Annotated in this window: 52 protein-coding genes and 1 pseudogene (1 of these 53 cut by a window edge); 38 read left to right on the top strand and 15 right to left on the bottom strand. The window is 63.9% G+C overall.

What is annotated here, in order from left to right:
* Positions 1–186 carry the 5' portion of an MFS transporter gene (locus tag AC3WJM_RS06175; RefSeq protein WP_059389415.1) on the bottom strand. Its footprint begins 1,152 nt before the window's first position, so 186 of the gene's 1,338 nt are visible here — the first part of the coding sequence; its start codon is at positions 184–186; the stop codon falls past the left edge of the window.
* Between the two features lie 193 nt (positions 187–379).
* Here AC3WJM_RS06175 and AC3WJM_RS06180 point away from each other — a divergent pair, with 193 nt between their 5' ends.
* The 14 genes from AC3WJM_RS06180 to AC3WJM_RS06245 all read left to right on the top strand — a co-directional run bounded on the left by AC3WJM_RS06180 (position 380) and on the right by AC3WJM_RS06245 (position 15,382).
* Positions 380–1,204, top strand: coding sequence for a sugar phosphate isomerase/epimerase family protein (locus AC3WJM_RS06180; RefSeq protein ID WP_492259587.1), 825 nt, complete (start codon positions 380–382; stop codon positions 1,202–1,204).
* Positions 1,205–1,233: 29 nt separating this feature from the next.
* On the top strand, positions 1,234–2,010 hold the full coding sequence (locus tag AC3WJM_RS06185; protein WP_284989908.1) for an SDR family NAD(P)-dependent oxidoreductase: 777 nt from the start codon (positions 1,234–1,236) through the stop codon (positions 2,008–2,010).
* Between the two features lie 33 nt (positions 2,011–2,043).
* Entirely contained in the window at positions 2,044–3,774 is a 1,731-nt protein-coding gene (locus AC3WJM_RS06190; protein ID WP_492271402.1) for a dihydroxyacetone kinase family protein, read from the top strand.
* Entirely contained in the window at positions 3,771–4,250 is a 480-nt protein-coding gene (locus AC3WJM_RS06195; protein WP_492271403.1) for an RpiB/LacA/LacB family sugar-phosphate isomerase, read from the top strand. The genes AC3WJM_RS06190 and AC3WJM_RS06195 overlap by 4 nt, the downstream gene beginning before the upstream one ends.
* Positions 4,251–4,401: 151 nt before the next feature.
* Entirely contained in the window at positions 4,402–5,181 is a 780-nt protein-coding gene (locus AC3WJM_RS06200) for a type 1 glutamine amidotransferase domain-containing protein (RefSeq protein WP_284989902.1), read from the top strand.
* Positions 5,182–5,393: 212 nt separating this feature from the next.
* The gene (locus AC3WJM_RS06205; RefSeq protein WP_307053915.1) at positions 5,394–6,419 is read left to right on the top strand and encodes a LacI family DNA-binding transcriptional regulator; all 1,026 of its coding nucleotides are present in this window, start codon (positions 5,394–5,396) and stop codon (positions 6,417–6,419) included.
* 108 nt (positions 6,420–6,527) lie between these two features.
* A complete protein-coding gene (locus AC3WJM_RS06210; protein ID WP_059389409.1) occupies positions 6,528–7,838 on the top strand; it encodes an extracellular solute-binding protein in 1,311 nt (436 codons plus the stop codon).
* Positions 7,839–7,851: 13 nt separating this feature from the next.
* Positions 7,852–8,814 (top strand): carbohydrate ABC transporter permease, encoded by a 963-nt coding sequence (locus AC3WJM_RS06215; protein ID WP_059389408.1) that lies wholly within the window; start codon positions 7,852–7,854, stop codon positions 8,812–8,814.
* Positions 8,815–9,043: 229 nt separating this feature from the next.
* Entirely contained in the window at positions 9,044–9,799 is a 756-nt protein-coding gene (locus AC3WJM_RS06220) for a carbohydrate ABC transporter permease (protein WP_253257461.1), read from the top strand.
* Between the two features lie 5 nt (positions 9,800–9,804).
* Positions 9,805–10,887: a glycoside hydrolase family 130 protein gene (locus AC3WJM_RS06225; protein WP_059389407.1), complete on the top strand. Its 1,083-nt coding sequence runs from the start codon at positions 9,805–9,807 to the stop codon at positions 10,885–10,887.
* Positions 10,888–10,942: 55 nt separating this feature from the next.
* Positions 10,943–13,027 (top strand): hypothetical protein, encoded by a 2,085-nt coding sequence (locus AC3WJM_RS06230; RefSeq protein WP_492271404.1) that lies wholly within the window; start codon positions 10,943–10,945, stop codon positions 13,025–13,027.
* A 24-nt stretch (positions 13,028–13,051) separates the two neighbouring features.
* Positions 13,052–14,131 (top strand): glycoside hydrolase family 130 protein, encoded by a 1,080-nt coding sequence (locus tag AC3WJM_RS06235; protein WP_492271405.1) that lies wholly within the window; start codon positions 13,052–13,054, stop codon positions 14,129–14,131.
* Between the two features lie 2 nt (positions 14,132–14,133).
* The gene (locus tag AC3WJM_RS06240; RefSeq protein WP_492271406.1) at positions 14,134–15,021 is read left to right on the top strand and encodes an N-acetylglucosamine kinase; all 888 of its coding nucleotides are present in this window, start codon (positions 14,134–14,136) and stop codon (positions 15,019–15,021) included.
* A gap of 148 nt (positions 15,022–15,169) precedes the next feature.
* Entirely contained in the window at positions 15,170–15,382 is a 213-nt protein-coding gene (locus AC3WJM_RS06245) for a hypothetical protein (RefSeq protein ID WP_059389402.1), read from the top strand.
* An 87-nt stretch (positions 15,383–15,469) separates the two neighbouring features.
* Here the strand turns inward: AC3WJM_RS06245 and AC3WJM_RS06250 are convergent, their stop codons facing one another.
* From AC3WJM_RS06250 to AC3WJM_RS06275, 6 genes are all read right to left on the bottom strand, one after another.
* Complete coding sequence (locus AC3WJM_RS06250) at positions 15,470–15,967, bottom strand: SRPBCC family protein (protein ID WP_284989888.1); 498 nt, start codon at positions 15,965–15,967, stop codon at positions 15,470–15,472.
* A gap of 13 nt (positions 15,968–15,980) precedes the next feature.
* A complete protein-coding gene (locus tag AC3WJM_RS06255) occupies positions 15,981–16,313 on the bottom strand; it encodes an ArsR/SmtB family transcription factor (protein WP_441433267.1) in 333 nt (110 codons plus the stop codon).
* A gap of 56 nt (positions 16,314–16,369) precedes the next feature.
* A complete protein-coding gene (locus AC3WJM_RS06260; protein ID WP_307053947.1) occupies positions 16,370–17,131 on the bottom strand; it encodes a formylglycine-generating enzyme family protein in 762 nt (253 codons plus the stop codon).
* A gap of 5 nt (positions 17,132–17,136) precedes the next feature.
* Positions 17,137–19,107 carry an ABC transporter ATP-binding protein gene (locus AC3WJM_RS06265; protein ID WP_492271407.1) on the bottom strand — a complete coding sequence of 657 codons (1,971 nt, stop codon included), beginning with the start codon at positions 19,105–19,107 and terminating at the stop codon, positions 17,137–17,139.
* On the bottom strand, positions 19,104–20,837 hold the full coding sequence (locus AC3WJM_RS06270; RefSeq protein WP_332602975.1) for an ABC transporter ATP-binding protein: 1,734 nt from the start codon (positions 20,835–20,837) through the stop codon (positions 19,104–19,106). The genes AC3WJM_RS06265 and AC3WJM_RS06270 overlap by 4 nt, the downstream gene beginning before the upstream one ends.
* 189 nt (positions 20,838–21,026) lie before the next feature.
* Positions 21,027–22,067: an LLM class flavin-dependent oxidoreductase gene (locus AC3WJM_RS06275; RefSeq protein WP_332602974.1), complete on the bottom strand. Its 1,041-nt coding sequence runs from the start codon at positions 22,065–22,067 to the stop codon at positions 21,027–21,029.
* Between the two features lie 302 nt (positions 22,068–22,369).
* On the opposite strand from AC3WJM_RS06275, the gene AC3WJM_RS06280 reads away from it, so the two are divergent.
* From AC3WJM_RS06280 to AC3WJM_RS06320, 9 genes are all read left to right on the top strand, one after another.
* A complete protein-coding gene (locus AC3WJM_RS06280) occupies positions 22,370–23,206 on the top strand; it encodes an alpha/beta fold hydrolase (protein WP_492271428.1) in 837 nt (278 codons plus the stop codon).
* 140 nt (positions 23,207–23,346) lie between these two features.
* A complete protein-coding gene (locus tag AC3WJM_RS06285) occupies positions 23,347–23,820 on the top strand; it encodes a sensor histidine kinase (protein ID WP_492271408.1) in 474 nt (157 codons plus the stop codon).
* Positions 23,821–23,912: 92 nt separating this feature from the next.
* Positions 23,913–24,803 carry a MurR/RpiR family transcriptional regulator gene (locus AC3WJM_RS06290; RefSeq protein WP_492271409.1) on the top strand — a complete coding sequence of 297 codons (891 nt, stop codon included), beginning with the start codon at positions 23,913–23,915 and terminating at the stop codon, positions 24,801–24,803.
* Between the two features lie 159 nt (positions 24,804–24,962).
* Positions 24,963–26,114, top strand: a complete 1,152-nt coding sequence (locus tag AC3WJM_RS06295; RefSeq protein ID WP_492271410.1) for an ABC transporter ATP-binding protein — start codon at positions 24,963–24,965, stop codon at positions 26,112–26,114.
* 67 nt (positions 26,115–26,181) lie between these two features.
* Positions 26,182–27,537, top strand: a complete 1,356-nt coding sequence (locus tag AC3WJM_RS06300) for an ABC transporter substrate-binding protein (RefSeq protein WP_492271411.1) — start codon at positions 26,182–26,184, stop codon at positions 27,535–27,537.
* Positions 27,538–27,567: 30 nt separating this feature from the next.
* Positions 27,568–28,377 carry a tyrosine-protein phosphatase gene (locus tag AC3WJM_RS06305; RefSeq protein ID WP_492271412.1) on the top strand — a complete coding sequence of 270 codons (810 nt, stop codon included), beginning with the start codon at positions 27,568–27,570 and terminating at the stop codon, positions 28,375–28,377.
* A gap of 29 nt (positions 28,378–28,406) precedes the next feature.
* Positions 28,407–29,369 carry a phosphodiesterase gene (locus AC3WJM_RS06310; RefSeq protein ID WP_306961946.1) on the top strand — a complete coding sequence of 321 codons (963 nt, stop codon included), beginning with the start codon at positions 28,407–28,409 and terminating at the stop codon, positions 29,367–29,369.
* 22 nt (positions 29,370–29,391) lie between these two features.
* Positions 29,392–30,348 carry a carbohydrate ABC transporter permease gene (locus AC3WJM_RS06315; protein ID WP_307053926.1) on the top strand — a complete coding sequence of 319 codons (957 nt, stop codon included), beginning with the start codon at positions 29,392–29,394 and terminating at the stop codon, positions 30,346–30,348.
* Positions 30,349–30,359: 11 nt separating this feature from the next.
* Complete coding sequence (locus AC3WJM_RS06320) at positions 30,360–31,301, top strand: carbohydrate ABC transporter permease (RefSeq protein ID WP_441433259.1); 942 nt, start codon at positions 30,360–30,362, stop codon at positions 31,299–31,301.
* A 219-nt stretch (positions 31,302–31,520) separates the two neighbouring features.
* Here the strand turns inward: AC3WJM_RS06320 and AC3WJM_RS06325 are convergent, their stop codons facing one another.
* Together AC3WJM_RS06325 and AC3WJM_RS06330 are read right to left on the bottom strand one after the other, a co-directional pair.
* Positions 31,521–32,879, bottom strand: a complete 1,359-nt coding sequence (locus AC3WJM_RS06325) for a formimidoylglutamate deiminase (protein ID WP_492271413.1) — start codon at positions 32,877–32,879, stop codon at positions 31,521–31,523.
* Positions 32,876–34,075, bottom strand: a complete 1,200-nt coding sequence (locus tag AC3WJM_RS06330) for an allantoate amidohydrolase (protein ID WP_441437800.1) — start codon at positions 34,073–34,075, stop codon at positions 32,876–32,878. Before AC3WJM_RS06330 ends, AC3WJM_RS06325 begins: the two co-directional genes overlap by 4 nt.
* A 202-nt stretch (positions 34,076–34,277) precedes the next feature.
* Between AC3WJM_RS06330 and AC3WJM_RS06335 the strand changes: the two genes are divergently transcribed.
* From AC3WJM_RS06335 to AC3WJM_RS06370, 8 genes are all read left to right on the top strand, one after another.
* Positions 34,278–35,009 (top strand): IclR family transcriptional regulator, encoded by a 732-nt coding sequence (locus AC3WJM_RS06335; RefSeq protein ID WP_284989880.1) that lies wholly within the window; start codon positions 34,278–34,280, stop codon positions 35,007–35,009.
* Entirely contained in the window at positions 35,006–36,112 is a 1,107-nt protein-coding gene (locus AC3WJM_RS06340) for an ABC transporter ATP-binding protein (protein ID WP_284989879.1), read from the top strand. The genes AC3WJM_RS06335 and AC3WJM_RS06340 overlap by 4 nt, the downstream gene beginning before the upstream one ends.
* Positions 36,109–36,759, top strand: coding sequence for an ABC transporter permease (locus tag AC3WJM_RS06345; RefSeq protein WP_059389395.1), 651 nt, complete (start codon positions 36,109–36,111; stop codon positions 36,757–36,759). Before AC3WJM_RS06340 ends, AC3WJM_RS06345 begins: the two co-directional genes overlap by 4 nt.
* Complete coding sequence (locus AC3WJM_RS06350; RefSeq protein ID WP_284989877.1) at positions 36,756–37,484, top strand: ABC transporter permease; 729 nt, start codon at positions 36,756–36,758, stop codon at positions 37,482–37,484. Before AC3WJM_RS06345 ends, AC3WJM_RS06350 begins: the two co-directional genes overlap by 4 nt.
* Before the next feature lie 114 nt (positions 37,485–37,598).
* Positions 37,599–38,513 carry an ABC transporter substrate-binding protein gene (locus tag AC3WJM_RS06355; protein WP_059389394.1) on the top strand — a complete coding sequence of 305 codons (915 nt, stop codon included), beginning with the start codon at positions 37,599–37,601 and terminating at the stop codon, positions 38,511–38,513.
* A 45-nt stretch (positions 38,514–38,558) separates the two neighbouring features.
* Entirely contained in the window at positions 38,559–40,301 is a 1,743-nt protein-coding gene (hutU, locus tag AC3WJM_RS06360) for a urocanate hydratase (RefSeq protein ID WP_492271414.1), read from the top strand.
* A 127-nt stretch (positions 40,302–40,428) separates the two neighbouring features.
* On the top strand, positions 40,429–41,892 hold the full coding sequence (locus AC3WJM_RS06365; RefSeq protein WP_492271415.1) for an aromatic amino acid ammonia-lyase: 1,464 nt from the start codon (positions 40,429–40,431) through the stop codon (positions 41,890–41,892).
* A 334-nt stretch (positions 41,893–42,226) separates the two neighbouring features.
* Positions 42,227–42,859 (top strand): hypothetical protein, encoded by a 633-nt coding sequence (locus AC3WJM_RS06370; protein ID WP_492271416.1) that lies wholly within the window; start codon positions 42,227–42,229, stop codon positions 42,857–42,859.
* Between the two features lie 296 nt (positions 42,860–43,155).
* Here the strand turns inward: AC3WJM_RS06370 and AC3WJM_RS06375 are convergent, their stop codons facing one another.
* From AC3WJM_RS06375 to AC3WJM_RS06385, 3 genes are all read right to left on the bottom strand, one after another.
* A complete protein-coding gene (locus AC3WJM_RS06375; RefSeq protein ID WP_492271417.1) occupies positions 43,156–44,106 on the bottom strand; it encodes a serine hydrolase in 951 nt (316 codons plus the stop codon).
* Positions 44,107–44,279: 173 nt separating this feature from the next.
* Entirely contained in the window at positions 44,280–44,585 is a 306-nt protein-coding gene (locus AC3WJM_RS06380) for a putative quinol monooxygenase (protein ID WP_059389390.1), read from the bottom strand.
* Between the two features lie 28 nt (positions 44,586–44,613).
* Positions 44,614–45,351, bottom strand: coding sequence for a glutamine amidotransferase (locus AC3WJM_RS06385; protein ID WP_284992071.1), 738 nt, complete (start codon positions 45,349–45,351; stop codon positions 44,614–44,616).
* Positions 45,352–45,734: 383 nt separating this feature from the next.
* Here AC3WJM_RS06385 and AC3WJM_RS06390 point away from each other — a divergent pair, with 383 nt between their 5' ends.
* The 4 genes from AC3WJM_RS06390 to AC3WJM_RS06405 all read left to right on the top strand — a co-directional run bounded on the left by AC3WJM_RS06390 (position 45,735) and on the right by AC3WJM_RS06405 (position 49,082).
* Positions 45,735–47,135 carry an ammonium transporter gene (locus AC3WJM_RS06390; protein ID WP_492271418.1) on the top strand — a complete coding sequence of 467 codons (1,401 nt, stop codon included), beginning with the start codon at positions 45,735–45,737 and terminating at the stop codon, positions 47,133–47,135.
* Between the two features lie 47 nt (positions 47,136–47,182).
* Positions 47,183–47,506, top strand: coding sequence for a DUF6221 family protein (locus tag AC3WJM_RS06395; protein WP_492260584.1), 324 nt, complete (start codon positions 47,183–47,185; stop codon positions 47,504–47,506).
* A gap of 182 nt (positions 47,507–47,688) precedes the next feature.
* Positions 47,689–47,886 carry a helix-turn-helix transcriptional regulator gene (locus tag AC3WJM_RS06400; RefSeq protein WP_284992068.1) on the top strand — a complete coding sequence of 66 codons (198 nt, stop codon included), beginning with the start codon at positions 47,689–47,691 and terminating at the stop codon, positions 47,884–47,886.
* Positions 47,886–49,082, top strand: coding sequence for a type II toxin-antitoxin system HipA family toxin (locus tag AC3WJM_RS06405; RefSeq protein WP_284992067.1), 1,197 nt, complete (start codon positions 47,886–47,888; stop codon positions 49,080–49,082). The genes AC3WJM_RS06400 and AC3WJM_RS06405 overlap by 1 nt, the downstream gene beginning before the upstream one ends.
* A gap of 26 nt (positions 49,083–49,108) precedes the next feature.
* On the opposite strand, the gene AC3WJM_RS06410 is transcribed toward AC3WJM_RS06405, so the two are convergent.
* The gene (locus AC3WJM_RS06410; protein WP_332602961.1) at positions 49,109–50,914 is read right to left on the bottom strand and encodes a molybdopterin-dependent oxidoreductase; all 1,806 of its coding nucleotides are present in this window, start codon (positions 50,912–50,914) and stop codon (positions 49,109–49,111) included.
* 161 nt (positions 50,915–51,075) lie between these two features.
* Between AC3WJM_RS06410 and AC3WJM_RS06415 the strand changes: the two genes are divergently transcribed.
* From AC3WJM_RS06415 to mctP, 3 genes are all read left to right on the top strand, one after another.
* Positions 51,076–53,565, top strand: coding sequence for an alkaline phosphatase family protein (locus AC3WJM_RS06415; RefSeq protein ID WP_492271419.1), 2,490 nt, complete (start codon positions 51,076–51,078; stop codon positions 53,563–53,565).
* A 217-nt stretch (positions 53,566–53,782) separates the two neighbouring features.
* Positions 53,783–54,064 (top strand): DUF3311 domain-containing protein, encoded by a 282-nt coding sequence (locus tag AC3WJM_RS06420; protein WP_306961971.1) that lies wholly within the window; start codon positions 53,783–53,785, stop codon positions 54,062–54,064.
* Positions 54,061–55,758: a monocarboxylate uptake permease MctP gene (mctP, locus tag AC3WJM_RS06425; RefSeq protein ID WP_059389391.1), complete on the top strand. Its 1,698-nt coding sequence runs from the start codon at positions 54,061–54,063 to the stop codon at positions 55,756–55,758. The genes AC3WJM_RS06420 and mctP overlap by 4 nt, the downstream gene beginning before the upstream one ends.
* 59 nt (positions 55,759–55,817) lie before the next feature.
* Here mctP and AC3WJM_RS06430 read toward each other — a convergent pair.
* Positions 55,818–55,973, bottom strand: a pseudogene (locus tag AC3WJM_RS06430) (homocysteine S-methyltransferase family protein); the annotation flags it as partial.
* A gap of 125 nt (positions 55,974–56,098) precedes the next feature.
* Positions 56,099–57,622, bottom strand: coding sequence for an HNH endonuclease (locus AC3WJM_RS06435; RefSeq protein WP_492271420.1), 1,524 nt, complete (start codon positions 57,620–57,622; stop codon positions 56,099–56,101).
* Between the last annotated feature and the right edge of the window lie 49 nt (positions 57,623–57,671).

The following is a 57,671-nucleotide window of genomic DNA, read 5'->3' on the forward strand; positions in this document are numbered from 1 at the left end:
GAGGGTGCCGGTCACGGGATCGCCCGTGGGGAAGAACGCCGTTCCGAAGTACAGGGCAGCCGCGGTGCCGAATCCGATGAAGTCATAGGTTTCGATAACCGCGCCCACTCCGGAGCCGATGGCGACGCGCCTGGCGTCCTTGGTGCCGTGGACCGGACCGCGCATGGTCAGAGCTTCTTTGCTCATTGGTGAATCCCTTTCGAAGAGCGACTGAGGCTAGGCGCTTCAGCACTGTCGACTGTTAACACATGATACGCCAGTGTGACCTGCATCATCCATTTCTGTCAACAGTCAACTTCAAGGGTTGACTGTTAACAGTTAACTTAGCTACTGTGGTTCCCATCACTACTGCCTTCGGGCACGACTGGAGGAAACGAAGATGTTCAACTCCCGACTCGGTTGCTCGTCCATCAGCTTCCGGCACCAGGATCTGCCCGCCGCCCTGCGCACCATCGGCGGTTTGGGCTTTGAGGAAATCGACCTCGGCGCGCTGCCGGGCGTCTGCGATCACGTTCCCTATGAGCTTGATTCCGACGCCGTCTCGGCCGTGACCGCGGAGGTCGTCGCCTCAGGGTTGCGGGTCCGTTCGGTCAACGGCGATATAGGAGACCTCAACGCAGTACTCGACGCCGGCCAGCGCGCCGCCCGCGAAAGTCACCTCGACGCACTCCTCACCCTTACGGCCAACACCGGGGCGAAGGCCTTGGTCCTCCCGTGCGGAGCGTTGTCCCACGATCCCGTCCGCGGCCTCGACGAGGACCTGGACACCATCGCAGCCCAACTCGTCGGTGCCGGACAGCGCGCGGCGGAGTTCGGCGTCGAACTCTGGACAGAATCGCTGCACTTCCTCCGGTTCTGCTGGAACCTGGACCGCGCAGAACAGCTCGCCACGCGGCTGGCGGGCTCCGGCGTCGGGATTGTCATGGACTTCAGCCACATTGTCGCCGCGGGCGAAGATCCGCTGGAGTACATCGAACGCCATCGGGGCCGGATAGCCCATGTCCACTTGCGGGACGCCGTTCCGGGCAACATCAACCTGAGCATCGGAAACGGCCAGGCGGACTTCGCCGCCGGACTCAGCTCGCTCGCAGCCACCGGTTACAGCGGCCATTTCTCGCTCGAGCTCGAAACCCGCGACGTCACCCACGACGAGCGTCCGGCAGCGGCCGCCAAAGCCGCCAGCTTCATCACAGACCTCATCTGACTTTCACACCAACAAATTCAAGGAGCATCATGACCACCACCATCCAGCGCACCGCAGTCCTCACCGGGGCAACCTCGGACCGGGGAATCGGCATCACCACCGCACGCCGCTACGCCAATGACGGCTGGGCCGTCGTGATCCTGGACCTCGACGGCGAGAAGTCCGCCAAGGTCGCGGCGGAAATCGGCAACCAGTTCAACGTCCCCGCGTTCGGCTACGAGATCGACGTCGCCAACGAGGCTTCCGTCACCGCGGCGTATAACGCAGTCGCCGCCGAGATCAGCGCAGGCAACCTCCCCGCCGTCGGCGCCCTCGCCAACATCGCGGGCATCACCTCGCCTGTACCGTTCCTCGAAACCACGCTGGAACTGTGGCACAAGATCATGGACGTCAACGCCACCGGCACCTATTTGGTGACCAAGGCCTTCCTGCCGGACATGATCGCCAACGGCTGGGGCCGCATCGTGAACATGTCCTCCGTCTCCGCCCAGCGCGGGGGCGGCGTCTTCGGCAAGGTCCCGTACTCCGCCGCAAAGGCCGCCATCCTCGGCTTCACCAAGGCCTTGGCACGCGAAATCGGGGCCACCGGCGTCACCGTGAACGCCATTACTCCGGGCGCCGTGGACACGAACATCCGCGTCGGCAGCACCGACGAGCAGGAAGCCGCCATCAACGCCGGGATTCCCCTGGGCCGCAACGCCACCACCGAGGAAATCGCGGCCGTCATCACATTCCTCTCTTCCGAGGAATCCGCCTACCTCACAGGCACCACCATCGACATCAACGGTGGAAGCCACATCCACTAGCAGCCCCCGCATCCGTAGCCGAAAGAGCCCACGATGACCAAAATCTTCAATGATCCCGCCGATTTCGCAGACGAAGCCCTCGCCGGCTTCTGCGACCTCCACTCCGGCCTGGTGCGCCAGGTTCCCGGCGGCGCAGTACGCCGCCGTCGTCCCGAGCAGCCCAAGGTGGCCGTCCTGGCCGGCGGCGGGTCCGGGCACTACCCGGCATTCGCCGGACTCATCGGCGCGGGACTGGCCGACGGCGCCGTCGTGGGCAACATCTTCACCTCGCCTTCCGCCCAGCAGGCCTACTCCGTGGCCAAGGCTGCGGATTCCGGGGCCGGCGTGGTGTTCACGTACGGCAACTATGCCGGGGACGTCCTGAACTTCGGCATGGCCAGCGAGCGCTTGGCTGCAGAAGGCATTGCCGTGGAAAACGTGCTGGTGACGGACGACATCGCGAGCGCACCGCCGTCGGAATCCGCGAAACGCCGCGGCATCGCGGGCGACTTCATGGTCTTCAAGATCATGGGCGCCGCCGCCGAAGCGGGAGCCGGACTGGCCGACGTCGTGCGCTTGGGCCGCAAAGCCAATGACCTGACCCGCACCATCGGCAGCGCCTTCCATGGCTGCACCTTCCCCGGCGCCGAAGCGCCCCTGTTCACGCTGAACGACAAGCAGATGGGACTTGGCCTGGGCATCCACGGCGAGCCCGGATTGTTCGACACCGAGCTCCCGCCGGCCAAGGAACTCGGCCAGGAACTCGTCGCTCGGCTGCTGGCGGAAACCCCGCACGGAGCGGGCAACCGCCTCGCCGTCATCCTCAACGGACTTGGCTCCACCAAGCACGAAGAACTCTTCGTCCTGTGGCTGACCGTGGCCCCGTTGCTGCGCTCAGCCGGCTACACCTTGGTCATGCCGGAGGTCGGCGAACTGGTCACGAGCCTGGACATGTCCGGCGTCTCCCTCACCATCACGTGGCTCGACGAAGAACTCGAACCGCTGTGGACAGCACCCGCTGAAACACCGGCTTACCGGCGCGGCAACGCCACCCTTGCTGGCGGTTTGCTTTCGGAGGAGGCGTACGACGGCGGCGCTGAGGCTATCGCTTTCGCGGCCACCCTGGACTCGCGCAACTACGCCGCGAGCTGCGCGGACGCGCTCGAGGCGGCGCGGAAAGCACTGCACGACGCCGAATCGCGCCTCGGCGACATGGACGCGGTAGCGGGCGACGGCGACCACGGCCGCGGAATGGTACGCGGAATTGACGCCGCAACCGCGGCAGCGGTTGCTGCATTGGCCGGTGGCGCGGGAGCCGGCGATATGTTGGGTGCCGCGGGCGATGCCTGGGCGGACAAAGCGGGGGGAACCTCGGGCGTTCTGTGGGGCGCAGGCCTCCGCGCCTTCGGCGAATCCCTTGGCAACGACGAGGCGCCGGAACCGGCTGGACTCGCCGCAGCCGTGACAGCGTTCGCCGCGCGGATCACCGAACTGGGCAAGGCCGAGATAGGCGACAAGACCATGGTGGATGCCCTGCTCCCCTTCGCCGAAACCTTCAGCGAGCGCGTCTCCGAGGGTGTCCTTCCGGAGCGTGCCTGGGCTGAAGCTGCCTCGGCGGCCACCTCGGCTGCGCAAGCTACGGCCGCGCTCCGTCCCCTCAAAGGACGGGCCCGGCCGCTCGCCGAGAAAAGCCTGGGCACAGCAGACCCCGGAGCCACGTCACTGGCGATGATCTTCACCGTCATGGGCCCGCATGTTGTGAGTGCCGGGAAGGTCACGGCATGACCACGAAACGTTTCCGACTCATCCTGGGCGCCGACGAAGCAGGCGTGGACTACAAAGACCGGATTATGGCGGACTTGCGGGACGATCCGCGGGTCAGCGAAATCATCGACATCGGCGTCAACCGCAGCGACTCCACCGAAGAATTCACCACGCCCTACCCCTACGTAGGGATCAAGGCCGGCGAACTCATCCGGGACGGCCAAGCAGACCGTGCCATCCTGTTCTGTGGTACCGGAATCGGCGTGGCCATCGCCGCGAACAAAGTGGACGGCATTCGCGCCACCACGGCCCACGATTCCTTCTCCGTGGAGCGGTCCATCCTGTCCAACGATTGCCAGGTGCTCACCATGGGCCAGCGCGTCGTCGGGGTGGAACTGGCCAGCAGGCTGGCACGGGAATGGCTCGGCTACGCCTTCGACCCAACGTCGGCGTCGGCGGACAAGGTCAAGGTGCTCACCGATTTCGAAGGCTGCTGAGTCGTCCTGCCCCCTCCCAACTGACTGACAGTTGTTGTCGTTTTGAGCCCTCATAACGACAACAACTGCGAGCTAGTTGGGTCCTGCAGCGCCGGGGTGGGCCTGAATTTGGGCTAGGCGTAGGGTGGAATGTGGACGATAGGAGCATTTCATGAAGAAAATCCTCATGGTACTAACCAGCGTTTCCGAGCTTGGCGATACGGGAAAGAAGACCGGCTACAACGTGGCCGAGGCTGCACATCCTTGGAAGGTCTTCAAGGATTCCGGACACTTCGTCGACTTCGCATCCATCCAGGGCGGTCAGCCCCCGCGCGACGAGGTGGACTCGAAAGATCCCATCCAGGTTGCCTTCACGGAAGACGAGGCCACACGGGCCGGCCTCTACAACACTGCCCGCGTGGACGTTGTTGATCCGGGCCAGTACGACGCAGTCTTCCTCGTGGGAGGCCACGGCACCATGTGGGACTTCCCGGACAGCGAAGGACTCCAGAAACTTGTGGCGAGCGTCTACGACGCCGGCGGTGTGGTGGGCGCGGTCTGCCACGGACCCGCGGGCCTGGTGAACGTGGACCTGGCCGACGGCTTCAGGCTCGTCGGGGGCCGGGAGGTGGCCGCCTTCACCAACGACGAAGAAGTTGCCGCAGGAATGGACAAGGTCATCCCGTTCTTCTTGGCCGATCGGCTTAAGGAACAGGGTGCGATCCACGTCTTCGCCGACGTCTTCGCAGAGAAGGTTGTCGTCTCCGACCGCTTGGTGACCGGGCAGAACCCTGCCTCCGCCGCGGGCGTAGCGAAAGAGATGGAGAAACTCCTCGCGGAGGTCATCCATCAGGAAAAGGCGGAGGAACAGCAGGAATCCGAAGCCTTGCGCGCAGAAAAGGACGCCAAGAAAGAAGCCAAGAAAGCTGCCGCAGCAGGCACAGAGCACTAACACCCGCAGCGTTTTGACACTGGCGGCCGCTCCGACGAGGGGGCGGCCGCCAGTGTCGTCGGAGCGATCCCCAGTGTCGTCGACAGCCTGGAAACGACCCGCACATACCGATCAATTTCCGTTTGCCCTTGACAAGAGTTCCCTGAACCGGTTCAGTAGAGATAACAAAACCGGTTCAGTGACCCCAATCACCAAGTGGCAATGAGGCAAACATGACAGTGACCATCAACGACGTTGCGCAGGCAGCCGGCGTGAGCAAGGGTGCCGTCTCGTACGCGTTGAATGGGCAGCCCGGCGTCAGTGATGACACCCGGGAGCGCATTCTCAGGGTAGCCCGGGAACTAGGGTGGAAGCCGAATCTTCGAGCCAAGAGCCTGTCTTCTGCCAAAGCCTTCGCCGTCGGACTCGTGGTGGCAAGGGACCCCCGGCTTCTGGGAACTGACCCCTTCTTCCCCGCATTCATCGCCGGGATCGAGACCACCTTGGTCGAGCACGAATACGTCCTGGTCCTGACGGTGGCCGCAAGCGCCGACGCCGAGGAACTGGGCTATCGGAAGCTGGCTGCCGACAGCCGCGTGGACGGCGTCATCCTCACGGACATGAGGGTTGACGACTCCCGGATCGCTTTGTTGACGAGCCTCAAGATTCCGGCCGTCACCCTTAACCGGCCCGAAACCACCTCACCGTTCCCTGCTGTCTGCATGGACGATACCGAAGGCATTGCGGCCGCCGTCGAGCACCTCGTTTCCCTGGGACACACCAGAATCGGCCACGTGGGCGGACCACAGAGTTACATCCACGGCCGAAGCCGGCGCTTGGCGTGGCAAAACGCCATGGCGAAAGCCGGGCTCGGGGCCGGTTCCTTCATCGAGGCGGACTTCACCGCAGCGGGCGGATTGGCGGCTACCGCGGAATTGCTTCGCTCGGCCCAACGGCCAACTGCGATCATCTACGCCAACGACCTGATGGCCACTGCCGGACAGTCCTACGCCCAGTCCCTCGGACTGGCGGTTCCCGATGATCTATCCATCACCGGCTACGACGACACCGAGCTCGCCAGGTACCTCAATCCTCCGTTGACGACTGTCCCCGCCGATCCGCTGCTCTGGGGGCGGGTTGCCGCCCAGCAGCTGCTTAGCCTCCTCGGCGGAGCCCCTGCGGAAGACGTCTATCTGCCATCTCCAAAACTGGTAGTCCGCGCATCCACTGGGCCGGTCCCCAGCATGCCGAATAAATAATCCTTACTAATACCGATCTACCCGCAATTGGGTGGGGCTATTTGCCATTCCCGTTTGACGGCAATGTCGCCACCGCATTTTCAGTTTTTACCCGCAAAAGGAGTTGCAATGAAGCACGGAAAAATTAGTTCGAGAGTCCTCTCCCTTACCGCTATTGCCGTTATCGGAGCCGGCCTGGCCGCATGCGGTGGAGGCGCCTCCAGCAGCACGGCTTCTGGAGCGAACTCCGCCACCACGGCCAAGGGTCCCATCAAGATCTGGTACTCCAACAACGAGTTCGAGGTGAAGTGGGGCAAGGACATGGTGGCTTCATGGAACGCCGCCCACCCCGACCAGCAAGTCGATGCCCAGGAAATCCCGGCAGGCAAGAGCTCCGAAGAAGTCATCGGGGCGGCAATCACCGCCGGCAACGCTCCCTGCCTGGTCTTCAACACGGCCCCGGTAGCTGTTCCGCAGTTCCAGAAGCAGGGTGGCTTGGTCCCGCTGGATTCCTTCCCGGACGGTGCACAGTACATCAAGGACCGCACCGGCGATCTCGCCAACCAGTACAAGTCCTCCGACGGCAAGACGTATCAGCTTCCGTGGAAGTCCAACCCGGTGGTCCTCTTCTACAACAAGGACGTCTTCGCGAAGGCCGGCCTGGACCCGGAAAAGCCCAAGCTTGCCACGCAGTCCGAGTTCCTGGACACCGCCCGCACCCTCGTGAAGTCCGGCGCGGTCGCCAATGCCGTGTGGCCTTCGCCCACGAGCGACTTCTACCAGCCCTGGTTCGATTTCTACCCGTTCTATGCAGCCAATTCGGGTGGGACGACCCTGCTCAAGGATGGCAAGTCCACCTTCAACAGCGATCAAGGCAAGCAGGTCGCCACCATGTTCCAGACCCTCTACAAGGAGAACCTGGCATCCAAGGAAGCGTACAAGGGTGACTCCTTCGCCGACGGCAAGGCCGGCATGTCCCTCGCAGGCCCCTGGGCCGTCGCCGCTTACAAGGGCAAGGTGAATTGGGGCACGGTCCCGGTCCCGGGTGCGCAAGCCCAGACCGACGGCTCCACCTTCTCCGACGCCAAGAACATCGCCATGTACTCCTCGTGCAAAAACCAAGGAACCGCCTGGGAGGTCATGAAGTTCGCCACCAGCAAGGAACAGGACGGCAAGCTCCTCTCCGGAACGGGCCAGATGCCGATGCGCAAGGACTTGGCCACCACGTACGCGGACTACTTCAGCCAGAACCCGGCCTACAAGACCTTCGCCGACGAAGCCGCACGCACGGTGGAAGTTCCCAACGTGACCAACTCGGTGCAGATCTGGCAGACCTTCCGGGATGCCTGGAGCAAGTCCGTGATCTTCGGCAACCAGAGCATCGATGACGCCTTCAAGGGTGCATCCGACAAGATCAACCAACTGGCAGCCCAGAAGTAGCAGGCGAATCCCCATGTCACTTCGCTCAGCTGGGGTTCCCGCTACGGGAGACTCTGCGGGGCGGGCTGTGGACCAGCGGCCGGCGCCCAGGAAACGCAAGAACTTCCTGGGCCGCCAGCCACTGGGACTGCTGTTCAGCGCCCCCTACGTCATCTTCGTCCTTGCGGTGCTGGCCTACCCGCTCGGGTATGCCGTCTACATCTCCTTCCACCAGTTCTTCTTCACCGCTCCGGGCGTCCAGGTTGACCGTCCATTCGTGGGGTTGGACAACTACATCACTGTCCTGTCCGACCCCGAAGTGCAACGTTCCTTCGCCAACATCGGCATCTTCCTGATCATCAACGTGCCGCTGACCGTGGGGCTATCCTTGGTCCTGGCCAACGCCTTGAACCGCGTGACGCGGCTCAAGACCTTCTTCCGCGTCAGCTACTACGTCCCGTACGTCACGGCGAGCGTCGCCGTCGTCGGAGTCTGGCTGTTCCTGTTCCAGCAGGACGGGCTGGTCAACGCCATTCTGGGCCCGCTGGCCCCGAACCCCTCGTGGTTGACGAACTCCTGGCTGGCAATGCCAACAGTGGCCCTGTACGTGACGTGGAAGCAATTGGGATTCTTCATCCTGCTTTACCTGGCGGCCCTACAGAACATCCCGGACGAGCTCTACGAATCCGCCTCGGTGGACGGCGGGAACAAATGGGTCCAGTTCTGGAACATCACCGTTCCGGGAGTGCGCTCGGCCAGCGTGCTGGTGACCCTGCTCGCCACCATTACCGGAGCCAACCTGTTCACCGAGCCCTATCTGCTCACCGGCGGAGGCGGACCGGACGGAGCCTCGACCTCGCCCGTATTCCTGATGTACCAGAAGGGAATCCTGCAGGGGAATCCCGATGTGGCCGCAGCCCTCGGTGTGGTGCTCGTGATCGGCGTGCTGCTGATCGCCTTGATCCAGAAACGCCTCGTTGGCGGGAAGGAGGACTGACGTGTCGATTTTCAATAAAGCGCCTCTCAGGAACGACGACGACGACGCCCGCAGGCCACGTGCCGGCGCCTCCGAAGGAGCGACGCCCGAAGCCGATTCCAGTGCTGAGGCACCTGTATCCACGGCCTCCCGCAAAGGCAGTTCCGTGGCGAAGCGCAAGAACCTCGGCGTGGGCAGCTTCTTGCTGCTGGCCCTGGGAGCCTTCGTCTTCCTGTTCCCGTTCTACTACATGTTCATCGGCTCGCTGCAGACTTCCCCGGACACTTCGGTGGGCGGAGCTTTCCCTAGCCCGGCGAACATCACCGGCGAGAACTACAGCAACATCAACAACTCGATCGACCTGCTGAAAGGCCTGGTCAACTCGGGTATCTTCACCGGTGGCGTCATCTTCTTCACGGTGGTCTTCGGGCTCCTTGTGGGCTACGCGCTCGCCCAGATGCAATTCCGCGGCAAGGGGGTTGTCTTCGGAATGATGCTGCTGGTGCAGATGATCCCGTTCCAGCTCCTGCTCATTCCGCTGTACGTCATGATCGTGCGGGACTACGGACTCGCCGACACGTACCTGGGCATGATCCTGCCGTTCGCGATCAATTCCACCGCAGTGTTCGTGTTCCGTCAGTACTTCATGCAACTCCCCTCCACCTTGTTCGAGGCCGCCCGCATCGATGGAGCCAGCGAGCTGAGGATCCTTTGGCAGATCGCGATCCCCCTGGTCCGGCCCGCCATTGTCACCGCAATCCTGCTGACCTTCATCGGTCCGTGGAATGAGTTCCTGTGGCCGTTCCTCGTCACCAAGGACCAGGCCATCCAGCCCCTCGCCGTCTCCCTGGCGAACTACATCTCGAACATCGCCGCCACGGCATCCAACCCGTTCGGCGCCATCCTTGCCGGCGCCTGCGTCCTCGCGGCGCCCGCCGTCGCGTTGTTCATCTTCTTCCAGCGCCAATTCATTTCCACCAATATCGGTTCAAGCGTAAAGGGCTAAGCTCTATGACTTCCTCAACTTCAGCACTCCCCACCGTCCCGTTCACCCTCACCCGCGCCGGCGTCATCATGACCCCGGAGGACGGGAACGAGTTCGAAGCCGAAGGCGTCCTCAACCCGGCCAGCGGCCGCGGACCCGACGGTGAGCTGTACCTCCTGCCGCGCCTCGTGGCGAAGGGCAACGTCTCCCGCGTCGGGCTCGCCAAAGTGATCATCGGCGACGACGGCGTGCCGTCCGGCGTCGAGCGCCAGGGCGTTGTCCTGGCACCGGACGAAGGGTGGGAACGGGGCCTCAACAATGCGGGAACGGAAGATCCCCGCATCACCTGGGTACCGTCCCTCGGCCGCCACCTCATGACCTATGTTGCCTACGGACCGCTTGGTCCGCGCCTGGCCTTCGCCCATTCCGAGGACCTGCGCACCTGGGACCGCCTGGGTCCCTGCCATTTCGAGTACCAGGCGGACTTGTCCATGGACTTGAACCTGTTCGCGAACAAGGACGCAGTGTTCTTCCCGGAACCGGTCAACGATCCCGACGGCGTTCCCTCCTACGCCCTGCTGCACCGCCCCATGTGGGACCTCGGCTGGATCCGCGAGGGCGAAGGCGAGCACTTGCCCGCGGGCCTCGATGACAACCGCCCGGGTATCTGGATTTCCTATGTCGCAGTTGCCGACGTCGAGAAGGACATCCGCAACCTCGTCCACATGCGCAAGCACAAGCTCGTGGCCCTGAGTGAGTTCCCTTTCGAAGAACTCAAGATCGGCGGCGGACCGGCACCTATCCGGGTCGACGAGGGCTGGCTCCTGATCTACCACGGCGTTTCCGGATCGATGGAAAAGTCCGCCTTCGACCACCAGCAGAACGTCAACTACACAGCCGCTGCGATGATCCTCGACAGTGACGATCCCTCGATCGTCATCGCCCGCAGCGACAAGCCGCTCCTGGCACCGGAAACGGAAGACGAGATCTCGGGAATCGTCCCCAACGTCGTTTTCCCCACGGCGATAGAGAAGATCGGCGAGCAACTGTTCGTCTTCTATGGCATGGCTGATTCGAAGATCGGCGTGGCACGCCTGGACCGCGCGTAAAAGCAGTACCGCTTCACTAGTCCAGCCCTTCTTCCACGCCCCCTAGGAGTTAGACATGACACCTCCCCTTGTTTATGCACGGCTGAAATCCGCCCCGGTGGCAGTTGTTGCAACGCTGTCGATGCTCCTGGCCGGGGCAGGCGTGGCCTCGGCGACGCAGCCGGTTCCGGCCGCTGCGTCGCAGGCGCCGGCCGCGGCACCGCAGGCGCCGTTGACCAACCTGTCCCACCTGAATTTCCTGCTGGACATCGTTCCCCTGCATGCCGTGGAGGGCCACACGACGTACCAGATCGGTGAACATCCCGCGGCACAAGCACCGTGGACGTACGCCAACAAGAATGCCGACGGCAGTTACACGCGGGTAGGCGGAGGTTCCAAGGACCCGGCCACGGGCAACTGGAGCCAGGGAGCCTTCAACGCGGACGACATTGCGCGCACCGCCGTGGTCTACTTGCGCCATTGGCAGCAGACCGGCGATGCCTCGAGCCGCACCCGCGCCTTCGACCTGTTGCGCGAGCTGACGTATTTGCAGACAACATCCGGCCCCAATGCCGGCAACGTGGTCTTGTGGCAGCAAGCCGATGGCACACTGACGCCGAGCGCCAAGCCTGTGGAACTTCCCGACCCCAGCGACTCGGCCGAGTCCTACTGGCTTGCCCGGACCGTGTGGGCGCTGGGCGAAGGGTATGCGGCGTTCAAGTCTGCCGATCCCCAGTTTGCCGCCTTCCTGCAGTCCAGGCTTGATCTCGCCGTCGGGTCCCTGAACAAGCAGTCGCTCGCCAAGTACGGGAAGTACGACGTTGCCGACGGTGCCAAGGTCCCTGCCTGGCTGATCACCGGAGGGGCGGACGCCTCGGCGGAAGCCGTGCTCGGACTCGCCGCCTACTCAAAGGCCGCGCCCGACGACGGAGCTGCCGCCACCGCGCTGAACCAGCTCACCGAAGGTGTCGCCGGGATGTCCTCGGGATCAGTTCAGCAGTGGCCCTTCGGCGCAATTCTTCCGTGGATCCAGTCCCGGACACTCTGGCACGCTTGGGGCGGAATGGCCGCGGCCGCCGTCGCGAACGCGTCCCCGGTACTGCATCGCCCCGATCTGTTGACGGCTGCCGTGAAGGACTCCGCCCAATTCACTCCGCAGCTCCTCGCCGCCGGTGGACCGGACAATGCCTGGAGCCCGACCCCGGGTGAGGCGCAGATAGCCTATGGCGTGGACTCGCGGGTCGAAGGACTCGTGGCGACCGCAAGAGCCGCTAATGCTCCCGGCCTGCTGGACGTCGCGGCAGTTGCTGCCGGCTGGTACTTCGGTGCCAACCGCAGTGGAAAGCCCGCCTACAACCCGGCAACAGGTACCGCGATCGACGGCATCGAAACCGACGGACGCGTCAACCCCAACTCCGGGGCGGAATCCACCATCCACACGTTGTTGTCCATGCTCGCCTTGGACGCCAATCCGGAGCTCAAGGCCAAGGCCTTGGGGATCAGCAGCACCGTGGGGACGGACGGACTCAAGGTGGCCGAGGCCGAGACCGGCACCATCAGCGGCGGCGCAGTCGTCAAACCCGCCTCCGCATGGACCGGTGAGGCGAACTGGTCCGGCGGCGCATACGTCGCCCTCAACGCGGGCGGCACCCTGAAGATCACGGTCCCGGTCTCGGACCAGGCACGGAACGCATACCCGATCGTGAACCAGCGCCCGGAAGCCGCCGGCACGACGTCGTGGACATCCGGGACCACATTCCTCGGCAGCACGCCCAACGGTGGCGCCGGGGAGCAAGGCATCACGGCAGCTCCGGGCAAGCTCTTCCCGTTCTCCCTTGACCACGCAATCCCGGCGGCCCAGGACAGCCTGACCGCCAAGGCCGGAAGCGACGTGTCGATCGACGGCGTGCTGCTGCAGCCGCAGATTTCCTCGGTTTCCGTCTCCGGTTCCGGAGGCCAATCGACCCTGTACATCAGCGCGGCGACGGGAAGCACCGATCGAAAAGTGGACATGCCCCAAGGGTTCCATTTGAGCCAGGAGGCCTTTGACGCTTCCGGCCAGCCCGTCACACCGGGCCCAGACCAGAACGGCGCCGACCACTCCGGCCGCGTCACTGTAGCCCCGGGTGGATTCACCTGGGTAACGCTGGTCCGCAACTGACAGTTATCACCACAGGAAGAACCCATGCAGAAAATCACCAAAGAAGCCTTGCTCCACAGCTACGAGGGAGCACTCACGTTCAGCAATCCGCTGACCGACACCATTTCTACCGACCAGTTTTCCGCCGCGTATCCCGAGCACCCGGAATGGGCGGTGGGCCCGTTCCGCAAGGACGATTCCCTGACGTTCCGGCAAGTCCAGGACTGGGCCGATCCGACCGGCATCGGCTGGACCGCGGATTCAATCTTCAATCCCTCCGTCATGGAGCGGGACGGCAAGCTCTACCTCTTCTACCGCGCATCCCCCCGCAAGGAATCGGTCTCGAGCCGTATCGGCGTCGCCGTCTACCATCCCGAAACCGGGTGGCAGGACAGCCCCTCCAATCCGGTCATCTACCCCACCCAGGACAATGAGATCCTTGGCTGCGAAGATCCCAAGGTGTACCACGCCAATGGCCGCTACTACATGTTCTACAACGGGATCTGGACGATCGACCGCAGCGAGGAGCAGGCCGGCCAAGACCCGGATGTCTATCCCCTGGGCAACGTCGGCTGCGACATCAATGTCGCGGTGTCCGACGACTTGATCCACTGGGAAAAGCTCGGCCTGGCTGTCCCTTACGAGGTTTCGCGGTTCTGGGCGAAGGGGGCGGTCATCCCCCGGAACGCCCAGGGCGACGCCGTCAAGATCGGTGGGCACTACCTGATGTATCTGTCCGAGGGCTGCGGGGGGACCACGCATGTGGGACGGTCCACGGACATGGTGAACTGGACGTTTGAACCGCAGGAGTACCTGGACCTTGGGCCGCTGGGCGGCTCACTGCACGAAGTGGCTTGCGCCATTGTCGACGACGGCGGCAACCCCGGGACCGACGGTGGCAAGCTGGTCCTGGACTTCTTCTATGGCGACACAGACGGCCAATTTTCCGCAGCGCAGGCGCTCTACGACGTGAACGAACCGTTCACCCAGAAGGCGATGCACAGGGGAGGCTCGCTGGCTTGGGGCGGCCTGCTCAAGTTCGGCGGAACCTGGATGTTCGCCCAAGGCTGGGATGCCCCTTCGGGATCGCGGGAGATGTATTTCTACCGGGCAGACCAGGGCTAAGAGTGACGCACCCCAGCACCCTCGGCGCGGTCGTAGGTTTGGACATCGGCGGTTCGAAGACGCGCGGCATCAAATGGCTGAATGGCACCGCCGTCGCCGATACTTCCGGCGGCAGCGCCAATGTCCAGAACGTGAGCCGTGCCGAGGCCCGCCGCAATCTGGAGGGCGTCTTCGCCACCCTCCAGGGAGGGTCCGTTGCGCGGGTGGTGGTTGGTTCCGGAGGGATCGACACCCCCGAAGATGCGAACGCGCTGACGGAACTGATCCAACCATTGGCTCCCGACGCCGTCGTCTCCGTTGTCCATGACACGCGCCTGCTGCTGGCGGCCGCAGGTTGCAGCACGGGAATCGCCGTGATCGCCGGCACCGGATCCGCGGCCTGGGGCACTAACGGCGAGGACGAGGCGCGCGCGGGCGGCTGGGGCTACTTGCTTGGCGACGAAGGCAGCGGATACTGGTTCGGTCGAGAAGCGGTGAGGTACAGCCTCGAACGCATGAACAGCGGCCTGCGCCCGGACGAACTGACGAAGGCGCTTATGAAATCTTGTGGACTCCTCGGCCCGGAAGGTTTGATCGCCCTTTTCCATGGAGACGCGGGACGCGAGTTTTGGGCGTCGAAATCACCGATTGTCTTCGAGTGCGCGGCCTCGGGGCATACCGCTTCCTTGGACATGATCCTCCAGGCAGGGGCCGATCTTGCCTCGTCGGCGGCGAAATGCGCTGGGCAATTGAACATCGAGGGGCCCATCGTCCTTGGCGGTGGCCTAGGGATGAACCAGCCCACTTTGCAGGCGGCCATGCGGATAGCCCTTGCTGCCCGGGGTCTCCACACTCTGCAGGTTCTGACCCAGGATCCGGTCTTCGGCGCTCTGCATCTTGCGTCCCACTAGGCACCGCTGTGATGAGTCTCACTAGCAACAAACGCCGTTCTGGCTTGAGCCGTCCGCGCCTCGCTGTGCACTATGGAAAAGCTGTACGGCGGCCTTCGCACTGGCGCGATGGCCGGATATCCGGATTCATGAATGGAAGCACTGAACAATGACGTTTGAAACTGCCGACTCCGTAACCCTCAAGATTTGGGACCGCTCAACCACCCACCACACGCTGGACGCACTGGTGCACGACTTCTCGGTGCGCCACAACACCTCCAAGGCCAGCATCGCGGTCACCTGCAGCGGGCCCAACACCTTCACTGTCAGCCTGACCGGCAGCGCTGCCAAGGCCACGTCCTTCGACGCGCAGTCCCTGTAACGGCACCTTCGAGGCGCGAAGCGACGACGACGGCGGGAGTCACCTCCCGCCGTCGTTCGCTTTTCCGGGCCTGTTCGAAGTGAAGGGTCAGGCGCGGGAGTGCTCCGAAAGGAGCGCGTCGATCTGGCCGGCGGCCTCCTTCATTCCCTCTTCCATACCCATGTCGATCATCTTCTTCATCTGTTCTTCTGATTCGAAGATGGACAGGATGGTCATGCGGGTGCGGTCGCCTGTCTCCTCGATGGTCACGATCGCGTGGCCGGCACCTATCTCCTCGACGGGTGCGCCATTTTCGTCGGCAAAACCGTCGTCGAACTCCAGCCTGTTCGGAGCTTGGACGGACGTGATGCGCCACCAGCCGCGGGGCTTCTCGCCGTCGGGACCCGTCATGTAATAGCTGGCCTTCCCGCCCGGCTCGAACTCGTACTGCTCGAACGTGGCCGGCCACGTGGGCGGACCCCACCAGCGCTCAAGCTGGCGCGGGTCTTCCCAGATTTGCCAGACCTGTTCGGGGCTGGCATCGAACTCAGCGACGAGGGTCAAGGTCAACGCTTCGGGATTCTGGGTGGAACTGATAACCGTCATTGCGGAACCCTTCCTATTTTTCGGCGAGGATGTCTGCGATCCGATCGACGCGCTGCCGCCAGATCGCCTCGTACTCATCGAGCAGCTGGCGGGCTTTCTGCAAGCCATCATGGTTACCCCGCACGATCTGCTCCCTTCCACGCTTCTCCTTCGTTACAAGGGAGGCGCGCTCCAAAACCGCCACGTGTTTCTGGACGGCGGCGAAGCTCATGGCGTAGAGGGCAGCCAAGCCGGACACTGAATATTCCCCGACAGTCACCCGCCGGACGATATCCCGGCGCGTGGCATCGGCAAGTGCCTGGAACAGGCGGTCAAGTTCGGTGTCGCTGAGCTGATCTACAACCATTTGGTTGTAGGATATTCCGATGGCGGAGGGGTGTCAACGGGCATGGATACTTTGCACTAGTCGAACTTCAGCGGAGTCCAGCCGAACGGAATCGGGCCGCGTACTCTTGCCCGGCTTCTATCGGCTTCGTCCGACCAACCCTGCCCGGACTTTGCCATTGGTGCACCACAGGCGCCCCGAGCCACCCGGAAGCCCACGTCTTCCAAGACGGCATCAGGAGCACTGCCGCGCCGCACCGACGCACGCACATTCCAGGCGTCGTCAGCCCAGCCACCGCCACGGAATGCCCTGTAGTCGCCGTATCTCGCGGGATCCGCATAGTCCCAGCACCATTCCCAGACATTGCCGAGCGTGTCGTAGGCGCCGAACCCGTTGGGAGCTTTAAGCGCCCCGTCACTGGGCGCGGACAGCCCATCCTTCGCGGTCCAGGCAATCTCATTGAGCGGACCATAGTGCGGGCCAACCGATCCGGCACGGCATGCGTATTCCCATTCCGCCTCTGTGGGCAGCCGGTAGCCGTTGGCCGCGACGTTCCATTCGACATTTCGTCCGGTGCGGGCATAGGCCGGGCTGATGCCTTCCGCTTCAGATGCCGCATTGCACCAGTCGATGGCCTCAAGCCAGGTGACACCGTGTGCCGGCGCGTTTGGAGAGTGACCACGGCTGGGGTCATTCTTGACCCCGGCAAACTCGGCTCGAGTGACCGCTGTCCTTCCAATCTCGAAGGCGACAAGGTCCACCGAGTCGGTGCGGCCGCTGCGCGCGTCCCGGAGTCCAATCTGCCCACCAGGCAGGCTGAGGAGGTCTGGCGGCTTGATGAGCCTCAGACCTCCGCCACCGGCGCCGCGAACTGGGCTTCGTAGAGCCGCGAGTACGCGCCACCGGAGGCCAGCAGCTCCGCATGGGTGCCCTGTTCCACAATCTGCCCGGCCTCCATCACCAGGATGAGGTTGGCGTCGCGGATCGTGGACAGGCGGTGCGCGATCACAAAGCTGGTCCGGTCAGACCGCAGGGCATTCATGGCCTTCTGGACCAGGACCTCGGTCCGGGTGTCCACGGAGCTCGTGGCCTCGTCCAGGATCAAGACCGACGGACGGGCCAGGAACGCCCGGGCGATGGTGAGCAACTGCTTCTCACCGGCGGAAACGTTGCTGCCCTCGTCGTCGAGCACTGTGTCGTAGCCCTCCGGGAGGGAGTGGACGAAGCGATCTACGTACGTTGCTTGTGCCGCCTCCAGAATCTCGGCTTCGGTGGCGTCGGGCCGTCCATAGGCGATGTTGTCCCGGATGGTCCCGCCGAACAGCCAGGTGTCCTGGAGTACCATGCCCATCCGCGAGCGCAACTCGTAGCGGGACATCGAGGCGACGTCGACGCCGTCGAGCGTTATCCGCCCGGCGTCGAGCTCGTAGAAGCGCATCATCAGGTTCACCAGGGTGGTCTTGCCCGCCCCGGTTGGCCCGACGATCGCCACAGACTGGCCGGGCTCGGCCACCAGGCTCAGATTCTGGATCAATGGCTTGTCCGGCGAGTAGGAGAAGGAAATGTTCTCGAACACCAAGCGTCCGCGCGTCACCTCGGGAACAGCGGAGGGCTCAGGATCAGCGCTTTGCTCCTCGGTGTCGAGCAGCGCGAAGACCCGCTCGGCGGACGCGACGCCGGACTGAAGCAGATTGGCCATCGACCCAAGCTGGGCCAGGGGCTGCGTGAACTGCCGTGAGTACTGGATGAACGCCTGGACATCGCCCAACTGCATGGCGCCCGAAGCTACCTGAAGGCCACCCACTACGGCGATCCCCACATAGACGAGGTTGCCGATGAATGTCAGTGCCGGCATGATCAAGCCGCTGATGAACTGGGCGCCGAAGCTGGCCGAGAACAGTTCTGCGTTCTTCTCGCGGAAGCGCTCCTCCACTTCGCGCTGGCGGCCGAACACCTTCACGAGCGCGTGGCCGGTGTAGGTTTCTTCGATCTGGCCGTTCAGCTCGCCGGTGTTCTTCCACTGGGCCACGAACAGCTTCTGCGAGCGCTTGGCAATCAGCACGGTGGTCACGAGCGTCAACGGCACTGTGACCAGGGTGATCAGCGCCAGGATCGGCGAGAGCAGGAACATCATGAAGATGACGCCGGCCACTGTCAGCAGGGACGTGACTGCCTGGCTGATGGACTGTTGGAGGCTTTGCGAAATGTTGTCGACGTCGTTGGTCACGCGGCTGAGCAGTTCACCACGCTGCACTGAATCGAAATAGCGCAGCGGGAGCCGGTTGATTTTCGCTTCGATCTGCTCGCGGAGCCGGTACACGGTTCGCTGCACGACGCCGTTGAGCACGTACGCCTGGATCCAGCCGAACGCTGAGGCCAGGACATACAGGACCAGCACCCACAGCAGGATCGAGGACAACGCCCCGAAGTCGATTCCGACGCCGGGAGTCAGGTCCATGCCCTTCAACATGTCCGCTTTGGCGCCCTGGCCGGAAGCGCGCAGCCCGTCGATGACCTGTTGCTTGCTTACTCCGGCGGGAAGCTGCGTGGAGACGACGCCGGCGAAGATCAAGTTGGTGCCCTCGCCGAGAAGCCGGGGACCGATCACGGACAGCGTCACGCTGGCCACGGCGAGGAAGAGGACCAGGGTCAGCCACAAGCGCTCGGGCCGCAGCGTACCCAGGAGCCGCTTGGCCGAGGGCAGGAAGTTCATGGCCTTTTCGGCCGGGATGCTCATTCCCGCGAACGGTCCGCCACGGCCTGGTCCCATCGGGGGACGCTGCGGGCGGTTGGCGGTGCCTGCTGTGCTGCTCATGCCGCCTCCTCCGCTGCCAGTTGCGAGGAAACTATCTCGCGGTACGTTTCGGAAGTCTCAAGCAACTCTTCGTGGGTTCCGCGCCCCACCAGCCGCCCGTCGTCGAGCACCAGAATCTGCTCGGCGTCCGCGATGCTGGACACCCGCTGCGCAATGATGACCATGGTGGCGCCCGAAGTGTGGCGCTTGAGTGCCTGGCGAAGCCTGGCATCGGTGGCAGTGTCCAGCGAGGAGAAGGAGTCGTCGAAGATGTAGAGCTCGGGCTGCTTCACGAGTGCCCGGGCGATTGCCAGGCGCTGCCGCTGACCGCCGGAAACGTTGGTGCCGCCTTGCGAGATCGGAGCGTCAAGCCCGCCTTCCATCTCCTCGACGAAGTCCTGGGCCTGCGCAATGGAGAGGGCCCGCCAGAGTTCTTCCTCGGTGGCGTCGGGCTTGCCATAGAGCAGGTTGCTGCGCACCGTGCCGGAGAACAGGTAGGGCTTTTGCGGGACCAGCCCGATGTGCCCCCACAAGAGGTCCGGGTGCAGTTCGCGGACGTCGACGTCGTCGATCCGCACCGAGCCGCTGCTCGCGTCGAAGAGCCGTGGCAGCAAGTTCACCAAGGTGGTCTTGCCCGCGCCCGTGCTGCCGATGATCGCCGTCGTCTGGCCAGCGCGTGCCCGGAAGCTGATGCCGCTCAGGACGGGCTGCTCGGCACCCGGGTAGGCGAATCCGACGTCGAGCAATTCCAGCTCGCCGCGGCCGGCGGTCTCCGTCACCGGGTTCGCGGGAGGCCGCACGCTCGATTGGGTCTCCAACACCTGCCCGATGCGGTCCGCCGACACAGCCGCACGCGGGATCATGACGGCCATGAACGTAGCCATCATGACGGACATGAGAATCTGCATGAGGTAGCTCAGGAAGGCGATCAAGGTTCCTACCTGCATGGATCCGTCATCGATCCGGAACGATCCGAACCAGATCACGGCCACGCTGGAGACGTTGAGCACCAGCATCACCACCGGGAACATGAGGGCCATGAGCCGCCCTGCGCGCAACGCCATCTCCGTGACGTCCCGGTTCGCGGAGGCGAAGCGTTCCGTCTCCATGTCCTCGCGCACGAACGCACGTACCACGCGGATGCCGGCGAGCTGTTCGCGGAGCACCCGGTTCACGGTGTCGATCCGGACCTGCATCTTGCGGAACAGCGGAACCATCCGGCTGACAATGAGGCCCACCGCAACGAGCAGCACGGGGACGCTCACGGCAATCAGCCAGGACAACTGCGCATCCTGCCGGACGGCCATGATGACCCCGCCGATGCTCAGCATGGGCGCCGCCACCATGAGGGTGCAGGACATCAGGACGAGCTGTTGGACTTGCTGCACGTCGTTGGTGGAGCGGGTGATCAGCGAGGGAGCGCCGAAGCGGGTGACCTCCTGCTCGGAGAACTCCCCCACCCTGGTGAAAATGGCCCCGCGCAGGTCCCGCCCCAGGCCCATGGCGGCTTTCGCGCCGAAGTACACGGCGGTGATCGAACACGCGATCTGCAGGAGGGTGATGAGCAACATGAGGCTGCCGGTGCCCAGGATGTACCCGGTATCCCCCTTGGCCACGCCTTCGTCAATGATGTCGGCATTCAGTGTGGGCAAGTACAGCGACGCGATGGACTGCGCCAACTGGAAAATGACGACGGCGATCAGTAGCCGCCGATGTGGCCGCAGGTACTGAACGAGAAGTTTCCAGAGCATCGTTCTCCAACTCACGTAGTGATTCGAAGGCCAGTCTACGACTGGTTGCTGGGGGCAACTAGAGCTTTCCCTCAGGGCGAAGCGTGGCGGGCGATCAGGTGCAACCCTCGCTCAGATATGGGGCCCCTTTCCCCAACCCTCGCTCAGATATGGGGCCCCTTTCCCCAACCCTCGCTCAGATCGTGGGGCTTACCGCGCAAGAGCAACGCCGATCTCGCGATTCACTGCGGGGATGATTTCGGTGGCCAGGAGCTCGATGGACCGCGCCGTCTCGGCGAAAGGCAACCCGCCGAGACCGACCTGAGCCAGATACCGCGTGTTACCGAGGGCGCTATGAATTTCCAGTAGCTTTTCGACGAGCTGTTGGGGGCTTCCCACAAGCAGGCCGCCACCCGGTTCGGTCCATTCATCGAAGGTGTTCCGCGGGAAATGGTCAACTGGCCGGGGCATGTTCTGCTCGAAGTAGGCGCGATAGTAGGGGTAGAAGGTGTCCCGTGCCTGCTGCGACGTCGGCGCCACATAGAAATGGCCACCCGCGCCGACTGGCAGGGCGGCACCGTCGTGTCCCGCGTCTTCAGCGGTCTCCCGGTACAGTTCCACGAACCGGCGGAATCGTGCCGGCCCGGACAGCAGAGCGATAAACAACGGCAGGCCCAACCGCCCCGCCCGGACGAAACTCTGCGGAGTACCGCCCACGCCCACCCAGATGGGCAACTTTTCCTGGATCGGACGCGGCGCTATGTCCATCCCGGAGACGGTTTGGGTCAAGCTTCCCTCCCAGCGAAGGTTGTCGTTGTCACGCAGCGCGAGCAACATGTTCAGCTTCTCTTCGAACAGCTCGTCATAGTCCTCCAATCTGTGGCCAAACAAGGAGTACGACTCCACAAAGGCGCCACGGCCGGCAATGATCTCTGCCCGCCCGCCCGAAATTAGATCCAGCGTGGAGAACTGCTCGAAGAGCCGGACAGGGTCCTGGGTGGAGAGAACCGTGACGGCGGTGCCCAGCCGAAGGTTGGTGGTTTCCCGAGCGATGGCCGCGAGCACCATTTCCGGGGCAGAGAGGGCGAAATCGTGCCGATGATGCTCCCCCAGGCCCAGGAACGATAGTCCTGCCTGCTCGGCAAGCTTCGCCAGCTCAATGATGTCCTTGACCCGCTGGTGCGGTGACAGGGAGGCTCCAGTCTTGATGTCGCGGGATAGCTCACCGAAAGTGAAGATTCCAAAATCCATAATTAATTGAACATTCAAGTATTTGGATTCATTCCCTAGCCGTTAGTGAGCGAGCGTCCGCAGCAACCCCCACATACGTGAGCGAGCGTCCGCCGCAACCCCCACATACGTGAGCGAGCGTCCGCCGCAACCCCCACATACCTGAGCGAGCGTCCGCCGCAACCCCCACATACCTGAGCGAGCGTCCGCCGCAACCCCCACATACGTGAGCGAGCGTCATGATGGCGCGGAGCGTGCCGGCGTCGTACCCGGACAGTAGGCTGGAGACGCTCGGCAAGATCCGCTACGAAAGGACCGTAGTCATGGCTTACATCACCGTCGGAAATGAAAACAGCACCGAGATCGAGATCTACTACGAGGACCACGGGACCGGCCAGGCAGTGGTCCTTATCCACGGCTACCCTTTGGACGGTTCGTCCTGGGAGAAGCAGGCCGCCGCACTGCTCGACGCCGGCTACCGCGTCATCACCTACGACCGCCGCGGCTTCGGCAAGTCCAGCAAGCCGACCGTCGGCTACGACTACGACACCTTCGCCGCGGACCTCAACACCCTCCTGAACACCATCGATGTGAACGATGCCGTCCTGGTGGGCTTCTCGATGGGTACCGGCGAAGTGGCACGCTACATCAGCACCTACGGCTCGGCCCGGGTGGCGAAAGCAGTGTTCCTCGCATCCTTGGAGCCGTTCCTCCTGCAGACGGCGGACAACCCCGGAGGCGTCCCGCAGTCAGTGTTCGACGGTCTCACGGAAGCCGTCATTTCCGATCGCTATGCTTTCTTCACCGAATTCTTCAACAACTTCTACAACGCCTCCACTTTCCTCGGAACGCACCGCCTGAGCCACGAGGCAGTCGCCGCCAGTTGGAACCTGGCAGCCCAGTCAGGCGCCTACGCTTCGGTGGCGGCGCAGCCCACGTGGCTCACGGATTTCAGGGCCGACATCCCCAAGATCGACGTTCCCGCCCTGATCGTGCACGGCACCGCGGACAACATCCTCCCCATCGACGTCACCGGCCGGAGGTTCGCCGAAGCGCTCCCCAGTGCCGAATATGTCGAAATCGACGGCGCCCCGCACGGCCTGCTGTGGACGCATGGCGCCGAGATCAACCAGGCTTTGCTCGGCTTCCTCGCAAAGTAGGGATTCCTGACAAAAAATTAGGGCGAAACTAACTGAATATCGCGGGAACCTTAACGCCTCTGGTCCAGTCTTAATGCAAGCACAGGCGGAACCCATTCGCCGGCGAAAGCACTAAAGCTGCAAGGGGAGCAGGACCGGCCATGAAGACAACAACAGCCCTGGACGAGGTCACCGCCATCAATGGCGTAATCACCGATCAGCAACCCGTTGACTTCCACGCTTTGGGGCTCGCCGGTTGCATCGACCGCTTGGCCTCACCGCTCCGCCGCCAAGGGACCGAAATCCATTGGGAGACGCCGCACCACGGTGTCGAAATCTCGTCCGACTCCGCTTCCTTGCTCTACCACGCCGCCAAGGAAGTGCTTAGCAACGCCTTCAAGTATGCGCATGCCCACGACGTCACCGTCCGCTTGGCCGCCGTGTACCACGGGATCCGGCTGACTGTCACGGACAACGGCGCGGGCTTCGACAGCCAGGCGACTCCCGCGGGCGCACACCACGGATTCGGGCTCCGCCTCATGTCCATCGCCGTCAGCGAAGTGGGCGGCGACGTCTCGGTCGTCTCCAGCCCAGGCAAGGGTACCTGCGTCACCGTCACTTTGCCGCTCGACTGATAGGCGTCGATGCCCGACGGCGGCAGGCACCCGCCGTCGTCGGTTTCGGCGCTGCTGGTTCGCTATTCAAGTGAATCTGGTATGAAAGGCGAATGACCCCGTACAAATCGGAACCGCCTCTGGGCGGCTCCCGCGCACACATCAAGTCGATTTTCCCCTCGCTGGCTCCCAGTGAACAGCGGGTGGCGCAATTGTGCCTCGAGTCCCCCGAAACCGTGGCCAGGATGTCGGTAGCCGATCTGGTCACCCGGACGGGCACATCGCCTGCGACGATCGTCCGGGCGTGCAAAAGCATGGGCTTCGACGGATTCCAGCACTTGCGCCAAGTCCTGCTGCGCGATCTGGGCGCCGCGGCACGGGACAGTATCCAGCAGGAAGAATCGGGGGCAACCGGCGAACCCGGTTCCTCGGAGTACCTGGTCTCCGGGATCTTTTCCCGCGCCTCCCACGATATCCGCGGAGCTTTAGGGTCTTTGGACTTCGAGGCGTTCGATGCGGCGGTCCGCGCGATTCGCCAGGGCGGACGCCTGCTGGTGGTGGCGAATGGTGGTTCACTCGCTCCGGCCCAATCGCTTGCCCTGCGTTTTCTGGCCGCGGGCGTTGGATGCGAGGCGCCATCCGACATTGTTTCGCAGCACATCACCGCCAAGCTCCTCTCCGCGGGCGACGTCTGCATCGCCGTGAGCGACAGCGGAATGAACTCCTTCACTGTTGGTTCTGCCCGGATAGCGGCTGAACGCAAGGCCACGGTGATCGGGGTAACCAGCTACGCGAAGTCTGAGCTTGCCGATCTCTCGACCCACACGCTCGTGGCCGGGGCGGAATTCCATTCCTGGAACGACCAGCTGCCTATTGGAAATATCGTCCAGATGCTGGTGCTGTCCGCCCTGCACGCCGCAGTGACCGCGGATTCCCCCGAGGTTGAGCGCGCCCGCTCCGCGGTGTTCGAGGAAGTCCTCCACATGGTGGAAAACCCCGAATAGTTTTTGGCGCGAAACGCGGGCAGTTTCAACTGTTTCCTGTCCGCGCACGGGGAGTTCATCAACTCCGCACCGACCGTTAATGATCGAGCCCCACCCTTCAAGGGTAAGACGTTTCCTAAATAATTCGATTTAGGAAACATCGTTTCCCCGGAGGTGCTCGTGGGCCGACTTGTGCTCAACCAGTTGTCGCGTTCATTCAAGAACGTGTCGGCGGTAAAGAACGTATCGCTCACCGTCGAAGATGGTGATTTCCTGGTCCTGCTCGGCTCCAGCGGCTGCGGCAAGACCACCCTGCTCCGTATGATCGCGGGCCTGTTGGAACCGACGTCGGGCTCGCTCGAACTGGACGGAACGGACATCACCGCCGCTCCATCCAAGAAACGCGATTTGGCGATGGTGTTCCAGAGCTACGCGCTGTATCCGCACCTCAGCGTGGCGAAGAACCTCGCCTTCCCGCTCCACGTGCGGCGCACCGACAAGCAGGAAGTCAAGAAGCGCGTCGAAGCCGTGGCCGACATGGTGGAGATCGGCCACCTCCTGGACCGCAAACCCAAGGAACTCTCCGGTGGCCAGCGCCAACGAGTCGCAGTAGCCCGCGCCTTGGTGCGCGAACCCAAGGCCTTCCTCATGGACGAACCGCTGTCCAACCTGGATGCCAAGCTCCGGACCGCAACCCGGCAGGAGCTGGCCGGACTGCACAAGCGCCTCGGTGCCACGTTCATCTACGTCACGCACGACCAAGTGGAAGCCATGACCATGGCAACCAAGATCGCGCTGCTCAACGGGGGCCAACTCGAGCAACTCGGCACGCCGGAAGAGCTCTACGACAAGCCGGCATCCGTATTCGCCGCAGGCTTCCTTGGTTCCCCTGCCACCAACCTGATCGATGCCGAACTTTCCACCAGCAACGGCTCCATCACCGTCATGGCGCCTTCAGTCGAAGCAGTGCTGTGGGACGGGGAAACACCCCGGCGGGACGTGGTGCTGGGCGTCCGCCCGGAACACCTGAGCATCCACGCACCCGGTTCTTCCGCAGCCGCGCCGAGCTCCGGGGCAGCCCTGCGGGGCATCGTCGACCTGGCCGAAAACCTCGGCAGCGAACAAGTGATCTATTGCCGCGTCGGCGGGAACCGCGTGGCCGTCCGCGCCCCGCGAGGCCAACACTGGGAGCCGGGCAACGCCGTCGTACTCAGTGCCGATGCCAAGAACCTCCATCTCTTTGACCGCGCAAGCGGCCGCCGCCTCGAATGGCAAGCAGACGCGAAGCATGCCTCCACAGCCAGCTCCGCGCAGCCGGCGGCATCTGCCTAGCCTCCCCTCTTCCGGACCCAAGCCTGAACCAGCAGCACCCACCCAACCCAGCAATCAAGGAAATATTGTGCGCCCTCTCCGTTCAATTGCACTGACCATCGCCGCCGGCACGGCAGCCCTGGCACTCGCGGGCTGCTCCGGCACCTCGCAGGCCAGCACCGTGAGCAACCAAGCCATCCCCGAGCTCACAGCAGACCAGCAAGTCAACATCACCTTCGAAAGCTACAACCTGGCCCAGGCTGGCGTGTGGACCGATACCGTCAAAGGCCTCGTAGCCGACTTCGAGAAGGCCCACCCCAACATCCACGTCACCGCGCAGGCACCACAGGGCGGCGGCGCCGTCGGGTCCAACACGGTCAGCAGCGTCCAGACGCAGCTCCTTGCCGGACATGCGCCCGACATCGCGCAGTTGACGTTCGATTCCCTCGACTTCGCCGCCACCCAGCTCGGTGCCCAGCCCATCAGCGACCTCGTCGGCCAGAAAGCCGTCGACGACGCCCTCGGCGGGGCCCACCCGTTCCACCCCAACGCAAAGCACCTGGCCGACTGGAACGGCAAGACCTACGGCATTCCCTACGTTTTCTCCACGCCCGTCCTGTTCTACAACGCCACCAAGCTCGCCGACGCCGGAATCACCAACCCTGACCTCTCCACCTGGGACAAGGTGGAGGCAGCCGCAAAGGCCGTTTCCGCGAAGACCGGAAAGCCGTCCCTGGACATTTCTTGCGCAAGCATCGGGGGCAACTGGTGCATGCAGGGCGTCTTCAAGTCGAACGGTGCCCAGGTCCTCTCCGATGACCGCAAGACGATCGGATTCGGCTCGGACGCGGCCGTGGACACCGTCACGAAGCTCGCACAACTGACGAAGGACGGCGTGCTGCGCAACGCAGACAGCAACGCGCAATACGAAGGCCTCCCGAAGGGCGACACCGCCTTCATCCTCACGACTTCGGCGCTCCAGGGCTCGTTCATGTCCGCAGCAACCAAGGGCGGCTGGGAGCTCAAGGCAGCCGGCATGCCCTCCTTCGGCAGCAAGCCTGCCGTGCCCACCAACTCGGGATCGGCCCTGTTCGTCCTCTCGCAGGATCCAGCGAAGCAGCGCGCCGGCTGGGAATTGATCAAGTTCATGACCAGCGACCACGCCTACGAGCAGATCTCCACCAAGATCGGCTACCTGCCGCTGCGCACCTCGCTCACCGCTCCGGGCGGCTCGCTCTACGACTGGGCCCAGAAGAACCCGCTCCTGGCTCCGAACCTCGCCCAGCTTGACCGCCTGCAGCCGTGGGTTTCCTACCCGGGAAACAGCTACGTGCAGATCGACGACATCCTCGGCAAGGCCGTCGAGAACGTCGTCTACTACGGCAAGGACGCAAAAACCACCATGGCCGACGCCCAGAAGCGCGCGCAGGACCTGATCCCCTAACCCTTTTCCCCATCAGGAAGGACACAAGCTGTGACAACCACCGCCGAGGACGCAGTCTTCGGAACCCGCAATCGCCCCTACCCCGTAGAGGGCACCTACAACTTCCGGAGCACGGCGGGTTATCCGGCCGCCGCTCCCGCCGCGGCCAGCGAGCCCGCCGCCGCGCGGACCGTCCGTGACGGGAAGCTGTACCGCTCGGACGCGCTCCACGGACTGACCGACGCCGGACGCCGGCAATTCTCCGAGCTCGGCATCCGCCTGGTGATCGACTTGCGAGACCGGACCGAGCTGGCGAAGTCGCCCAGCAACCTCGACGGACTCGCCGTCGACACGAGGCACAACCCGATTTTCGAAGAGGGCAACGTCCCCGGTACCGCGGAGATCACCACCCTTTCGCACATCTACATGCTCATGGTCCAGAGCCACGCCCAGCGCCTTGCCGCCGCTATCCGCCTCATTGCCGACTCCGGAACGGATCCGATCCTGGTTCACTGCACGGCGGGCAAGGACCGCACCGGCGTCGTGATTGCCCTGGCCCTCCTGGCCGCGGGCGTGGACCGCGAGCAGGTGATCCTCGACTACACAGCCAGCGAGGAAAACCTTCGCGGCGAATGGAGCGAGGCCATGATAGCCGCCGCCTCCAGCCACCCGGGCCTTGCGGGCATCGGCGGGGAACTCCGGGAAATCATCTCCGCGAGCCCCGCCACCGTCCTGGAAACCACGCTGGACCTCGTGGACGAAATGTATGGCAGCGCCACCGGCCTGCTCCAGGCACACGGTTTCAGCGACGCCGACCTCGAACGGCTCAGGGATGTCCTGACCATCAGCTCCACCCGCTAGGAAGCACTCACTTACAAGGAGACAAGACCATGAACACCGAACTCCAGCACCCCGCCCCCGAGCACTTCATCCTGCACATCAGTGACACCCACTTCGTGGCCGACAACGACCTCCTGCACGGCAGCGTGGACAGCGACGAGAACCTCCGCCAACTGTTCCGCGACTTCGTGAAGGCCCAGGTCAAGCCCGAAGCACTGGTATTCACCGGCGACCTCGCCGACACTGGCCGCCCCGACGCCTATGTCCGCCTCCGCAACATCGTGGAGCCCGTGGCCGAGGAACTCGGTGCCAAGATCATCTGGGTCATGGGCAACCACGACGCCCGTACCGCCTTCCGTTCGGGCCTCCTCGACTCCGACGCCGGCGAGGAATCCGTTGACATGGTGCACGACGTCAACGGCCTGCGCATCATCGCCCTGGACTCCACCGTTCCGGGCAAGCACCACGGCGAAATCTCCGACGAGCAGCTCGCTTGGCTGTCCGATGTCCTCGCCACCCCGGCCCCGCACGGCACCCTCATCGCCCTGCACCACCCGCCGGTTCCCAGCCCGCTGGAGATGATGGCCATGTTCGAACTCCGCGAGCAGAGCCGCTTCGAGAAGGTCATCGAAGGCACCGACGTCCGTGGCATCCTGGCCGGCCACCTGCACTACTCCACCTTCAGCACCTTCGGCGGCGCTCCCGTCACGGTTGCTTCGGCCACGTGCTACACGCAGGACCTCAACGTCGCGCCGAAGTCGATGCGCGGCCAGAACGGTGCGCAGGCGTTCAATCTGATCCACCTTTACCAGGACAAGATGCTCAGCTCCGTTGTGCCGATCGGCGAGTTCTCTACGGTGTACTCCGTCACGGCTGAGCAGATGGCCGCGTTCGAGAAGATGACCCTCGAAGAGGCCACCGCAGCGATGACCGCTCCCGGTGAGGAGTCCGACGTCGAGTTCTCCATCGCTGCCGAAACGGCCGACGGCGAACTCGCCGCCAGCGCCCGCTAGGCACCGGAAGGAAGCCGCAAGAATGTTTATCGAAACCGCCGGGCCGGCAACGGGCATTACCCCTGCCGGCCCGGCGGGGCTCCCGGCCAATCGGCGTCCCAAGCGCCGCGCGCTAAGCCCCTATCTCTATATCCTTCCCGCCGTGGTCCTGCTTCTCGTCTGGACCTACTGGCCGCTGGGACAGACCGTCAACTTGTCCTTCAACGACTGGAACCTGATTCCTACCAAGCCCAAGCAATACGTTGACGTGCAAAAATACGCGAAGGTCCTGAGCCTGCCCGAACTGCACCAAGCCCTGATCAACACCGGCTTGTATATCCTGGCGTTCCTGGGCATTTCCGTTGCCTTGCCGCTCGTGTTCGCGCTGCTTTCGCGCAAGGTCCAGGGCAAGGCGCGCACCGCGTACCAGGCCCTGATCTTCGTTCCCTTCCTCATCACGCCCGTGGCGAGCAGTGCCATTTGGCGGTGGCTGTTCGCTCCTGAGGGCGGAACGATTCCCGCGATCGCCGCCGCCCTGGGCGCACCGATGGGCAACGTTTTCCGCGATCCCGACAGTTCGATGACGGCGGTGATCGTGATTGTCGGCTGGCAGATGCTCGGCTTCGGCGTGCTGGTGGTATCGGCCGGGCTGGCGGGCATCAGCCCGGACTATGCCGCCGCTGCATCCATCGACGGCGCCAGCGGCAGGCAGATCACGTGGCGGATCATCATCCCGCTGCTCTCTCCGAGCCTGGTGTTCCTCTCGCTCATGACCATCCTGCTGTCCGCGCAGTGGACATATCCCATCATCGACCTTGTGACGCAGGGCGGACCGGGCAACTCATCTACCAACATCTACTACCTGCTGTACCAGTTCGGCTTCAGGAACTTCGACGCCGGCCTGTCCTCCGCGGCGGGCACGCTCTTCTTCCTTGGATTCGGGCTGATTGCCCTCGTCTTCGTGGAACTCTCGGAGCGACTCAGCTTCTACGACAACTAGAAAGAGCCACCATGGCCTTCATCACCATCGCCCCGCCGGCCCAGCCTGGTTCCGTGGACGCCCCGCTTTCAGGGCCGACGAAAGTTTCAGGGCCGACGACGGCGCCTGCCGCCGGGCGCGGACGCCTGCGGTTTGCGTCGTTCCGGCTTGGGTCTTTGCGGCTAGTGCCCAGCCACGCTTTGCTGATCGCCTTGGCGGTCGTCTCCATTTTCCCCATCTACTGGATGTTCGTCACGGCCTTCCGGCCGTCGTCGGACGCTTTGTCCACCAACCCGTTGCCGGGACCCCTGAGCATGGAGAACTTCCAGTACGTCCTGAAGACCATCCCCATCGCGGGCATGCTAGCGAATACCTTCGGCATGGCACTGACCTTGGCGGTGTCCCAACTGCTCGTGGCCATCCTTGCTTCCTACGGCTTTGCGCGCTGGGACTTCCTCGGAAAGAAGGCCTTGTACCTGCTGTTTGTCGGTTCCTGGTTGGTGCCTTTCCAGGTCACCATGATTCCCAACTACCTGCTGGTTTCGCAGATGGGCCTTCTCAACACCATCACCGGCGTCGTCATCCCGCAGCTGTGCTCGGCCTTCGCGGTGATGATGCTGCGGCAACACCTCGAAGCCTTCCCCAAAGACCTCCTGGATGCGAGCCAGATGGATGGTCGGTCATCCTGGAGGACGCTGTGGGAAGTGGTTGTCCCGAACCTCCGGCCAGCGCTGGCAGCCCTGGGCATCATGCTGTTCATCAGCGCCTGGAACGAATACTTGTGGCCTTCGCTGATCATGCAGAAGTCCGATGCCCTGATCCAGGTAGGCATCCGAGGGTTCCTCGGCGCCGAAGGCAACAACTGGGGCGCCATCATGGCAGCGTCCTCGCTCGCCTGTCTGCCGATCTTCCTGATCTACATCTTCTTGCAGCGATACGTGGTGGATGCATTTGTCCGCTCGGGGTTGAAGTAGCCCCCGACCCGCCCCTAGACGCCCGAACGCCCGCTCACCTATAGCGCCGTTTCGGCCGACGCCGGCTCACATATAGGGCCAATTCCGGGATCCCTTGCTCACTAGATGTGAGCGAGGGATCCGGAAAACAACCATATAAGTGAGCGAGCGTCTGGGGTGAGCGAGCTGAACCAAGGAGTCCCGGTCATATCGCCAAAGGAAAGCCCTTAAGGAAGGCCCCTAGGAGAACTCCTTCAACGCCTCGGTGAGCAGCCCGCCCGGAGACCCCAGCCGGACATGGACGCCATTCGAAGCCACCAGTTCACCGGCAATGACGACGGCGGTGACGTCGCTCGCCGTCGCGCTGAACGCGAACTGCTGGGGCATGGAACCCGCGGTTCGCACCGAGTCCGGAGCCACAGCCATGAGATCGCACACCGCAGCTACCTCTAGTGCCGACGCAATGGGCGTGGCCATGGATGCGGTTGCGCCGATGGTGGCCGCGTGGAACAGTTCTTGCGGTGAAAACCTGCCCCGCTGGCCGGAGCCGAGGCGTTCCCCGTGTTCCAAGGTCCGCATTTCAACCCAGGGATCGATCACGGCGTGTTGGTCGGTACCTAGCGCGATGGTCGAGCCGGCGTCGCACAGGGCGCGTGCCGGGCCGATCCCGTCAGCTAGATCGGCCTCGGTGGTGGGACACATCACCACCGTGGATCCCGCATCTCCGAGGAGCCGGATGTCTTCCGGCGTCAGGTGAGTGGCGTGGACGGCGGAGAGCCGCGCGGACAACAGGCCATGCCGGGCAAGGAGTCCAGCCGGGGTGACGCCATAGGCCTGGAGGCAGGCCTCATTCTCAGCCGGTTGTTCGCTCAAGTGGATGTGGAGTGGAAGGTCGGCAGGCAACTGGCGGGCGACCGTCTTGAGAGCCTCCTCCGGTACGCCGCGAACTGAATGCAGGGCGGCCCCCACGCTGACCATCTCCGGCGGAAAGGTCTCCGCGATTTCGGCCCGCAGCGAGGCGAGCCGGTCCAGCCAAGCCTGGGCGTCGGCGTCGCCGAACCGCGCCTGTTCCGGGCTGAGCGGTGTTTCGATGCCTCCCGCGAGGTAAAGGGTGTCCAGCAAAGTGAGGCGGATCCCGGCGGCCACGGCTGCCCTTGCCAACGCAAGTTCCATCGCGTGCGGCTCCGGGTACGGTGTCCCTTCGGGCTGGTGGTGGACGTAGTGGAACTCCGCCACGCTGCTGAACCCCGACACCACCATTTCGGTGAACACTGCCGTGGCGAGCTTTTCGTATTTCTCCGGCGTCAGTTCCGCGGCGCTCCGGTACATCTGCTCCCGCCACACCCAGAAGTCGCCACGCCCATCATGGGTGCGTCCGCGCAGGATCCGGTGGAACGCATGCGAGTGGGCGTTGGCCGCAGCCGGGAAGACGGCGCCATTCAATATCTGGTCAGCGGCTTCGGGCTGGACCCCGGTAGAGATGCTGGAGATGCGGCCGTTGTCCACCTCCAACCGGACGCCCGCGGCCACAGCCGAACCGCCCGCGACTGAACCGCCGTCGACGTTTACCAGCGCCGCCTCGCACCAAATCCCGCTCACAGGAGTCCCTCCAAAACGTCGGCGAGCGCAACGGCGCCGGCCGAGGCGTCCTCGTCAGCCACGTATTCTTCCGGGGAATGCGAGATCCCGCTGGGATTGCGGACGAAGAGCATCGCCGAGGGAACATGTCCAGCCAGCACACCGGCGTCGTGCCCTGCGCCGGTTGCGAGAACCGGCGCCCCGGGCAGGAGCTCGGCGAGGCGTCGGCTCAGGCCGGGATCGAAATGCACGGTGTCGCTGTAGGACTCCTCCGTGAGGGTGACCGTGCATCCTTCGCTCGCCGCGATTTCCCGGGCTGCACCGTAGATCGATTCGATCAGTTGCGCCGTGACGGCGTCGTCGGGGTGGCGGGCGTCGAGCCACAGATCTACGCGGGAGGCAATCACGTTGGTGCCACCGGGAACCGGGGTCAATCGCCCCACGGTGGCCCTCGCATCAGCCTGTTTCGCGGCCGCATCACGGACGGCAACGACGATCTGCGCGGCCGCTACCATCGGGTCGGCACGGTCGGCCATGAGAGTGGTCCCGGCGTGGTTGCCTTGGCCGCTGACGCTCAGCTTCCAGCGGCCGTGGCCCAGGATGGAGCTGCCGACAGCGATGGCTGGCCCGCTTTGGCCCAGTCCCTTCCCCTGTTCCACATGCAGTTCGACGAAGTCGCCGATTCGCGCCATGGCTTTCGGGTCGGGACCCACATGCCGGGGATCCAAGCCATTGCTCCGGGCGACGTCGGCGAAAGTGTCGCCGTCGACGTCGCGCAGGTTCAGCGCCTTGTCGACGTCGATGGCGCCGGCCAGGAGCCGCGAGCCCAAGCAGGCCACGCCAAAGCGGGATCCTTCTTCTTCCGGGAAGACCGTGATGGCCAGCGAACGCTTCGGCTTGACGCCTCGAGAGGCAAGAACGTCGACGGCGGCGAGTGCGGACGCGACTCCGAGCGGCCCGTCAAAGGCACCCCCGCCCGGGACGGAGTCGAGGTGGCTGCCGGTGACGAGGGCACCGTCCTGGGGCTTTCCCCACCAGGCCCAGATAATGCCGTTACGGTCGGTCTCGACGTCGAGGCCGCGCTGTTGGGCTTGTTCGATGAACCAGTGCCTGAGGTCGAGCTCGGGCGTCGAGTAGACAGCCCTTGAGTATCCTCCGCGAACCGCATCTCGGCCCACGTCCTTGATTGAGTCAAGGAGCTGATTGACGGTTTCCACGTTGTTCCTCCGATGAATGAAGACTGCCACCAAGTAAAAACCACTTGTCACCCCATGACAAGACCTTGAGCGCAGAACCGTGACAATTAACAGGCTTGAAACACCGTCGAAACGGCTTGTTCCCACCAAGCGTCTCAAATCCCGGAATCTCAGGTAATTTCACGAAATCTATTGCCATTCGATGAAAGTTGATTTTTACTAAGTGGCAAGACATGGTGATTCAGACCACTTGAAAGCAGGTCAGTCAGTGGCAGCAGACTCTTCCACCCGGACGGTCGAAAGGGCGTTGGCCCTCCTGAGCGCGGTCTGTACCGATGGCGCCATCAGCTTGAGCGACGCCGCACGCGTTGTTGACTTGTCGGCCAGCACCGCACTCCGGCTCCTCCGCACACTGGAGGGCAGCGGATTCGTGAAGCGGGACCCGAGCGGAAACTTCCGGCCCGGCGCCAGTGTCATCCAGTTGGGAGCACTCGCGCTCGGACAGGAATCCCTCGTGTCTCTGTGCACACCGCATATGAAGAGGCTGGTGGCCGACACGGGCGAGTCCTGCTATTTGAGCATTCCTGGTCCTGGGGAAACCGGAATCTACATCGCCATTGTCGAAGGTACGCACTCTGTCCGGCACACCAGTTGGGTCGGCAGGAGCATTCCGCTGGAAGGATCCGCCGCCGGGAAGGTCCTCACTGGCGGGCAGAACGGTCGCGGCTTCGCCATCGTGCGAAGCGGCGTAGAAGACGACATTACGGCCGTCGCCGCACCCATCGTGATCGGCGGCCGCACCGTGGCAGCCCTCAGCATCGTCGCACCGAGCTACCGCTTGGGCGAGGCGAAGGCCCAGACATTTGGCGAGGAACTGGCGAGGGTGGCGAACAACATCCTCGTGGAACCCTCCGGAGACCATGAAGTGCCCCAGGAAAGCATGGAAAAGAAATGATCAAGTTTGAAAATGTCACCAAGGCGTACCCGGACGGGACGGTCGCCGTCGACGGCCTGAACCTCGAGGCGCCCACCGGCAAGTTGACCATCTTGGTTGGCCCGTCCGGCTGTGGCAAGACCACGTCCCTCAGGATGATCAACCGCCTCATCGAACCCACCAGCGGCACCATCTACCTCGATGACCAGCCGACGTCGGGCATGGACGCTGCGTTGCTGCGCCGCCGGATCGGCTACGTCATCCAGCACGCCGGCCTCTTTCCGCACCGCACTATCGTCGACAACGTGGCAACGATGCCCGTGCTGCTCGGCGAGAGCAGGCAAAAGGCCCGTATGAAAGCCCTCGAGCTCATGGAGCGCGTCGGACTCCCCGCGAGCTTCGCCAAGCGCTACCCGTGGCAACTGTCCGGTGGACAGCAGCAGCGCGTGGGCGTGGCCCGGGCTTTGGCTTCGGATCCGGCCTTCATGCTCATGGACGAACCCTTCAGTGCCGTTGACCCCGTGGTCCGCGCACAGCTCCAGGAGGAGTTCCTCCGACTGCAGCGCGAGATCGGCAAGACCATCATCATGGTCACCCACGACATCGATGAGGCCCTCAAGCTCGGCGACCAGGTTGCCGTGATGCGTGTCGGCGGAAAACTCGCCCAGATGGCCACGCCGTCAGAGCTGCTGACGTCCCCGGCTGACGAATTCGTGGCCGACTTCGTGGGACGCGACCGTGGCTACCGTTCCCTCGGCTTCACCAACGCGGCCGGCACGGTTGCCGTTTCCGAAGAAGCCGTGGTCACCCTCGGTGCATCTGCCGCCGAGGCCCAGAGCAAGGCCACGGGGGCCTGGGTGCTGGTGGTCGACCCGCTGCGGAAGCCGCTCGGCTGGGCACAAGCGGACCTCATCAAGGGCGAGCTCACGAGGGAGCACCTCAACCTCAGCGGCACCTCCGCATCATCGTCCGGGACCATGCGCCAATTGCTCGACGCGGCGCTTTCCTCCCCCAGCCGGCGTGGCGTCGTCGTCAATGAACACGGCGAGCTCATCGGCACAGTGACGGCCACCGACGTCGTCAAGGCGATCGAGGCCGAGCCGCACTTGGAGACGGCGCGATGAACTTTGAATGGCTCGGCCGCCAGTCCGACAACATCGTCTTCCTCCTCGGCTGGCACGTGCTGCTCGCCGTCACTCCCCTCATCCTGGGACTGCTCATCGCGCTGCCGCTCGGCTGGTGGGCGCACCGCAGCCGCCGGATCTACCCCCTTCTGGTGGGCGTGGCAGGCCTGCTGTACACGGTCCCTTCCCTCGCCCTGTTCGTCCTGTTGCCGCTGGTCCTTGGCACCAAGATCCTGGACCCCCTCAACATCGTGGCGGCCCTGACCATCTACACCGTCGCATTGCTCGTACGCGTGGTGGCCGATGCCTTGGATTCCGTGCCGGAAGACACGGTCCAAGCCGCCAAGGCGATGGGCTACCGCGGATACCAGAGCCTGGTGAAAGTGGAGCTACCCGTGGGCGTCCCGGTCATCAGTGCCGGACTCCGCGTCGCGGCAGTCTCCAATGTGAGCCTTGTTTCCGTGGCAGCATTGCTCGGCATCCCGCAGCTCGGCTCGCTCTTCACCCAAGGCTTCCAGTTGCGGTTCTTCACCCCGATCATCGCCGGCATCATCCTCTGCGTGGTCCTGGCCATGATCCTTGACGGACTGATCATCCTCCTCAACCGGTGGCTGACACCGTGGACCCCCAAGGTGGTGGCATCATGATCAACTACTTGTTCAATCCCGCACACTGGAGCGGCGCCGACGGCATCCCCACCCTGATCGGCGAACACCTGCTCTACTCCCTCATTGCCCTCGTCGTCGCGGCCATCATCGCCGTTCCGCTCGGTATCTACATCGGAGTCACAGGCAAGGGCGTCTTCATGATCGCGGGCCTGGCCAACGCCCTCCGCGCCCTCCCCAGCGTGGGCCTGCTGATTCTGTTGGTCCTGCTGATCTCGCCCGCGTTCCCGTCCAAAATGGGCTACATCCTGCCGAGCCTCATCGTCCTGGTGCTCCTCGCGGTCCCACCCATCCTGACCAACACGTACGCCGGTGTCCGCGCGGTGGACGCTGCCGCCGTCGACGCCGCCAAGGGCATGGGCTTCCGCACCATGAAGATCCTCACGGACATCCAGCTCCCTTGCTCGCTCCCGCTCATGCTTTCCGGGGTCCGCAGCGCATTGCTGCAGATCATCTCGACGGCGACCATCGCCGCGTACATTTCGCTAGGCGGCCTCGGACGGCTGCTGATCGACGGCAAGGCCCAGAACGATTACAGCCAGATGGTGGCCGGAGCCGTGCTGGTTGCGCTGCTGGCCCTGTTCTTCGACCAATTGCTCGCCTTCATCACCCGCAGGGTCGTCTCACCCGGACTGACCCGGCGCACCGTCAAGGCGGCCGCCCCGGCCGCGGCGGCTGACACCGTGAAAACCCCCGTCACGGTCTAAGCAGCTCCCCCGCTTCATCGCCGTCGGCGCCCTGCCCTACGGCGGCAACACCGTTCAAACCACCCCCACTTGGCCACCGCATGCCCTGCAACGGCCCTCCCAGAGAGAATTGACATGAAAAAGTACCTGACTGGTTTCGCCCTGGCGGCTGCCACCGCCATCGCCCTGAGCGCTTGTGGTGGGGATCCCATGAGCTCCACCAACAACAACTCCCAGGCCGCAGGATCGACGGACAGCATCATCGTCGGCTCCGCGGATTTCCCGGAAAGCCAGCTCATTGCCAAGATCTACGCCGAGGCCCTCAAGTCGAAGGGCGTCCAGGTCACGGAGAAGCCCAGCATCGGCAGCCGCGAAGTCACTATCCCGGCACTGAAGGACGGTTCCATCGACCTCATGCCGGAGTATGGCGGCGCGCTGCTGCAGTACCTCGATGCCTCCACCAAAGCGGTAACCTCGGATGAGGTCACCAAAGAGCTGAGCACCAAGATTCCGTCCGGTCTCACGCAGCTGACGGCATCCAAGGCACAGGACAAGGACGTCTTGGCGGTCAAGAAAGAAACCGCCGACAAGTACAACCTCAAGTCCATCAGCGACCTTCAGCCTGCTGCCAAGGACCTCGTCCTGGGCGGCCCGCCGGAGTGGAAGACCCGTATTAACGGCGTTGCCGGCCTGAAGTCCGTCTACAACCTCGACTTCAAGGAGTTCTCAGCGCTCGACGCCGGCGGTCCGCTCACGCTGAACGCCCTCCTTTCCGGTCAGGTACAGGTTGCCGACCTCTTCAGCACCGATCCCGCCATCGCCGCCAACAACCTGGTTGCCCTGGAAGACAACAAGAATCTGTTCTTGTCCGAGAACATCGTTCCCGTCATCAACCAGAAGAAGGCCAGCGACACCGTCAAGGGCGTGCTGGACAAGGTATCTGCCGCGTTGACCACCGATGACCTGATCCAAATGAACGGCAGGACCGCCAAGTTCGAGGACATGGGACAGATCGCCCAGGACTGGCTCAAGTCCAAGAACTTGGCCTAGTTCGAGCACGAAGCAACTAGTCCCGCTCACCAAGGAGTACGAAGAATGGCACCCGCTGATTTCACTACCGGAGCCCGTCCGGTCAAGGCCGCGCGCGGCACGGAGCTGACCGCGAAGAGCTGGCAGACCGAAGCGCCGTTGCGCATGTTGATGAACAACCTGGACCCGGAGGTCGCCGAGCGTCCGGATGACCTGGTCGTCTATGGCGGCACGGGCCGGGCTGCCCGGTCCTGGGCCGCGTTCGACGCGATCACCCGGACCCTGGAGACCATGGAGAAGGACGAGACGCTGCTGGTGCAGTCCGGCAAGCCCGTGGGCGTGTTCCGCACGAACGAGTGGGCGCCGCGGGTGCTGCTGGCGAACTCGAACCTGGTGGGGGACTGGGCGACGTGGCCGGAGTTCCGCCGCCTGGAGGCAGAGGGCCTGATGATGTACGGGCAGATGACCGCCGGGTCCTGGATCTACATCGGCACCCAGGGCATCCTGCAGGGCACCTACGAAACCTTCGCCGCCGTCGGGAACAAACTCAGGGCCGCAAGGCATGACACTGCCCGCCACCCGGCGCCGGCCCCGGAGGGTTCCACCGAGGGCCCGCTGGCGGGGACGCTGACGCTGACCGGCGGGTGCGGTGGCATGGGCGGGGCCCAGCCTTTGGCGGTGACCCTGAACGACGGGGCCTGCCTGATCGTGGACGTCGACGAGTCCCGGCTGCGCCGCCGCGTGGGCAAGCGCTACCTGGACGAGGTCGAAACCGACCTGGACACCGCGATCGCCAAAGTCCAGAAAGCCAAGGCCGAGCGCCGCGGCTGGTCCGTCGGCTACGTGGGCAACGCCGCCGAAGTCTTCCCCGAACTCCTGGCCCGCCACCGGGCCGGGGAGATCAGCATCGACGTCGTGACGGACCAGACCTCCGCGCACGACCCGCTCTCCTACCTGCCCGAAGGCATCACCGTGGACGAGTGGCACACCGAGGCCGAAGCGGACCCGGAAGGGTTCACCAAGAAAGCCCAGGCCTCCATGGCCCGGCACGTCCAGGCCATGGTCGAGTTCCAGGACGCCGGGGCCGAGGTCTTCGACTACGGCAACTCGATCCGCGACGAGGCCCGCAAGGGCGGCTACGGCCGGGCGTTCGAGTTCCCCGGCTTCGTCCCGGCCTACATCCGGCCCCTGTTCTGCGAAGGACTGGGCCCGTTCCGCTGGGTCGCGCTCTCCGGGGACCCCGAAGACATCGCCGTCACCGATGCCGCGATCAAGGAACTGTTCCCGGAGAACACCCACCTGCACAAATGGCTCGACGCCGCCGCCGAACGCGTCGAGTTCGAAGGCCTCCCGGCGAGGATCTGCTGGCTGGGCTACGGGGAACGCGCCAAGGCCGGGCTGCTGTTCAACCAGCTCGTCGCCGAGGGCAAGGTCAAGGCCCCGATCGTGATCGGCCGGGACCACCTGGACTCCGGCTCCGTGGCCTCCCCGTACCGGGAGACCGAGTCCATGAAGGACGGCTCCGACGCGATCGCCGACTGGCCCCTGCTCAACGCCCTGACCGCCGCGTCCTCCGGCGCGACCTGGGTCTCCATCCACCACGGCGGCGGCGTGGGCATCGGCCGCTCCATCCACACCGGCCAGGTCTCCGTCGCCGACGGCACCGAGCTCGCCGCCCAGAAACTCGAACGCCTCCTCACCAACGACCCCGGCATGGGCGTCATCCGCCACGCCGACGCCGGCTACGACCGAGCCATCGAAGTCGCCCACGAACGCGGCGTCCGCATCCCCATGGAAGAAAGCAAGTAGGAAACCAACTAACCAGACCCCACACCCCCAACTAACTCGCATTAGATGTCGTTATGGGACCCCAAAACGACAACAACTGCAAGCTAGTTGAGAAGGTCAACTGCACATCTGAGGAAGGATCACTTCCATGATCGAAATCGACGGCAAACGGCTGCACCTGAGCGACATCGCGGCCGTGGCAGGGGGCGGAACAAAGGTGACGTTGGCGCCGTCGGCGGTTGACCGGATGGCCGCATCCCAACGGTCCGCTCGTGCGACGGCACTGTCCCGACCCGTCTATGGGCGGTCAACAGGCGTCGGGGCCAACCGCTCCGTGGCACTGGACGCCGCGAACAAGGACGCCAACGTCCACGGCTTGAACCTCTTGCGCAGCCATGCCGTCGACGCCGGACGCGTCCTTGACCAGGAAACCGTCAGGGCCATGCTTGTCATCAGGCTCTCGCAGCTTGCCGCGGGCTCGTCCGGCATCAGCCCATCTGTGGCCGACGCAGTGGTGGACATGCTCAACGCCGACGCTTTGCCGGAGGTGCGGGAATTCGGCGGAATCGGCACAGCGGACCTGGCTGCGCTGGCGGGAACGGCCCTCACCCTCCTCGGTGAGCGCCCCACCATGGAGGGCAAGGACGTCCCCGCGCCGCTGGAAACCTGGGCCACCGAGGACGCACTTCCCTTCATCAGCTCCAGCGCGCTCACTATCGCCCAGGCCACACTCGCCCACCAAAGACTCGCCACGCTCGTGGAAAACCTGACCACGGTGAGCGCCTTGTCCTTCGCTGCAATGTCCGGGAATCCCGAGGCATTGAGCCCTGAAGTCGCGCGGGCAGCTGATTCGCCCGCAGTCACCGAGGTGGCTGGGGTTCTGCTCGGCCTCGTGGAAGGCAGCGGTGCGCCGGCGAGGATCCAGGACCCGTACTGCTTGCGCACCCTGCCTCAGGCCCTCGGCTCGGTGGTCGAGGAGTTGGACGCGCTCGGTACCCTTTTGGAACGCTTGGTTGTGGCCGGTCATGAAAACCCCCTCGTGTTCGGTTCCGCAGAGGAGGGCAGCAATGGAGTAGCCCACCACGGCCTCTTCCAGATGACCAACCTCGGCCGCCGCATTGATGCCCTGGAACTGGCCATCGGTGCGGCGTGCGCCACGAACCTTCGGAGGATCAGCTTGCTCTGCGACCCGGCGTACACGGGGCTGCACCGATTCCTTGCGGGCGACGACTCCGGCCAGTCCGGCGTCATGATGCTGGAATACGTGGCAGCCGCAGCGGTGGGCCGAATTCGGGCCAATGCCCAGCCCGTGAGCCTGCAAACGGTGGTGCTCTCGTTGGGCGCCGAAGAGGATGCCAGCTTCGCGAGCGTGGCCAGCTCCCGCATGGATTCCACCGTGCGGGCGCTTTCTACGGTGGTTGGCATCGAACTCCTTTGCGCATCGCGGGCGCTCAGGCTGCAGGGCAGGACACGAGGAGAATTTACGAGTCCTCGGTTCCGAAAAGCCCTCGACGCCGGTCTATCGTTGCCCGCCGACGTGCAGGACCGGGATCTCCGCCCCGACGTCGATGCCGCGTCCCACCTGGCGATCCTTCCGGAGCTCGGTCACTAAGCGTGCTTAGCTATTTACTGTCGCCCCGGACGGGCGTACCTTAATATCCAAACACCGCACTGGGGAGGTGGCGTGTTTGGCTGGGTCTCTGGGGTGCCGTCGCGTTTCTTTGGTTCGCCCCGTTCTTCTCGCCGTTTTTGGCGCATTGGCGTGGTTGCTATGGCTGGCCGGTCCTTCGCAGGCAGCTAGCGTCCTGCCGACGATTCCGGCTGTCCCTGCCGTTCCCTCAGCTCCAACCATTCCCCTTTCATCCTCCCTGCTCCCGTCCCCGTTGCCCGATCCGATCGGGCCAGTGGCCCACGGCCTGTTGTCCGCCATTCCTAGTCCGACGCAAGTGTCTGCCCTTCCCGGAACCGTGGTCAGCCAACTGCCCGGCTCCACGGCGACTCCCCTTGTGACCGCGCTCACCGATCCCGCGAGCTCCTTGGTTGATACGGTGGTCGGCACAATTCCGGCGTTGCCCGGGCTGCCTTCAGTACCCCAACTGCCTCCAGGGCCGGCCTTGCCGCCGCCATTGCCGCCATTGCCGGGTGTCCTGGATCCTCCGGGACGAGGCCTTCCAATCGGCGCCGTCCCGGGCGTTCCGTTGAGGGCTCGGGCCGAAAGCGAACACGCGTTGGCATATCCCACGCTTTTGCCAATCCCCGGACGCGGAGCGGCGACGAGCATGCGGATCCCCGGATTCATTCTGGCCGACCTTGTTGTCCTGCCCCCGGCAGTGCTGGCGACGACGGAAATGCCTCAGCTTCCGGGCGGCCCTCCGCCCGGCAAACAGGTCCCTCCGGTGGCACCGCCCCAAGAGTCTGGCTCGACGTCGGAATCGCAAGGCGGCTCGGCCGCCAACGGCGCGGCGGACCTCCCTGAACAACGTGCACTGGCGCCACCGCTCCACGGCAGCCCCGTCCCCGACGGTGGGCAAGTCCCCGCAGCCGAACCTGCGTTCGATCCGGGGTCAACTCCCGACTGAACAGGTCAACCCTGTCCCCGTGGCAGGCACGACCATCCGCGCTAAACAGCGCGGGACCAAGTCTCAGTCAGGAGAAAGACAATGCAAGTCCAAACCAGTAGCAACCACGCAATCCGGGCCACGAAGACATCAACCGGCCGGATCATAGGAAATTGGCCCGACCCCATGCAGAAGGGAGGTATATAGATAGCATCGCGACAGGCGCTCAGCGCCCATAAGGGAACAAGGACGCCGGCCGCGCAGTCAATCTGACTGCACGGCCGGCGTCATGATGCTGAAGGTAGGAACGCCTCCCTTTAGAATAGGGCGTTCACCACAGCCTGGGTGAGCTGGTGGAAGATGTCGGTGCGGGCCGGGATATCGCTCTCGTCCTGGCCTTTGGTGTAGACCACGAAGGCGTAGGAGTTGGTCCCGTTGGTGAGGATGCTGGCGTCGTGGAGTTCGTCGTCGAGCAGTCCGTACTTGTGGAAAACAGTGATTCCGGCTGGCACCGCGGCGGGGATGAGCGATTCGTAGTTTGTGTTCTGCATGTAGGACAAAAGCTGTGCGGTGTCTTGCTGGTTCAACAGCTTCCCGCCGTAGAGCCCGGCCATGATGCTTGCCATTTCGCTTGGAGTCAGCGTGTTGTTCATGGGGTCATAGCTGACGCCGATCGATGCGGCATAGGACTGGAGTTCCGAAAAGCCAACCGCGTCCATGATCAAGGACCAGGAGTCGTTGTCGCTGTCCTGGATCATCTCTTTGATCTGGAATCCAGCCGTGTAGTCGCCCAAGGGATCGTCAAGGGACACTGCGCCCGTTTCGACGAGGTGATAGTACGCGGCGGCAGCCAGGACCTTTGCGGTGCTTGCTGCCTCGAACGGCGCCTGGACCCCGTACTGATGGGTTGAGCCATCGGACAGGTCGATCAGGGTGACGCCGATCTGGTACTGGCTGTTCGCGTCGATGATGGCGTTGATCTCCGAGTCCAACGCGGGAGTCGCGCCGGTAGCCGCCGCGGCCGGCGCTGCGGCTGCGGGAGCGGCGACGGCTGGGGCGGCGCTCGGAGTCTCGGCCGCGGTCGACGGCGGTGCGGCGGCCGCCGTCGTCGGGGCCGCTACCGTCGGGGATACGGTTGGAACAGCTGCCGACGGCGTGGCGCTGGCTACCGCCGATACGGTTCGGGAGACGGATGAGCGGGCGTGCGCAGCCGAGTAGACCGTGGCCGTCAGGGTCAAGGCCAGAATGGCGGCGAAGGCTGTCAGCAAGGCCGATCGACGGCGGCGGGGACTCCAGCTGTTCCACCGACTTCTCTTTCGTCCGGACCCTTGGCCGGGACGACGGGGCTCTCGCTCTTCCATAATGAACCAACCGTAGCTACCGCAGCTATGTGAGAGCTATGAAAATCCTGTCCGTCAGCCACGTGTCGCCTGGGTGAATATCAGGCGTCACGGATCGGCGAGCCCAATACCGTGAACCGGGTGCCGCCCATCTCACCGGACAGCAGTGGCATTGCCTCACTTATCGCGGCCCGGACGCTGTCCAGCTTCAGCGAACCTTGGTGTGCTTCCGCCGATTCCCAGAGTTCGCAGACAAAGACCGTGTCCGGCGATTCTTCGTTGACGCCCACCTCGTAGAGGAGGCAGCCCGCGCCCCGGAGCTCCGGTTTCGGTCTGAGCAGGATGGATACAACGGCGTCGCGTTGGCCGGGTTTCGTGCCGAGGCTTCCTACGTTTGCAAAAGTCATGGGCCCATTGTGCTTCATTCCTCCGACGTTATTGGGGAATCGCGTACCGGCGGACAAAGTTGCCGAGGATCTTCATTGGTTCGGTCGCCGTGATCTTCCGGGCGTCGGCCATCAGCTGCTCAGCAGCCTCAGGCGGGAAGTATCCGGCGTGGCGATAGGTGTCGATCCGTGTGACGAGGCCTTCGGCGTCGAGCTCCGGATGGAATTGAGTGGCATAGAGGTTCTTCTTGATCCGGAACATCTGCACCGGGCAGGCGGCCGAACCAGCCAGCAACACCGCGTGCCCCGGCAGGACCGTGCAGGCTTCCTTATGGCCGGTAAAGGCGACAAAGCGCTCGGATATGCCTTGGAGGAGCGGGTCCTGGATGCCCTCCGCTGTGAGTTTGATGGTTACCCCGCCGAGTCCTTCACCATAGGTACGGTCAATCACGGCCCCCTGGTGAAGTCCCAAGGTTCCCACTCCGTAGCAGGCCCCCAGGAAGGGAAAGTCGGCGGCAACAATCGTGTCCAGCAATTGCGCGAGTTCCTTCTCCACCCGTTTCTGGACCGGGCTCTTGTGCTCCGGCGGGTCGCTCGAAGTGAAGGGGCTGCCTCCCACGATCACGCCGGAATAGTCGGAGAGCCTGAGCGGCGGCAGGGGCGCCGCCTCCATTCGGATGCGCTGTAGCTGCTCGGGAGCGAGCCCTCCAAAACGAAGATACGCCTGGTACTCTTCCTCGGCGGCGGCGTCTTCGGCGCGAGATGCGAGCAGGAGAAACGGCTTCACAGGCTAAGTGTGCTCCCGGTACCCGTGACGCGCCAGCGTTCGGCTGAAACATCCTTTTCGGGGCGGTGAGCTGCCGTTCACGTGCGAGAAATGTCCGGATTTCCGGCCGGGTGAAAGGATTTCACCTCCATTGACTCGGGAATCCGCGGAATCACGGGGATCCTGGGCATCCTCTCCAGGTGGCCTCGCGTCTGCGCCGGGGGGCCGTTAACATTCCCGAAACATGCCCGTCATGCGTTCTTCACGCCGAGGCAAGTTATGTAACGTCCCCGCAATTTTTCCTCGCATTGCTTGAAACACGGAACCGGAAATATTGAGCGGGGGAAGAACGGGGCCACGCTACGGCGGCCCTCCTAGGCATTCCGATAAGAAGGGAAACGCACGTGGATATCACTGCGGAAAACGTTTGGGTGATGGTGTCGGCGGCACTTGCACTGCTCATGACCCCGGCGCTCGGCCTCTTCTACAGCGGCATGACCCGGGCCAAGGCCTCCCTCAACATGATCATGATGAGCTTCATCTCCGCGGGAATCGTAGGCGCCGTGTGGATCCTGTGGGGCTACTCGATGATCAGCGGCAAGAGTGTCCTGGGGATCTTCGGTAACCCGTTCAGCAGCTTCGGCTCGGCGGACCTGGTCGGTTCCACCGATCTCATCAAGCTCGGCTTCAGCGCTACGTTCGCTATCGTCACCGTGGCCTTGATCAGCGGCGCTATCGCCGACCGCGCCAAATTCACTTCCTGGGTCATCTTCGTCCCCATCTGGATCACCCTCGTGTACTGTCCCTTGGCTTTCATGGTCTGGGGCGGCGGCCTGCTCAGCCCCGGCGGAGCCATCAGCTCGGTCTTCGGCCAGGTGATTGACTTCGCAGGTGGCACAGTGGTGGAAATCAGCTCCGGCGCCGCCGCGTTTGTCCTGGCGTTGATCCTGGGCAAGCGGCACGGCTTTGGAAAAGACCCGAACCACCGCCCGCACAACCTCCCCTTCATCATGCTTGGCGCCGGCCTCTTGTGGTTCGGTTGGTTCGGTTTCAATGCCGGCGCGGCCACGACGTCGGCGCAGGCCGGCTTGATCTGGGTCAACACCCTTGTAGCCCCGGCTGGTGCCATGCTCAGCTGGTTGGTCACCGAGAAGATCCGGCACGGCCACCCCACATCCTTGGGCGCCGCATCCGGCGTCGTTGCCGGCCTCGTGGCTATCACTCCGGCCTGCGCCAACGTGGCTCCTGCCGCAGCCCTTGGCCTGGGTCTGGTGGCCGGCGCAGCGTGCGCCGTGTTTGTCGACCTGAAACACAAGTTCGGCTTCGATGACTCCCTCGACGTCGTGGGCGTCCACCTTGGTGGCGGGCTCGTGGGCACGCTCGCGCTCGGATTCATCGCGCTGCCGGTAAACGGCAAGGGCGGAGGACTGTTTTACGGAGGCGGACTCCAGCAGCTCGTGGCGCAGATCGTCGCCATTCTGGTCACCCTTGCAGTATCTGGAATCATGACGGCGATCATCGCCCTGGTCATCCACAAGACCGTTGGATTCCGGGTCAGCCACGAAGCCGAGGTGGCTGGCGTGGACTTGTCCGAGCACGCCGAGACCGCCTACGAGTTCGGCAGCATGTCCCGGAGCCACTTCAACGCCATCCCTCACGTTGCTGCCCTCCCCCACGTCGACATCCCGGTTGCCGCCCGAGCCACCGCCGCCCCGGTTTCAGCCCGTGCCGCCGCCGTCGCCTCGTCGCCCGCCGCCGCTCCCGCCGTCGAGCTCCAGCGCGAAAAGCAAGCAGACCCGGCTTAGCGGAGGCGGGCATTTCCGCGGCCGCAAGGGACGCGTACGCTCAATCTGTGGATATCGTCGATTTCCTCTCGGACCGCCTGAAAGAGGACGAGGCTGCGGCGCGGAAACTCCTTGGCGACCGTTCCGTGTCCGAGGCGGGCAAATGGTACGAGCGACGTCTTCTCCTGGAATGCGAATCAAAAAGAAGACTGCTCAGGATCGTGGAATCCGCGCGGCAAACGGCCTTGGCCACGATGGTTCTCGGCACGCTTGGGGACACCCCCCAGTGGATCCCGGAATCGATCGAATGGACCACGAAATCTCTGAATGCCCTCGCGCTGCCCTATTCGGACCATCCGGACTTCGAACCGGAATGGCTGGCGGAGACGTAGCTGGCGGACGCGAGGCGCGTTGGGTGGAGAGCGGCAAGATCTTGCCGAAATGAGGTTTTGACGGCTTCACAGCAAGCAAAATCATTACTTTCGGCAGCATCTTGCCGATTTTGGCAAAATGGTTCAGAATTGACCAAGAATACTGTCAAATCGGCAACATCGTGCCGGATCATCGGAGACTCGTGGAAGACCTAGCGGCGATTGCGGCCACCATCAGGAAAGCACGCAAAGAGGCCGGAATCACGCAAGCTGACCTTGCCGACCTTGCCGGGACTTCCGAAAGGACCGTGCGGGCGATTGAGACTGCCACCGGAAATCCTTCACTGGGGGCCGTCGTGGCCGTAGCCAACGCCGTCGGCCTGCACATGGCAGCAGTCTGATGGCCGACGATTTCGAGGAGTTGAAGTTCGTTCGTGCAGCGGACGTTCACAAAGGCGGCGTCCTGGCGGGCCACCTTGCCCGCACTGGCCAGGGCGGGGTCAGTTTTTCCTACGCGGCGGAGTACCTGACATCCGGTTTGCCCGCGGTTGCCAGTTCGCTGCCCGTGACGGACCATCCCGTCGAGACTCCCGCTGGCGCTCTTCCGCCGTTCTTCGCGGGCCTGCTGCCGGAGGGGCATCGGCTGAGCGTGCTCAGGGACGCCACCAAGACCAGCTTCGACGACGAACTCACCCTCCTGCTCGCAGTCGGCGCCGACGTGCCAGGAGACGTCCAAGTGGTCCCTAGCGGCGAAATTCCCACCGAACCGGCACCCCTTGCCGACACATCCAGGCCCGAGGAATTGGACTTTGCCGCCCTCGCCAATGCAGTGGACCGCCATGCCATCCCCGGAGTGCAGGACAAGGCAAGTGCCTCCATGCTGACCACGCCACTGTCTCTCCGGGGGCAGCGGTATCTGCTCAAACTCGACCCGCCCAACCACGCACACTTGCTGGTAAACGAAGCGCTGCACCTTTCCGCCGCCAAGGATCTCAAGATCCCTGTAGCGAAGAGCCATATCATCGCCGACATGCACGGGCTGCCTGGGTTGCTGGTGGAACGCTTCGACCGCGTGCAGGACAAGGATCGCTCCTGGGTGCGCCTGCCCATGGAAGACGGAGCCCAGGTCATGGGTCTGCCACCGGCTTCCAAGTATTCCGTGACGTCGGAGGACGTCGCTGCTGCGCTGGCCGGGCAGTGCAAGGCCCCACTCGTGGCAAGCCGCAATCTGTACCTGCAGTTCGTCTTTGCCTGGCTGACCGGGAATGGCGATCTCCATGCCAAGAATCTCTCGATCCTCGGGGACCGGCACGGAGGATTCGTTATGGCCCCGATCTATGACATTCCATGCACGCTGTTATACGGAGACGACTCGCTCGCGTTGCCGTTGTCCGGGAAAACCAAAAACCTCAAGGCGAAGCACTGGGCCGATTTCGCGTTGGCCCTCGGCCTACCACAACGCGCCGCCGCCGGCGCCAATGCATTGGCCCTGTCAGCTTCTGGAAAGGTCAAGTTGGAGGACCTACCGTTCACCGGGTCACCGCTCCGAGGCGCCCTGCGGGAGTTGAGGTTCCGGAGAGGAGAGCTGGCGGGCTGACTGGCGCACCCACACTCTGAGGCCTGCTAGATCGACTGCCGGTATCCGAAGAACTCGTGGTCTTCGTTGTAGCCGCCGAATCCGCCACCCACGTCGGAGAAGTCCGCTACGAACTCGATGCCCTTGATCCATTTGACCATCTTGAAGCCGAGCTGCACTTCGTTGCGCAGCCGAAGTGGCGCCCCGTGTCCGTACGACAGCGGCGCGCCGTTCATGTCATAGGCGAGCATGGTGAGCTGATAGCCCATCTGCTCGATCGGATGCGCATCGTAGTAGTCGCCCTTATCCGGCCCCTCACCCAACGAATAGAACACCACCCACTTTGCTTCGGGTGCCGGCTTGACCAAGTCGAGGATGGCCTGCATCGACACCCCTCCCCATTTGGCTACTCCCGACCAGCCCTGGATGCAGAAGTGTTGCGTAATCTGCTCGTGGTAATCCATTGCTCGCAGCTCGGCGAGGCTCAACTCGACCGGATTGCCCACGAGCCCGTTGATGCGCAAGCGGTAGTCCCGGAAATCGTTGTCAAAGAGATTCTTGTACTCGTCGGATTCGGGATACTGGCCGTTCAGCCAGAGGCGCGGCGAGATGTCCTTCTCCGTGTACTGCCCCGGGCGTGAGTCGATGTGCTCGAACAACCGCTGTGCCGGGCCGATAAGGGCGTAACCGGCCCTCTGGACGAGCCGCGGATGCCGAATGGTGAGCGGAGTAGCAGCGACCCAGCCGACGATGATGACCACCATCGAGGCAGCGAAAATCCAGAACCCCGTCCAAGACTGATCGTTGCGCCCCGCGTACATGTGGTTGAGGTTCTCCAGCGCCCCGGTAGTGAGAACCAGAGCCACGTGAAGGACGATGAACAACAGGAACCAGCACAGCACCAGGAAGTGCAAGGAACGTGCCATCTGGATGTTGAAGACCGAGCTGATACGCCGAAACCGCGTGGAGAGCGCCGGGGACATGCCTAGCCCGGTGATGAGGGCCAGGGGTGCAGCGATGAAGATCGTGATGAAGTAGGCGATCAGTTGCAGGCTGTTGTAGTTGGCCCATCCGCTCTCGGTAGGCCATTCCAAGGAGAGGTATTGGATGACAACCGAGATCGAGTTGGGGATGACGTCCCAGCTCAGCGGGACCACGCGCATCCACTGGCCCGTCGCGAACAACAGCACGAAAAAGACGACTCCGTTGACCAGCCATAGCGTGTCTATCCCAAGGTGCCACCAGCGCGCGAGTCCGATCGAGTGCCGTAGCCCCGGCAGGCCGACCTGCAGAGGGAGGCTGATCGAATCCTTCTTAGCCGTCCACAGTGGATCTTCGGGTACTGGCTTCTGTACCCGGAACCAATCCCGTCCCGGCGTCGAATGTCGCGTCCAATACAGTCGCGGGTGGTCCGTGAGTATCTGTGCACCCGAACGGATGATGAAGATCAGGAAGAACATGTTGAGGAAGTGTTGCCACCCCAGCCAGGCTGGAAAGCCGACGGGGGCGCCCTCCGGCAGCTTTGAGGCTCCCGGATAGGTCTTCAGGAACGACTCGACGGGGGGCAGCCCGCGGATCCCTTTCGCGACGGCGACCGCGACGATGAGCAGCACGAAGCCGATCGGAATCAACCAGAGCAGATTGAACCACTTGGTGGGGCTGATCCGAACACGCGGGGCGATGCCGCGATCCTGCGGAAGCGAACCGGCGAAGGTCATCGGGTCGATGACGTCCTCCCCGCGCTTCAATTCACTCCGGAAGCTGCCCTCGGCACCGGGTCCGGCTTGCGACGTCGGACCCCTCCGCTGCGGGTCCTGCATCGGATCCTGCGGCATCGGTTTGTCAGCTGTCATGAGGCCGAGCCTAGACCCCGGCGGGGTTGGATGATGAAACTGGATCGTCGCCCTTGGCGAATCCACACTGTCCCGCCCCGCTTCATCAGTTCACTGATGATTTAGCTGATGGTTCCCTGCGAGTCGGACCAACGTGTTTCGGGGCTCCTAGCTTTGGGAGCATGAAATTCAAAACAATCCCGGTCATCATCGGAACATTGTCTTGTGTGCTGGTCGGCAGCGCTGCGTTCGCGGCGGTCTCCACCTTCGCCGGCCCCCACGAGGACGGAACGGCAGTCACTTCAATCGGCATGCGCGTCACGCCGACCGGACAGCAGACCTCACTTGGGGACCTCCCGCTGAACTCCGCCATCTCCCCCGACGGCAAGCGGCTCGCCGTCACGAACAACGGTCAAGGTACGCAGTCATTGCAACTCGTGGATCTTGCAGACCACGAGGTAGACCAGACCATCTCCTACAAGTCCCCGGAATCCCTCTACATGGGCTTGGCGTGGAGCCCCGACGGCACCAAGCTTTACGCCAGCGCGGCAGCAAACTCCAAGATCCGCACCTACGGCTACTCCGGCGGCAAGCTGGCCGAAGGGGCGCCCATCCAGCTGCCCACCACGACGCCGGCGGGCAAGGCAGTCAATCTCTTTCCGGCCGGATTGGCGATCACGCCCGACGGCAAGCGGCTGGTTGTCGCAGATCAGCTCGCTGACGCCGTGTCCGTCGTCGACCTCGCCACCGGAAACGTCTCGACGACGCCGGCCGGTCACCGGCCGCTTTCGGTCGCCGTTTCCCCGGACGGCACGACGGCGTTCGTCACCAACCAGGGCGCCTCGGACATCTCCGCGGTGGACATCACAGGCGCCGAACCGAAGGTTTCCCGCACCGTCACGGTGGGTCTCCATCCCAACAAATCCGTCCTGTCGAAGGGCGGCCACACGCTTTACGTTGCCAACGGCGACGACGACACCGTCTCGGTTGTCGACACCGCCGCCGGTACAAGCACGAATATCAGCGTCGCACCTGAAAAGGGCGCACCGGTGGGGACCAATCCCACCGGACTGGCCTTGGACGAAGCCGGCCACCGCCTGTTCGTGAGCAACTCCGGTAACAACGACGTCGCCGTCGTCGACCTCGCCCAGAAGGCAGTCGCTGGTGTGGTGCCCGTGGGCTGGTACCCGAGTTCGCTGGCCTTCAGCGACGGGACATTGCATGTCACCAACGCGAAAGGGCTAGGCGCCGGGCCAAACAACGGACCTGGCCACCCAAACCCCGAGTCAACCGCTCCGGCCGCCGAAAACCAGTACAGCGGATCGATGATCGTTGGCACATTGAGCAGTTTCAGCGTGCCGGAGGGCGGTCAGCTGCAGAAGGCCACCGAGCAGGTCAAAAACAACAATCGCCCGGACACCGCCGGCGGCAACATCATCCCGCGCCAACCGGGTCAAGAGAGTCCCATCAAACACGTGATCTACGTGGTCAAGGAAAACCGCACCTACGACCAGGTGCTTGGAAGCCTCGGCAAGGGCAATGGGGATCCCTCACTGAACCTCTTCGGCGATGAGTCCGCACCGAATATGCGGGCCCTCTCCAAGAAGTTCACCACCATTGACAACTTCTACGCCGATGCTGAAGTGAGCGCCAACGGATGGAATTGGGTGGCCTCTGCCAACTCGAACCCGTACGCCGAGCAGATGTGGCCGGCCAACTACTCGGGCCGCAAGGCGCCGTATCCCAGCGAAGGAAATGCCCCTGAAATCGCGGCCCAACAGCCTGACAACACGTATGTCTGGCAGCGGCTCGCCAAGGCAGGCGTCAGTTTCCGCAACTACGGCTTCTACGTTTCCAATAATGCCGGCACGTTCAACGCCGCGGACCCCGTCCTGGATGCGCAGACCGACCACAACTACCACGGTTACGACCTGAACTGCCCTGATTCGGCGGGATCGTTCGCGCCGCTGAAGCCTGGCTGCGGTACCCCACGTATTGAAGAATGGGCCAACGACTTCCAGTCCCAAGTGACATCCGGAACGGTTCCCACGGTCCAGTTCGTGCGCCTGCCGAATGACCACACCCAAGCCACCCGTGTTGGCGCCCCCACGCCAAAGGCTTATGTCGCGGACAACGACTACGCGCTCGGCAAGCTGGTGGACACCGTGTCCCACTCTTCCGCCTGGAAGGACACCGCCATCTTCGTCACGGAGGATGACGCTCAGAACGGCCCGGACCATGTGGATGCGCACCGCACCTTGGCGCTGGCCATCAGCCCGTACACCCAGACAGGGAAAGTCGATTCGACCTTCTACAGCACGGCGTCAATGGTCCGTACCATCGGCCTCATTGCCGGCATCGGTCCGCTGACCCAGTTCGACGCGTTCGCCACTCCCATGAACGCATCGTTCACGGCCAAGCCTGACAACACGCCGTACACCGCGCTCAAGCCCAGCTACGACATGACCACCGTCAACGGGGCAAACGCTCCGATGGCCCCGCAGGTGGCCACCCAGGACACTGCCACCGAAGACAAGATCGATGAGCAGCTGTTCAATAAGTCCATCTGGCAGTCAGTGAACGGTGCTGACTCGAAGATGCCCGAACCCCAACACAGCGTGATCGGCTCCGGTTCCAGCAGCCAGCCGGCTGCGAAGGATCCTGACGGCTAGCCAGATCCTCTTTGGCAGGGCGGTCACCAGAATCGGGTGGCCGCCCTTCGCCGCGCCTGCGCTGAGCCTTGGATAAAAAACGGGCACACTCCCCTGTCAAAGAATTAGTCCAGAATCTATTCTGTTGATGGACCGGTACAAATATGGTCCGCCAGGCCACCGGCACGTCCCGGGAAGCCCATCCCGCTCCGGGGGCCGTCTCTACGAGGAGGCGTCCATGTCAACTCCCGATGTGCCAACCCGGGGGCCCGCAAGGCCCGGTCCGTATATTGCGGCCGGAATCCTGCTGGCCATCTCCATTCTGGTTCCGCTGTTCGTCCCGGCGTATTCGATTGACCAGCCGCGGCTCGCAGGTATGCCGTTCTTTTACTGGTACCAAATGCTCTGGGTTCCGATCACCGCGGCCATGGTGGGCGTCTCCTACCGGCTGGTAACCAAGGAAGACCGTCGCCGCCGCGAGGTCGCGCGGGGCGCACGCACTGGGGAGGAAGAACAATGAGCGGGCTCGCCGTCCCTCTGGCGACCACGGGGGATCGGCCCGTCAACGGCGTCGCGCTCACCGTCGTCGTCGTGCTCTTTATCCTGGTGGCGGTGCTGGGCTTCTTCGCGGCGCGTTGGCGCGCGGGCAAGGAAACGGGCCTGCACAGTCTCGATGAGTGGGGCCTCGGTGGCCGCGGTTTCGGAACCTGGGTCACGTGGTTCCTCCTGGGCGGGGACCTCTACACGGCTTACACCTTCGTGGCTGTGCCGGCCGCGATGTGGGCCACCGGCGCCGTGAGTGGTTTCTTCGCGGTGCCGTACACGATCGTGCTCTACCCGATCGTCTTCCTGTTGATGAGCCGTTTGTGGTCGGTCTCGCACCGGCACGGCTTCGTCACACCGGCGGACTTCGTGGGCGGGCGCTACGGCAGCAGGGCACTCACGGTTGCGGTGGCCCTCACGGGCATAGTCGCGACCATGCCCTATATCGCGCTGCAACTGGTCGGCATCAAGGCGGTGCTCACCGTGCTGGGTCTCGGGAGCGCTGAGAATGTGCTGCTGACTGACTTACCGCTGATCATCGCATTCGTGGTCCTGGCCGCCTACACCTACACCTCGGGCCTTCGGGCGCCGGCGCTCATCGCCGTCGTGAAGGACCTCCTGATCTACCTCGCGGTCATCGTCGCTGTGATCTACCTGCCGATCAAGTTCGGGGGCTGGGACAACATCTTCGGTGCAGCCCAGACGAAACTCGACGCCGTCAGCCCGGCCACAGGCAAGCCCGCCGGCGTCTTCATCCCGGGTGCCGCCAGCTATTCCGCGTACTGGACGCTGGCCCTTGGCTCGGCCATGGCGTTGTTCATGTACCCGCACTCGGTCACTGGAGTCCTGGCGACGAAGAGCAGGAACACCATCCGCAAGAACGCCGCGGTCCTTCCGCTGTATTCGCTCATGCTGGGATTCCTTGCCCTCCTGGGTTACGCGGCCATCTCTGCGGGCACCAAGCCGATTGACCTGAACGGTGCCGTCAATCCACAGCTTGTAGTTCCGCAGTTGTTCCTGGACAATTTCCCCGCCTGGTTTGCAGGGATCGCTTTGGCGGCTATCGCCATCGGCGCCTTGGTCCCGGCGGCCATCATGTCGATCGCTGCCGCCAACCTGTTCACCCGCAATATCTACCGCGACCTGATCCGGCCCGACGCCGACCCGCGGCAGGAAGCGAAGGTCTCCAAGATCGCCTCGCTCGTGGTGAAGTTCGGGGCCCTGATCTTCGTCATCGCCATGGACCAGTCCGCCGCCATCAATATGCAGCTCCTCGGCGGTATATGGATCCTGCAGACGTTCCCGGCGATCGTGGCTGGGCTCTACACCCGATGGTTCCACCGCTGGGCGCTGTTCGCAGGGTGGGTCGCCGGGATCATCTACGGCACCGTCGCTGCATACAACGTGGTCAACCCCGTGACGAAGGCTAACTTCGGCGGCTCCATCGCAGCCATCCCGGGCACCAATGTGCAGGTCTACATCGCGGTCGTCGCGTTTGCCATCAACCTCATTGTCGCTGCCGTCCTATCGCTTGTCTTCCGCGCGATGAAACTTCCCGACGGGAAGGACATCACCCGGAACTCGGACTACGGGGCTGACGAGGACGATCCCAAGGTTGCCCAACTCCAACGCGAGTACCCACTGGGCGAAACGGGAGGCGGCACGTTCTGACCGGATCTGCTCGCTAGCGCTTCATCGACTTTGCCACAGCAGCGATATCCCGCGGTGTCGTCCGGCACGAGCGCCAGAAGGGCCTCAGCCTCCGCGAAGGAAGGCAGCGTCTCACAGGCCAGCAGGTCCACCTCCGCCCCCACGAGCGCCCCGATGCGCGGCCGGTGGAACTCCTTGAACTCGCGCTGGGTGAGGACGTAGTCGCCCCGATACTCCGGTGGCGAGAGCACCATCCACTGTCAGGTTTGCACCCGAATCGAGCAGGCACGACAAGCTGGCGCTGCGGCTGCCCTTGCTTTCCATAGCTTGACCCTACGATCCTTCTGCCGGGTTTGTTTGCCTAGGCTGGTTGGCGTAGTTCGCGTTGGTGGCGCCGGTTAGACAGGTCCCCGAAATAGTGTGCCGCCATGACGGGCGGGTCTCCGTTCAAACGCGTTCCTGGCAGGGGTGGTGCTGTGGATCGGTAGGTATGTCCGGTGGGGGTGAGGATGTCGAGGACATGCCGTGTCCCGGGGCTGGTTCTTGCTGTCCTGGTTTTTGCTGGTCTGGTTTGTGCTGTCCAGCCGTTGAGTTCTTTGGTGTGGTTGCATGCCTCGCACAGACCCGCCCCGTTGTGCAGGCTGGTGGGGCCGTCGTCGTGCCAGGGGATGATGTGGTCGAAGTGGCGGATCGGTGCGTCGCAGTAGGGGGTCCGGCAGGTGTCGTCGCGGGCCTGGATGAAGCGCCGCAGCCCGGCGGGGAAGAACCGGGCCCGGGAATCGACGGCGACGAGTTCACCGGTTCCGGGGGCCGTGAAGAGGCGCCGGAGCCAGAGCTTGAAGTCGTGCGTCTCTTCGGCTTGGTCCTGGCCGGACCGGCCATCCTTGATATTGCCGTTGTCGCTGAGTATTGCCCGTGCCCAACCCGCGGGGACAATCCCGTAGCCGGGGAGACGCGCCGGTTCGCTGTCGCGCTGGAAGAGGGTCCGGTCGGTCATGACGAGCTGGACCTCAACCCCGCTGATCCCGCCGGGGGTGCCGGTGGTGCGTTCGACGAGCGCGTCGGCCATGATCTGCCCCCGGGTCCGGGTGTCCCCGGTTGAGCGCAGGGTGTCGGCGTGCCGGGTCAGGGCCGCGTGCACGGCCACGCCTTGGGCGACGGGAAGCAGGGCGGTCAGGTAGGTCATGGTGTCCGGGGCCGGGCGCAGGGACACGTGACGTTCCTCGGCGGCACGGGCCGAGCGTTGCGTGACGGAGCTGGGGTCGCGCCGGTAGGCCGCGGCCCGCGCCGCGGCGATGATGGCCTTGTCTCCGGCGCCGTCGAAGGTTCCGGTGTCGGCGGCGAGTTCCTCATCCACGGCGCAGCGGTCTTCGGCGGACAGGCAGGCTGTTTCCTTCACCAACAGGGTGGCGCGCCATTCGTTCAGCTGTCCCGATTCCAAGGCGGCCAGGGTGCGCGGCATCTCTGTGACCAACGCCTTCGCCAGTCCGGAGAGCCGGGATCCGCGGGCGGGCGACTCCCGCCGGGCCAAAGCCACCTGGGCGGCCACGCCGCGGCCGCGTTCGTCGGTTGGCACACCTGCCGCCGCCTCGGCGCTGCGCTGGGCGGCATCGAACGTGACAGCGATCCGGGCCTGCGCGGCTGAGGCCGCTGACTTCAGATCCTCCAGGCCACGCAACAGGTCAATCAATTCGGCCGTGTCGGCAAGTTCAGCGAAGCCGCCATGTTCGGTGCCGCCGGACGGCGCAAAGGCAGCGGCCGGGCGAAGCGATCTCACGGCATCGATCAACTCGCGCACCCGGAGGCACGGGCCAGCAGCCTCCGGAACCGCGTCGCCGGTTGGCGCGACCCCTCCGATCAGCTGTGTTCCCCGATTGCCATCCATAGGAAAAGCTTCGCAAAGGGGTCTGACATTATTAGGCCCGAGAACCACG

The organism is Arthrobacter sp. FW306-1B-G06A (assembly GCF_058781765.1).

Excerpts from the sequence above, each read along its gene's own strand:
- AC3WJM_RS06180 (WP_492259587.1), top strand. The coding sequence starts at position 380 with ATGTTCAACTCCCGACTCGGTTGCTCGTCCATCAGCTTCCGGCACCAG.
- AC3WJM_RS06185 (WP_284989908.1), top strand. The coding sequence starts at position 1,234 with ATGACCACCACCATCCAGCGCACCGCAGTCCTCACCGGGGCAACCTCG.
- AC3WJM_RS06190 (WP_492271402.1), top strand. The coding sequence starts at position 2,044 with ATGACCAAAATCTTCAATGATCCCGCCGATTTCGCAGACGAAGCCCTC.
- AC3WJM_RS06195 (WP_492271403.1), top strand. The coding sequence starts at position 3,771 with ATGACCACGAAACGTTTCCGACTCATCCTGGGCGCCGACGAAGCAGGC.
- AC3WJM_RS06200 (WP_284989902.1), top strand. The coding sequence starts at position 4,402 with ATGAAGAAAATCCTCATGGTACTAACCAGCGTTTCCGAGCTTGGCGAT.
- AC3WJM_RS06205 (WP_307053915.1), top strand. The coding sequence starts at position 5,394 with ATGACAGTGACCATCAACGACGTTGCGCAGGCAGCCGGCGTGAGCAAG.
- AC3WJM_RS06210 (WP_059389409.1), top strand. The coding sequence starts at position 6,528 with ATGAAGCACGGAAAAATTAGTTCGAGAGTCCTCTCCCTTACCGCTATT.
- AC3WJM_RS06215 (WP_059389408.1), top strand. The coding sequence starts at position 7,852 with ATGTCACTTCGCTCAGCTGGGGTTCCCGCTACGGGAGACTCTGCGGGG.
- AC3WJM_RS06220 (WP_253257461.1), top strand. The coding sequence starts at position 9,044 with ATGTTCATCGGCTCGCTGCAGACTTCCCCGGACACTTCGGTGGGCGGA.
- AC3WJM_RS06225 (WP_059389407.1), top strand. The coding sequence starts at position 9,805 with ATGACTTCCTCAACTTCAGCACTCCCCACCGTCCCGTTCACCCTCACC.
- AC3WJM_RS06230 (WP_492271404.1), top strand. The coding sequence starts at position 10,943 with ATGACACCTCCCCTTGTTTATGCACGGCTGAAATCCGCCCCGGTGGCA.
- AC3WJM_RS06235 (WP_492271405.1), top strand. The coding sequence starts at position 13,052 with ATGCAGAAAATCACCAAAGAAGCCTTGCTCCACAGCTACGAGGGAGCA.
- AC3WJM_RS06245 (WP_059389402.1), top strand. The coding sequence starts at position 15,170 with ATGACGTTTGAAACTGCCGACTCCGTAACCCTCAAGATTTGGGACCGC.
- AC3WJM_RS06250 (WP_284989888.1), bottom strand. The coding sequence starts at position 15,967 with ATGACGGTTATCAGTTCCACCCAGAATCCCGAAGCGTTGACCTTGACC.
- AC3WJM_RS06255 (WP_441433267.1), bottom strand. The coding sequence starts at position 16,313 with ATGGTTGTAGATCAGCTCAGCGACACCGAACTTGACCGCCTGTTCCAG.
- AC3WJM_RS06265 (WP_492271407.1), bottom strand. The coding sequence starts at position 19,107 with ATGAGCAGCACAGCAGGCACCGCCAACCGCCCGCAGCGTCCCCCGATG.
- AC3WJM_RS06270 (WP_332602975.1), bottom strand. The coding sequence starts at position 20,837 with ATGCTCTGGAAACTTCTCGTTCAGTACCTGCGGCCACATCGGCGGCTA.
- AC3WJM_RS06275 (WP_332602974.1), bottom strand. The coding sequence starts at position 22,067 with ATGGATTTTGGAATCTTCACTTTCGGTGAGCTATCCCGCGACATCAAG.
- AC3WJM_RS06280 (WP_492271428.1), top strand. The coding sequence starts at position 22,370 with ATGGCTTACATCACCGTCGGAAATGAAAACAGCACCGAGATCGAGATC.
- AC3WJM_RS06285 (WP_492271408.1), top strand. The coding sequence starts at position 23,347 with ATGAAGACAACAACAGCCCTGGACGAGGTCACCGCCATCAATGGCGTA.
- AC3WJM_RS06290 (WP_492271409.1), top strand. The coding sequence starts at position 23,913 with ATGACCCCGTACAAATCGGAACCGCCTCTGGGCGGCTCCCGCGCACAC.
- AC3WJM_RS06310 (WP_306961946.1), top strand. The coding sequence starts at position 28,407 with ATGAACACCGAACTCCAGCACCCCGCCCCCGAGCACTTCATCCTGCAC.
- AC3WJM_RS06315 (WP_307053926.1), top strand. The coding sequence starts at position 29,392 with ATGTTTATCGAAACCGCCGGGCCGGCAACGGGCATTACCCCTGCCGGC.
- AC3WJM_RS06320 (WP_441433259.1), top strand. The coding sequence starts at position 30,360 with ATGGCCTTCATCACCATCGCCCCGCCGGCCCAGCCTGGTTCCGTGGAC.
- AC3WJM_RS06340 (WP_284989879.1), top strand. The coding sequence starts at position 35,006 with ATGATCAAGTTTGAAAATGTCACCAAGGCGTACCCGGACGGGACGGTC.
- AC3WJM_RS06345 (WP_059389395.1), top strand. The coding sequence starts at position 36,109 with ATGAACTTTGAATGGCTCGGCCGCCAGTCCGACAACATCGTCTTCCTC.
- AC3WJM_RS06350 (WP_284989877.1), top strand. The coding sequence starts at position 36,756 with ATGATCAACTACTTGTTCAATCCCGCACACTGGAGCGGCGCCGACGGC.
- AC3WJM_RS06355 (WP_059389394.1), top strand. The coding sequence starts at position 37,599 with ATGAAAAAGTACCTGACTGGTTTCGCCCTGGCGGCTGCCACCGCCATC.
- hutU (WP_492271414.1), top strand. The coding sequence starts at position 38,559 with ATGGCACCCGCTGATTTCACTACCGGAGCCCGTCCGGTCAAGGCCGCG.
- AC3WJM_RS06365 (WP_492271415.1), top strand. The coding sequence starts at position 40,429 with ATGATCGAAATCGACGGCAAACGGCTGCACCTGAGCGACATCGCGGCC.
- AC3WJM_RS06380 (WP_059389390.1), bottom strand. The coding sequence starts at position 44,585 with ATGACTTTTGCAAACGTAGGAAGCCTCGGCACGAAACCCGGCCAACGC.
- AC3WJM_RS06405 (WP_284992067.1), top strand. The coding sequence starts at position 47,886 with ATGGCCGACGATTTCGAGGAGTTGAAGTTCGTTCGTGCAGCGGACGTT.
- AC3WJM_RS06410 (WP_332602961.1), bottom strand. The coding sequence starts at position 50,914 with ATGACAGCTGACAAACCGATGCCGCAGGATCCGATGCAGGACCCGCAG.
- AC3WJM_RS06415 (WP_492271419.1), top strand. The coding sequence starts at position 51,076 with ATGAAATTCAAAACAATCCCGGTCATCATCGGAACATTGTCTTGTGTG.
- AC3WJM_RS06420 (WP_306961971.1), top strand. The coding sequence starts at position 53,783 with ATGTCAACTCCCGATGTGCCAACCCGGGGGCCCGCAAGGCCCGGTCCG.
- mctP (WP_059389391.1), top strand. The coding sequence starts at position 54,061 with ATGAGCGGGCTCGCCGTCCCTCTGGCGACCACGGGGGATCGGCCCGTC.
- AC3WJM_RS06435 (WP_492271420.1), bottom strand. The coding sequence starts at position 57,622 with ATGGATGGCAATCGGGGAACACAGCTGATCGGAGGGGTCGCGCCAACC.